Here is a 57,671-nt window from a genome sequence, read left to right on the forward strand (position 1 = left end):
TCGACGTCGTCCCCCAGCTCACCGAGGAGATCAACACCCGCAAGGGCTGATCCGGCCCGCGTGTCCGAGGCCCCCGCGACCGTACCCACGGCCGCTGGGGCCTCTGCTCATCCCAGCGTGCGCGACTCCTGCGCGGGCAGATGATCGCTGGCTCATCACATCCAGCCTGTGCCCCCTCTCCCGCAGGGCGGAGGACGTGGTGTTGAACGGAGGGTCGGCCACCCCGGCGGCCGTCACGGTCCGCAGGCCCGCCCGGCGGGTCGCCCTCCTCGCGTCAGACACGCGATCCCCTCCCCTCGCGAGTCAGGATGAGAGGTGAGCCCCGTTGCGCGGAAGAAGGCGTCGGAGCGGGTGCGGCAGGGCGGAGCACGCCGTGGACAGGGTGTTGACCTGCTGGAAGCTCCACAGATAGCTTCGTTCTACGGATTGTTGATTCCGTAGAGCGGAAAACAGGAGGCGTGGAATGGGCCAGGGCCGACAGGAGAAGGTGGCGACGAGCCTCGCGGGCACCGTCAGCGAGGAGATCAGCGCCTCCCTCGCGCCGGTCGACGCCGAACTGGCGCGCCACTACCCCGGAGACCCCGGCACCCGCCAGCCCGTTCACACCGTCTACGTTCCCGGCGACGTCTTCGCCGCCGACACCATCCGGTCCTGGGGAGACCAGGCCCTCGCCGCCCTCGACGAACACGCCCCGGACGCCGCTTCCTTCGCCGCGGTCCTCGGCCTGTCCGAGGAGCTTGCCCGGCCCGTGTACGACCGCGTGCGTGCCAAGCTGGAGCGCGAACCGATCGAGGACCTCCGCGTCGACTTCGAGGACGGCTACGGCAACCGTCCCGACGCCGAGGAGGACGAGGCGGCGGCCCGGGCGGCCCGGCTGATCGCCGAGGCGTACCAGAACGGGACGGCGGCCCCGTACATGGGCATCCGCGTGAAATGCATGGAGGCGCCGGTACGCGACCGGGGCATCCGCACCCTCGACATCTTCCTCACCGGCCTGACGGAGGCCGGCGGTCTGCCAGGCGGGCTGGTCCTCACGCTGCCGAAGGTGACGTACACCGAGCAGGTCACCGCCATGGTCCGGCTCCTGGAGGTGTTCGAGAAGGCGCGGGGGCTCGAACCCGGCCGGATCGGCTTCGAGATCCAGATCGAGACCAGCCAGTCCATCCTCGCCGCCGATGGCACCGCCACCGTCGCCCGTATGATCCGGGCCGCCGAGGGCCGGGCCACCGGGCTGCACTACGGCACCTTCGACTACAGCGCCTGCCTCGGCGTCTCCGCCGCCTACCAGGCCGGCGACCACCCGGCCGCCGACCACGCCAAGGCGATCATGCAGGTCGCGGCCGCGGGCACCGGTGTACGCGTCTCGGACGGCTCCACCAACGTCCTGCCGGTCGGTCCGACCGAGAAGGTCCACGACGCCTGGCGGCTGCACTACGGTCTCACCCGGCGCGCCCTGGCCCGCGCCTACTACCAGGGCTGGGACATGCACCCCGGCCATATCCCGACCCGCTACGCGGCGGTGTTCGCCTTCTACCGCGAGGGTTTCGCAGAGGCTTCCGCCCGTCTCGCCCGCTACGCCGACCGGACCGCCGGCGATGTCATGGACGAGCCCGCCACCGCCAAGGCTCTCGCCGGCTACCTGCTGCGCGGCCTGGACTGCGGAGCCCTCGACGTCGACGAGGTCGCCCGGCTGACCGGCCTGACCCGGGCGGACCTGGAGGGCTTCGCGTCGCCGCGGCGTGCCGAACTGCCGATCTCCGCGAAGGAGGCAGCGGCAACACGGACATCCGTGAGCGACGTCTAGTGCCGCGGCAGCCAGGGTTCGCCCCGTCGCGACGCCCGGCACGCTCCCCCAGCTCACCGCCAAGGTGGGCGACACGGCACGCCGAGAGCACGCACCGGACGCCGCTCCTTGACGGGCAACCTTGGCTGATGCGGCACTAGGCAAAGGGCGGCGCCAACGACGCGCCGGTCTGCTGAACCGTCACGTACCCCTCCAGGCCGGAGGCCGTCACCAGCTTCTCCTCCGCGAACAGCCGCGTGCCCTGTGCGCACAGCCGTCGGTCGGCACGGGCCCTGGCGCAGAACTCCTCGGGCGTGACGCCGAACAGCCTCCTCAACCGGGCCGATCGCAGGAGGAGTCCGGTCAGCAGCTTCCGCTGGCCGGGGTGGCTGCGCGGCGCGCTGCCGCCGTTGTGCAGGACCCCGCGGCGGTTGACGTACGAGTACACGCCCGGGAGTGTCACGCCCTCCTCCAGCTCGATCCGTACCTCGGGCGCCGGCAGCCACGCACGGCGGAAATTGCCGTGGGGCAGCGGCACGCCCTCGCTGGCGTCGACCACCGTGAGCTGCTCGGTGTCGAGCCAGAGGACGAACAACTCGCGAACGGCTGCGGGCGCGTTGAACGGGGACGCGGACACGTACCCCAGGCGGCTCACATGTGCGGAGACGCCGATGCCGATGCCCGTCACCCGGGTCTTCACCATCGGGATCGAGGACGTGATTCCGGACTCCGCCATCTTGAGCCGGAGTTGGGCCGGGCTGGCGTTGGAGCCGACCGCGAGGACCGGGGAGCGGTCCGCGTGCACCAGGCGGTCGAGGGGCAGCAGCCGGTCCCCGTCCAGGAGTCCGGACTCCGGCGGCCAGGCCCCCGGATAGAGCAGCGGATGATCGCGCGGCGCGGCGGCCAGGCCCAGGGTGTCGAGGGTGCGATCGGTCATGGACTGCTCAATCCGCCGGGGGCAGTTCGCCCGAGCCGCGGGTGATCAGCCGGGTCGGCAGCTCGATCCGCTCCGGTGCGAGCAGGGAGCCGTCCAGCTGGCGGAAGAGGCGCTCGGCGGCGGTCCGGCCGAGGGCCGCCGCGTCCTGGGCGACCACGGTGACGCCTGGCTGGAGCAGGTCGGCGAGCTCGATGTCGTCGAAGCCGACGAGAGCGACGCGCCGGGCCTGTTCGGCGAGGACGCGGACCACGGTGACCGTCACGCGGTTGTTGCCGGAGAAGAATGCCGTGACGGGTGAGGGGCCCGACAGCATCTCCTCGGCCGCGCGGCGCACTGTCTCGGGGTCGGTGGCGCCGAGCGACATCCAGGAGTCCTCGACGGGTATGCCCGCGTCCTCCATGGCCGCCCGGTAGCCGCGCAGCCGCTCCACGGCCGTGTGGATGCGGGGCATGTCGCCGACGAAGCCGATCCGGCGGTGCCCGTGGGAGATGAGGTGGGCGACGCCGTCACGGGCGCCGCCGAAGTTGTCCGACAGGACGACATCGGCGTCGATCCTCCCGGCCGGTCGGTCGACGAAGACCGTGGCCACCCCGGCCCTGAGCTCGGGCTCCAGATACCGGTGGTCGTCACCGGCGGGAATGACGACCAGCCCGTCCACCCGCCGCGCGCAGAACGCCAGCACCAGCTCCTGCTCGCGCTCCGGGTCCTCCGCGCTGGAGCCGTTGATCAGCAGGGCACCATGAGCGCGGGCCACCTCCTCCACCGCCCGGCTGAGCGGGCCGTAGAACGGGTCGGCGAGGTCCTCCAGGACCAGTCCGATGCTTGCGGTACGGCCCTTGCGCAGCACCCGGGCGCTGTCGTTGCGACGGAATCCCAGCGCTTCGATGGCCTCCTGGACCCGGCGCTCGGTTTCGGGCGTGACGCCCGGTTCCCCGTTGACCACGCGGGAGACCGTCTTGAGTCCGACCCCCGCCCGAGCCGCAACGTCCTTCATGGTCGGACGAGTGCCATAGCGGGTCCCGGAGAAACGGTCTGCTCGGCTGTGGGTCTCGGGCACGGTGCGGCGTCCTGTCCTGTTCGTCCACGGAGATGCGTCGATCCATGATTTGTATGAGGATGTGGCGTCGAGCATAGAGCCTGGACAACGTTGTCAGATCAGCGAGACACTGTCCACCGCAATCTCCGGCCCGCGCCCCCACCGCGACCGGCCACCTTTTGTCATGGCTGATCGGGAGATCCGACACTGATGCACACCGACCTCGTGGCCGCGCTCGACATCGGCGGCACCAAGATCGCCGGAGCCCTGGTGGACGGCAAGGGCCGGATTCTGGTCCGCGCGCAGCGCGCCACGCCCGCTCAGCAGGACGGCGAGACGGTGATGCGGGCCGTCGAGGAGGTGCTCGGCCAGCTGGCCGCCACGTCCCTGTGGGGCCGCGTCACGACCCTCGGCGTCGGCAGCGCCGGTCCGGTGGACGCCTCAGCGGGCACGGTGAGCCCGGTCAACGTGCCCGGCTGGCGCGACTTCCCGCTCGTCCGGCGGGTCCGGGCCGCGACCGGCGGTCTTCCGGTCGAGCTGATCGGTGACGGCGTCGCCATCGCGGCCGCCGAACACTGGCAGGGTGCCGCCCGCGGCCATGACAACGCCCTGTGCATGGTCGTCTCGACGGGCGTCGGCGGCGGCCTGATCCTCAACGGCAGACTCCACCCCGGCCCGACCGGCAACGCCGGCCACATCGGACACATCAGCGTCGACCTGGACGGCGATCCGTGCGCGTGCGGTTCGCGCGGCTGCGTGGAGCGCATCGCGAGCGGCCCGAACATAGCCCGGCGCGCCATCGAGGGTGGCTGGCGGCCGGGCCCGGACGGCGACGCCTCCGCGGAGGCGGTGTCCGCCGCCGCCAGCGCGGGTGACCCCGTGGCCGTGGCCTCCTTCGAACGCGCCGCCCAGGCCCTGGCCGCCGGTATCGCCGCCACCGCGACCCTCGTCGAGATCGACATCGCGGTCATCGGAGGGGGAGTCGCCAAGGCGGGCGATGTGCTGTTCACCCCGCTGCACAAGGCCCTGGGCGACTACGCGACCCTGTCCTTCGTCCAACGGCTGACGGTCACCCCCGCCCGGATGGGAACGGACGCGGGGCTGGTCGGGGCGGCCGCGGCGGCGCTCGCCAGACGGGCGGACGCGGCGGCGGTCTGAGACGGAGATCCCGCGGGAACGTTTAATCGTGGAAACTGTGCGTGCAGCCGGCAACTCGGCCGCGTATTCGCCCAGTCCGCGTGGTCCGGGTCGGTGTCGTGGTCAGGAAGTGTGCCGTTGCGGCGCGCGGCCGCCGCTTTCTCGACTTGGCGAGGCCGGACCATTCTGCGATATGCTTGATTTTCTGCTTCCGCCGGTGCTTCCTCGAAGGCCGGCGGCAGGAGCAATTCGACCGCAGCGGCCAACTTCGATTCTGTCGCGCGTGGTTGTGTTCTTCCCGGCGTGCATCGCGACCCGGGCGTGCAGTACGCCCCCTCGGTGATCGACGCATTCATCGAGCCGAGTGCCGCAATCGAAAAACGAGTTCCCATGGACCTCAACACCGTCACCGAAGTCATCCGGCGACCGCCCGATCGGCCAGGCGTGGACTGGTGCGAAGGGGACGCGTGGCTCGCCGGCGGAACATGGCTGTTCTCCGCGGAGCAGCCAAGCCTGCGCCGCCTGATCGACCTGACAGCGTTGCGTTGGGATCCTCTCGTTGCGAGCGACGCGGGCCTAGAAATCGGCGCGACGTGCACCATCCGTGACCTGTATGCCTTTGCGCCGCCGGATGACTGGATCGCGGGCCCCCTGTTCGCGACGAGCAGCGAGGCGTTCCTGTCCTCGTTCAAAGTCTGGAACTCGGCCACGGTCGGCGGCAATATCTGTCTGTCGCTGCCCGCGGGCCCGATGATCACGCTGACGGTCGCACTCGAGGCACGGTACGAGCTGTGGGCTCGTGACGGGTCCGTGCGCATCGTCGATGCCCTCGACTTCGCGACCGGCAACAACCGGAACATCCTGGCTCCCGGGGAAATCCTGCGGCGCATCCGCATTCCGGCGCGCGCCCTGAGGAAACGCGCCGCGCACCGCCGTTTCGCGCTCACCCGCCTCGGCCGTTCGACCGTATTCGTCATCGGCACTCAAACGCAGGGAACGAGCGACCTGCTGCTCACCGTCACGGCAGGCACCACACGGCCCGTGCGCATCGCTTTCGACACCATGCCCGATGCCCGGACTCTGCAGGAGAGCATCGACGTCATCCCTGCCGACGTCTGGTTCGCCGATCCCAACGGAACCCCCGGCCACCGGCGGCACCTGACACACCACTTCGCCGAAGAGATCCGTCGCGAACTCGTCGCCGGGGGCCTGAGATGACATACGTCGTGAACGGCAAGAGGTCTGACGAGGAACCAGAGCCCGGCCAGTGCCTGCGCACCTTCCTTCGCTCACTCGGCCACTACGGCGTCAAGAAGGGGTGCGACGCAGGCGATTGCGGCGCATGCACGGTGTGGTTGGACGGCGTCCCGGTGCACAGCTGTATCACCCCTGCCTTCCGCGCGGACGGTCGTGAGGTGACCACGGTGGAGGGAATCGGATCACCCGGCAGCCTGCATCCGATGCAGCGGCAGTTCCGTGACGCACCGGGGTTCCAGTGCGGTTTCTGCACCCCAGGGATGATCATGACGTCGGCAACGTTCACCGAGGCCCAGAAAGAGGATCTGCCACGGTCGTTGAAGGGCAACCTCTGCCGCTGCACCGGCTATCGCGCGATCGAGGACGCCGTGAAGGGCGTCGCGGGCGTACAGACTGCCGCGCCGGGAAAGGCCGTCGGAACGAGCGTCGGTGCGCCGGCGGCCAACGACGTGGTGACCGGTCGCGCCGAGTTCACCTTGGACACCCACATCAAGGGCATGCTGCACCTCAAGGTGGTGCACTCACCCCACGCGCACGCCCGGATCGTCTCGATCGACAAGAGCGCCGCACTCGCGGTTCCCGGCGTGCATCGGGTCTACACATGGGAAGACGTGCCGCGCAGACGTTTCACCACGGCGATCCACACGGACCATCTGGTCGATCCGGACGACACCTTGATCCTCGACAACACGGTCCGCTTCGTCGGCCAACGCGTCGTCGCGGTCCTGGCGGACACCGTCGCGGCGGCGGAGGAGGGCTGCCGAAAGGTCGTAGTGGAGTACGAGGTCATGCCGGCCGTTTTCGACCCCGAAGAGGCGATGGCGGAGGGGGCGCCCCAACTGCACGGTGCGGAGGACCCATTCGTCCGGGATCCCGTCCACAACATCCTGCTGGAGATCCATTCGCACGTCGGCGACGTCGACGCGGGATTCGCCGAAGCCGACGTCATCCACGAGGGCACGTACTCCTCACCGCGTGTGCAGCACGCGCATCTCGAGACCCACGGTTCCATCGCCTGGATGGAGAACGGTCGTCTGAACGTCCGCACCAGTTCGCAGTCGCCGTCGATCGCGAAAGTCAAACTGGCCTATCTGTTCGCGCTGCGCCCGGACCAGCTCCGCGTGTTCTGCAAACGCGTCGGCGGCGGCTTCGGAGGCAAACAGGAAGTGATCTCGGAGGATCTGGTCGCGCTCGCCACCCTGGACACCGGGAGACCTGTCTGTTTCGAGTACACCCGCGAGGAGGAGTTCACCACGGCTTCGCCAAGGCATCCGATGACGTTGACGGTCAAGCTGGGCGCGAGGGCGGACGGGACGCTCACGGCGTTCCAGGTCCGCAATGTGTCGAACACGGGCGCTTACGGCAACCATGGCGGCGAAACGCTGTATGCGGGCGGCGCCGCCGTCATGATCTACCGCTGTCCCAACAAGAAGTACGACGCGTTCTCCGTCTACACGAACACCGTTCCGAGCGGGGCGCTGCGCGGTTACGGGATGACGCAACCGGCGTTCGCCGTGGAATCGGCGATGGACGAACTGGCACACGCATTGGGTCTCGATCCGCTCGGACTGCGACGACGCAACATCGTGCGACCGGGTGATCCGCTCGTCGCCATGCACGACGGCCCCGACGACGTCACGTTCACCGAGGACGGACTCGCGAAGTGCATCGATCTGGTGGATGACGCCATGGCCCGCACTGCCGATCAGTCGTCGCCCGGCCCCGGGTGGCTCGTCGGGGCCGGCGTCGCGAGTTCGCTGCACGAGACCGCGCCCCCGACCGAGCATCTCTCCGAGGCCTGGGTCACGCTCGGCGACGACCTCGTGTACGAGTTGGCCGTCGGAACAGTCGAATTCGGCGAGGGAACGTCGACCGCGCACGTCCAGATAGCGGCCGACCAGCTGGGCACGACGCCGTCGCGGATTCGCCTGGTGCAGTCCGACACGGACCGCACGGGATTCGACACCGGCGCCTTTGCGAGTGCGGGCCTTTTCGTGGCGGGCAACGCGGTACTTCGCGCGGCCAACGCGGTGCGCGACCGCATCCTGCAATTCGCCGCCGCGCACACGGGTGTCCACCTCGTGATGTGCTCGATGGACGACGACGGGGTCGTCTGCGGCGACCAGCGCGTGTCGTTGGCCGAGCTCGTCGCCCTGGCCCGAGCCCGGGGAATCAGGTTCACCGCCGCCCGCAAGGCCTACGGCTCACCCCGAAGTGTGGTCTCCAATACGCAGGGGTTCCGCATCGCCGTCCATCGGGTGACGGGTGAGATCCGCATCCTCTACAGCGTCCAGGCGACCGACGCCGCCGTGGTCATCAACCCCGCGCAGGTCCGGGGACAGGTGGAAGGCGGAGTCGCCCAGGGAATCGGCTTCACGCTGACCGAGAACCACCAGGTCGACACGGACGGTGTGATGGTCAACCCGAACCTCCGCAACTACCGCATCCCCACCTACGCCGACATCCCCCGCACCGACCTGCTCCTGGTGGACTCGTCGGACTCCGTCGGGCCCATGCGGTCGAAGGGGATGGCGGAATGCTGTATCAACCCGGTGGCCCCCGCGTTGGCGAATGCCCTGCACGACGCGACAGGCGTCCGCTACCGCGCGCTGCCCCTGACCCCGGAACGCATCTACAGCCGGCTGGGCGAAAGCCAGTCCCTGCCGACGGGTGTGAGCAGATGAGCACGGAAGAGCACAACGGATCTCCGGGCCGGAACGCCCCTGCAACCCGGCAGGGCCTTCGGCGCCCCGGGCGTGACTCCTGTGCCGTTTCGCAGTTGAACCGGTCATGAAGAAGCGCAGCATGCTCGCCATCGCCTCCCTCGCCACCGGTTTCGTCGTCGCGGCGATCACCCCGTCCCACGCCCTGGCGGACGACCTCAGTGATCTCGACATGGGCGAGACCCTCAGCACCCTCGACCACGCAGTCGCCGGCGACGGCCTGACCGTCGACGAGAACGCCCTCGGGCAGAACGGCTGACGGACACGGATGCGGGACCGTGGCGCCGGTGCCCCCGGGGAGGGGCGCCGGCGTCACGTGCGTGTGCCCTCAACTGGGGCTGGTTTCCGTGGCAGGGTGGAGCGGGCAAGCCACAGGGGGCCAACAGAAGAGGGGGAACCGTGATCGTCTGGATCAACGGTGCGTTCGGTGCGGGGAAGACCACCACCGCACGGGAACTGATCGAACTGATCCCGAACAGCACGCTCTTCGACCCGGAGGTCATCGGCGGAGCGCTCACGCACCTGCTGCCGCCCAAACACCTCGCCGAGGTCGGCGACTTCCGGGACCTGCCGATCTGGCGACGTCTCGTGATCGACACGGCGGCCGCGATGCTCGCCGAGCTCGGCGGCACCCTCGTGGTCCCGATGACCCTGCTGCGCCAGGAGTACCGCGACGAGATCTTCGGCGGCCTCGCGGCGCGCCGGATCACCGTCCGGCACATCCTGCTCGCCCCGGCCGAAACGATCCTGCGCGAGCGAATAGCCGGGCGGGAGGTGCCGCCGACTGCTGATGGCGGGATGCGGACACGCCAATGGTCGTACGACCACATCGAGCCGTACCGCCACGCCCTGGCCTCCTGGCTCACCGCAGACGCCCACCCGGTCGACAACGGTGTTCTCACGCCGTACGAGACCGCCGCCCGTATCGCCGAGGCCGTCAACGCCGGAGTCGTGCCCGTCTGCGACATCGTGCAGACCCCGGAGCCCACCGCGGAGACCCTGGCCGCCGGAGTGCTCCTGTTCGACGAGCAGGACCGTGTGCTGCTCGTCGACCCCACCTACAAGGCCGGCTGGGAGTTCCCCGGTGGCGTCGTCGAGCCGGGTGAGGCCCCCGCGCGCGCCGGCATGCGTGAGGTCGCCGAGGAGACGGGGATCCACCTGGACGACGTACCGAGGCTCCTGGTAGTCGACTGGGAGGCTCCCGCACCTCCCGCCTTCGGCGGCCTGCGTCTCCTCTTCGACGGCGGCGGGCTGGACGCGACCGAGGCCGGCCGGCTCCTGCTGCCCGGGCCCGAGCTGCGCGGCTGGCGGTTCGTCAGCGAACAGGAAGCCGCGCAGCTGCTGCCGCCCGTCCGCTACGAGCGGCTGCGCTGGGCGCTGCGGGCGCGGGAGCGCGGTGCGGCGCTGTATCTGGAGGCGGGCGTCCCCGTCTGAACTCCCGGGAGGTGGTGTGCCGTACGGGACCCGAGGACCACCGGAGCGCCTGCCGCACCCCTTCACGAAGACCTGAACGCCGGCTACCTCCGGCAGCGTCGCCCGACCGCCGATCCCGGTGCCCAACGGCGTGCCCGCCGCCACCAGTTCCGTGAGTTCGTGGTCGCTGAGAGGGGGGAGGGACATGGCGACGCCGGTCTGGCGGTGGAGGCGCGTGGTGGGGGGACCTGGCGCCATCTGCGACGCCGGGCGGTGGAAGGAGGCGAGGGTCTGCGCCCGGTCCAGGTTGGACACACCCGCCATGACGGCACCGTCGACCGGCGAGGCGGCGGTCGCGTCACCCGTGAACAGGACGCCGTGACGGGGGAGATGGAACGCGATGCTGCCGTGTGTGTGACCGGGGACATGGACGACGTGGGCTTCGTCGCCGAAGTCAAGGATGTCGCCGTCGGACGACTCGGTGACCTTCGCGGGGCGTACGTAGTCGCCCGGAGGCAGGAGCCGGCCCGCCTCCGCGTGAACCGGCCGCTCCCAGTCCTCGAACACCCGGTGACGGGCCGGGGACTTCGCCCCCGCACGACCGGAGCGTCCAGAGTGCGGGCCGGTACCTCCGCACCGCTGAGCGCGGCGAGGCGCCGGAGACAGGACTGGCCGACCGGAAACCGCAGGAGGTGGAGGCGGGGGAGGAGCCCGATGACGTCCATGCGGCGACCGTAGAAGGACCGCCGTCGCATGACGAGGGTCCTTGCTGTCAGCAGAGCCGGTTGTCGGTGCGCCCGGCCGCCGGCTCAGCCGGCCGCGTAGTTGCGCAGGAACAGTGCCTCCGCGACCGAGAGACGCTCCAACTCCTCGGGGGACACGCTCTCGTTCACGGCGTGGATCCGGGCCTCCGGTTCGCTCAGACCGATGAGGAGGATCTCGGCGCGCGGGTAGAGAGCGGCGAGGGTGTTGCACAGCGGGATGGAGCCGCCCTGTCCGGCGTACTGCATCTCCTGGCCCGGGTACGCCACCGCCATCGCCTCGGCCATCGCCGCGTATGCCGGGCTGGTCGTGTCGGCGCTGAACGCCTGCCCCTGGCCGATCTGGCGGGTGCTCACCCGGGCACCCCACGGGGTGTGCGCCTCCAGGTGGGCCTCCAGCAGCTTGGTCGCCTCCGCCGCGTCCACGCCCGGCGGCACCCGCAGGCTCACCAGCGCGCGGGCGCTCGCCTGCACGGAGGGGGTGGCGCCGACGACCGGCGGGCAGTCGATGCCGAGGACCGTGACCGCGGGCCGTGCCCAGATGCGGTCGGCGACCGTGCCGGAGCCGGTCAGCTCGACTCCGTCCAGCACCTTGGCGTCCTCGCGGAACTGCTCGTCGTCGTACTGCAGCCCTTCCCACCGGGTTTCGGGGGTGAGTCCGTCGACCGTCGTCGAGCCGTCCTCCGCGCGCAGCGAGTCCAGTACGCGGATCAGCGCGGCGAGCGCGTCGGGTGCCGCGCCGCCGAACTGGCCGGAGTGCAGGTTGCCTTCGAGCGTGTCGATCCGCACGCGGACGAGGGTCATGCCGCGCAGGGTGGAGGTTACCGTCGGCAGGCCGACGCGGAAGTTGCCCGCGTCGCCGATGACGATGGTGTCGGCACCGAGGAGGTCCGGATGCTCCTCGGCGTACCGCTCCAGGCCGCCCGTGCCCATCTCCTCCGAGCCCTCGGCGATCACCTTGACGTGGACCGGCACCCCGCCGTTCGCCTTGAGGGCGCGCAGCGCGAGCAGGTGCATGATCACGCCGCCCTTGCAGTCGGCGGCCCCGCGCCCGTACCAGCGGCCGTCGCGCTCGGTCAGCTCGAAGGGCGGAGTGGTCCAGGCGGCCTCGTCCAGGGGCGGCTGCACGTCGTAGTGGGCGTACAGGAGGACGGTCTTCGCACCCTCGGGGCCGGCCAGGTGGCCGTACACGGACTGCGTGCCGTCGGGGGTGTCGAGCAGGGCCACGTCCTCGAATCCCTCGGCGCGCAGTGCGTCCGCGACCCACCGCGCGGCTCCCTCGCTCTCGCTCTTCGGGAACTGGTCGAAGTCCGCCACCGACTTGAAGGCCACCAGCTCGGTGAGCTCCGCCTTCGCCCTGGGCATCAGCGAGGCGACGGTCGCGGCGACCGGATGCGACGACATGGGCACGCTCCTTGTGGGTGCGACGTTGAACGTATGAGTGCTGCAGATCCTCCCACAGCGGCCTGTGGCGACACCCGCCGTAGGATGCGGGAGACAGGTGCGGCAGCGGCTTGATCGGGAGCAGTAGACCATCGTGAGCAGCGAGAACTCTTCGGCGGGCGACGTGCAGCGGGTGTGGGACGTCGTCGTGGTGGGAGCGGGACCCGCGGGGGCCTCGGCCGCCTACGCGGCGGCGGTCGCGGGACGGCGCGTGCTGCTGCTCGAGAAGGCCGAGCTGCCCCGGTACAAGACCTGCGGCGGCGGCATCATCGGACCCTCGCGCGACGCGCTCCCGCCCGGCTTCGAGCTGCCGCTGCGGGACCGGGTGCACGCGGTGACGTTCTCGAACAACGGCCGCTTCACCCGGACCCGCCGCTCCAAGCAGATGCTGTTCGGGCTGATCAACCGTCCCGAGTTCGACCAGCAGCTGGTCGATCACGCGCAGAAGGCGGGCGCCGAGCTGCGTACGGGCGTCACGGTGACGCGGGTCGAGCAGCACGGCTCGGCCGTGCCGGACCGGCGCTCGGTCGCCGTCGTCCTGCAGGGCGGCGAGACGCTGCTCGCCCGCGCGGTCGTGGGCGCCGACGGCAGCGCCAGCCGGATAGGGGCACACGTCGGGGTCAAGCTCGACCAGGTGGATCTCGGCCTGGAGGCGGAGATCCCGGTGCCGGAGACGGTCGCCGAGGACTGGAAGGGGCGGGTGCTCATCGACTGGGGCCCGATGCCCGGCAGCTACGGCTGGGTCTTCCCCAAGGGTGACATGCTGACGGTCGGGGTGATCTCGGCGCGCGGCGAAGGTGCGGCGACCAAGCGGTATCTGGAGGACTTCGTCGCCCGTCTCGGGCTCGCGGGCTTTGAACCCAGCATCTCCTCGGGCCACTTGACCCGCTGCCGGGCGGACGACTCGCCGTTGTCGCGCGGCCGCGTGCTGGTGTGCGGGGACGCGGCAGGGCTCCTGGAGCCGTGGACGCGTGAGGGGATCTCGTTCGCCCTGCGGTCGGGCCGGCTGGCGGGGGAGTGGGCGGTGCGGATCGCCGAGGCGCACGACGCCGTGGACACCCGGCGTCAGGCCCTCAACTACGCGTTCGCGATCAAGGCGGGGCTCGGCGTGGAGATGAGCGTCGGCAAAAGCCTGCTGACGGTGTTCGAGCGCCGTCCCGGTCTGTTCCACGCGGCCCTCACCGGCTTCCGCCCGGCCTGGAACGCGTTCAAGGACATCACGCGGGGCTCGACGTCGCTGGGTGAGATCGTCCGCATCCATCCGATGGCCCAGCGGGCCCTGACCGCGATGGGCCCCCGGCCGGGTGCCCGGGCCGGGGAGGTCAGCTCCTGACGGAGATCTCGAAGACCGGGTGGTCGGGGGCGATGCGGCGCAGTTCGTCGTCGGAGGAGTCGGGACCGACTCCGTTGAAGAAGACCCCGACCTCCGCCTTCCAGCGCTTGAGGTAGGCGCGCAGGAGCGGAGCCTTCTCGTCGTCGGGGACCTCGGCCGCGGTGAACGCGTCCGCGTTCCTGCCGAGGCGCAGCTCACCGCCGCCTGCCGCGCGCATGTTGTGCGTCCACTGGACGTGGCCGCGAGGGGCGACGAGGTACTGCCGGCCGTCCACGGTCAACAGGTTCACGGGGGTGGTCCGCCACTCGCCGCTCTTGCGGCCGCGGACCGCCAGGACCCGGGAGCCCCAGACGCTGATGCCGCGGCGGGTCAGCCAGGACACGGCGCGGTTGAAGACGTTGACGGTGAACCAGCCGGGCTTCTGAACGTGCGTGGACATCGGTGACTCCCAGTCTGTGTGAGCGTCGCTCTCTTCTGTGAGCACCGCTCTCGCTCTATGTCAGTCTGCATCGCTGGGGGAGCCAAGGCAAGAGCAGTGCTCTCTAATTTGTTCGCCGCTCTGATTTGTGTGCACTGCTCTGAATTCATGCGACACTGCCCTGCATGAGCAGCGCAGCGCAGGGGGCCCGTGCCAGGGCCAGGATCGAAGTCACCGCGGCCATCAAGGACGAGGCGCGCAGACAGCTCGCGGCGGAAGGCGCCGCGAAGCTCTCGCTGCGGGCCGTCGCCCGCGAGCTCGGCATGGTCTCCTCCGCGCTGTACCGCTACTTCCCCAGCCGCGACGACCTGTTGACCGCGCTCATCATCGACGCCTACGACTCCCTGGGCGAGGCCGCGGAGGCGGCGCACGGCGCAGTTGCCGACGCCGCGCCCGTGCGGCGCTGGTCGGCTGTGTGCGAGGCGGCCCGCGACTGGGCGCTCGGGCACCCGCACGAGTACGCGCTGATCTACGGCTCGCCGGTTCCCGGCTATACCGCGCCGCAGACCACGGTCCCCGCCGCCTCCCGCGTGGGCCTCCTCGTCATCGGCGTCGTCCGTGACGCCCACCGGGGAAAAGGCCTGACCGTGCCCCCGCTGCCCGCCGAACTGCGGGCCGAGGCCGAGCGGATGGCCGCCGACCTCGCGCCCGATCTCCCGCCCGGAGTCGTCGCGGCACTCGTGGCCTCCTGGGCTGAGCTTTTCGGGCTGATCGGATTCGAGCTGTTCGGACAGTTCAACCGGGTCGTGGAGGACCGCGAGCCGTTCTTCCGGCACGCGGTGACCCGGCTCGCTCGCGGGGTGGGCCTCCGCTAGTGCCGCGTCAGCCAAGGTTTGCCCGTCAAGGAGCGGCGTCCGGTGCGTGCTCTCGGCGTGCCGGCCGGAAGTCCTCGTACTGGACGTACTTGGGCTTTCGGCCGGTGCGGCGAGAGGGCGTGCCGGGCGTCGCGACGGGGCGAACCTTGGCTGACGCGGCACTAGTTGTCCGCAGGTGGCCGCCGGCCTTCGGCACCGCCAAGACCCACGTCAGCCGCACGATGGTGAAACTGGGTGCCCGGGACCGCGCCCAACTGGTCGTGCTGGCCTACGAGTCGGGGTTGGTGCGGCCTGGCTGGCTGGGCTGAGGGGCCCGCCGGAACCGGACCAGCACACTGACCGTTCGGGCGACGAACAGCACGGCCGCGAGAACGAGGCCCGTATGACGCAGCAAGCGGCCCACGGTGTCCGGCAGTTCGAACATCCACGCGGGACCGGCCACGGCCCCGAAGACGACCGCCGCCGCGAACGCCGCGCTGCACAGCGCGTATCCGATCTCGACGGTGATCGCGTCCCGCTCGGCCTGACCACGCCGTCCCCCGTAGTCCGTCATCCCACGAGTGTCACAGGCGTGCGCCCGGCGGGGCAAGCAGACCCCGCCGGGCGCACACTTCGGAGGCGGTGTCCCCCTAGTCGCGTACCTTGACGCGCTCCGCCTCCAGGGATGTGGACCTGGCGACCACGACGGTCCGCTGCGTACGGCGGGTGCGCAGCCCCGTGAGGGTGATCAGCAGCCCGGCGACGGCGATGCCCGTCACCACCACGAGGCCGGGCCGGTAGCTGTCGAGGACGGCCTGCGGAGTGGCGTTCCCGGGAGCGCCCGCGGTCACCACCGCCGTCACGACGGCCAGGAAGATCGCACCGCCGACCTGCACGGAGGTGTTGAGCAGACCGGAGACCATGCCCTGCTCGTGGTCCTCGACCCCGTTGGTGGCCTGGATGTTGAGCGACGGGAAGACCAGGGCGCAGGCCGCGCCGATCAGCAGCATCGACGGCAGGATCACGCTCGCGTAGACGGGATCGAGGTTCACCCGCAGGAACAGCGCGTATCCGACGGCCATGAGCGCGAAGCCCACCGCGATCAGCCGCTGGGTGCCGAAGCGGTCGACGATCGGGCCCACCTTCGTCGAGGACACCGCCACCAGCGCGCCGGCGGGCAGGAAGGCGAGCGCCGTGTGCAGCGCCGACCAGCCGAGCAGCGACTGCATGTACAGCGTGACCAGGAACTGGAAGCCGACGTACGACCCGAAGAAGGCCATCGCGCCGAGCTGGGCGCGGATCTGGCTGCCGGAGCGCACCACCCCGAGCCGGATCAGCGGTCCCGGCGAGCGCCGCTCGACCAGGACGAAGACCGTCAGGAGCACGGCGACGGCAAGGAAGGACAGCAGCGTACGGGCCGACGCCCAGCCCACTTCCGGCGCCTGGACGACGGTGAAGACGAGCAGCAGCATCGAGGCGGTGCCGATGACGGCGCCGGGGATGTCGTATCCGTTGTGGTTCTTCTCGCGTTCGCTGCGCGGCAGCAGCTTCAGACCGGCGACGAGCGCGATCAGGGCGATGGGCGCGGGCAGCAGCATGGTCAGTCGCCAGCTGGCCTCCGTGAGCAGGCCGGACAGCACCAGGCCCATCGAGAAACCGGTGGCCGCGCAGGTGGTGTAGATCGACAGCGCGCGGTTGCGCAGCGGACCCTCGGCGAAGGTCGTGGTGATGATCGACAGGCCGGCGGGCGCGGTGAAGGCCGCGCTCAGGCCCTTGATGAAACGGCTGGCGATCAGCAGCGGACCCGAGTCGACGAGCCCGCCGAGCAGCGAGGCCAGGGCGAAGACGGCGAGGGCGACCAGGAAGACCTGGCGTCGGCCGAGCAGGTCGGCGGTGCGTCCGCCGAGGAGGAGCAGACCGCCGTAGCCCAGGATGTAGCCGCTGACGATCCATTGCAGCGTCGAGGTGGACAGGCCGAGGTCGGTGCCGATGGACGGCAGTGCGACGCCGACCATCGAGACGTCGAGCGCGTCCAGGAACATCGCGGCGCAGAGCACCAGCAGGGTGCCCCACAGCCGGGGGGTCCAGCGTCCCTCGGATGCGGGGGTGGTGAGCGGAGAGGTCATGCCGAGGACGCTACATGCACATGCATCACATGCAAAGACATTTAATTCCGATGCAACAAATTCGTTTCTCTGCTACGGTGCGCGCATGGCGGCGAAGAAGGCCGAGCAGGCGCTCGTGGACCAGTGGCGGGACATTCTGGCGCTGCACGCGCGCACCCAGTGCGAACTCGACCGCGCACTGCACCAACACGGCCTGTGCGCCAGCGACTTCGAGGTGCTGGACGTTCTCGCCGAGGGGCGCTCGTCGGACGGCGCCTGCTCCTATCGTGTCCAGGAGATCTCCGACCGGGTCCACCTCAGCCAGAGCGCGCTGTCACGGCTCATCGCCCGCCTGGAGAAGGACGGCCTCGTCGAGCGCGGCATGTGCCCGGAGGACCGGCGGGGCGTACGCGTTGCGCTCACGGAGAAGGGGCGCGCGCTGCACGGCGACGTGCTGCCGGTGCAGCGCGCGGTGCTGAGCCGGATGCTGGCGGGCTGACGGTTCGTCCCGCGGGCTGCGTCCTGCTCAGCTCCAGGTCACCGCGGACTTCTCGCGCCACAGCGCGGCGACAGACGCGTCACCGGTCACGCCCGGGAAGGGCACCCGGTTCCACAGTGACAGATACAACTGCGCGGCCGGCCCGGCCAGTTCGCAGTCGGCGGCGCCCGTGCCGCCCCGGTTGGCGGTCGGCGGCTCCTGCGACAGCCGTACGGTCCACACGGCGTCGTCCGTGTCCGTGGCCCGGACCCGCAGCACCCGGGGCTCGTCGGTGCGGACCCTGCTCCCGGGACGGGCGTGGAAACCGCGCAGCAGCTCGTCGATACCGTCGGCCGCGAAGCCGGGGGCGATGTCACTCGGGGCGCCGCCCCGAGCGGATTCCGCGTCGAACCGGTGCACGGCCGTCTCGTGCGCCTGCCGCCGCGCCCAGAACGCCAGCGGCGACGGCGCGGGCAGGAAGGACCAGCACCGCACGTCCGGCGCGGCGGAACGGAGGGCGTCCACGAGGTACCGGTGTCCCTCCCGGAACCAGGCCAGCAGCTCGGCGCCGTCGAGGCCGGGCAGGCCCCCGCCGGGATGCGGGGCCGTGCGCTCCTCGGCGACGAACGAGGCCGCCCAGCGATGCACCATCCCGGTGTGCCGCAGCAGGTCCCGCACCTGCCAGTCCGGGCAGGTCGGCACCTTGGCGTCGGTCCCGGCCGCCTCGGCCGCCCCGGCCATCGACCGGCCCTCCCGGTCCAGGATCTCAATGAACTCAGCAGTTTCCATGGGACTGAGTCTGCCTGATGGAGTGCGGTCAGAGAGGACCGTAGGCATGGAGTGGATCTCCGGAAAGGCAGAACGACATGAGTACAGCCACCGTGGTGGGCGCCGGCCCCGACATCGACGTCAGGATCCGCTCCCACCGTCGGGTGAGCTTCTGCCGAATCGCCGACACCGGCCGTGCCGGCGGGTTCCCGTCCGGATGTTCTTGGCGCACCTGCGCCTTGCGCGTGCGCCGGCGCGATGGAACGCTTCCTGTCCGCCGGGCGGACGGATGGGGGCGTGGACGGATGGAGCTGGAGCTTCGGCATCTGCGCGTGCTGTGCGCGATCGCCGATGCGGGGAGCGTGGGCCGGGCCGCGTCGGACCTCGGGTACTCACAGCCGGCCATGAGCACCCAACTCCGGCGGATCGAGCGCTACTTCGGCGACTCGCTGTTCGAGCGCGATGCGAGCGGTGTGACGCTGACACGGTACGGCATCGAGGTCGTCGCCCAGGCGCGCGACGTCCTGGCCCGTGCGGCCGCGATCGGGTACCGTCCGGCCGTCGAAGCCGCGCGAACCCCTCGGACCCTGCGCGTGGCGGCGACCAACTCCCCGGTGCTGTCGGGCATGGTCTCCCGGGTCCGCGCCCGGCTGCCGGATGTCCCGCTCGCCGTGAGCAGCGTGTACGCCTCCTCGCGGATCGTCGAACTCCTGGAGGAGGGCGCGGTGGACGCGGCCGTCGCCGCGGACTACCCCGGAATGGAGCTGAGGCATTCGGACGCCGTGACGCACCGCGGGATCGTCACCGAGCCCACGTTCGTGGCCCTGCCGTCCCGTCATCGCCTCAGCCACCGCACTCAGGTCTCGCTCGGCGATCTGGCCGAAGACGCCTGGTTCGTGACACCGGACGACGGAGCAGGATGGCCGGGGGTCTTCTACACCGCCTGTGAGGCGGCGGGCTTCTCCCCGGTTGCGGTGCACGAATTCCTCGGTGACCAGCTGCAGTTGCAGAGCATGATCGCCGACGGCCTGGGTGTGTCCGTCGTCCAGGCGACACTGCGACCGATCCCGGATGTGGTGATCAGGCCGCTGGTCGGTACGCCGCTGTGGTGCCGTTACGTGCTTGCCTGGCGACGCGACACGGTCGCCGGCGACGTGGTGGAGACGATGTTCCGGTCCGCCACCGCCGCGTACCGCCAACTCATCCGGAAGTCACCGCACTTGAGGACCTGGGCCACGCGCACGTGGAGCGTGACCGGGGCGTAGGACGGGCCCGGATGTTATGGCTCGCCGATGCCATGTGCTATGTCACACGCCATTGTTGGGGCGGTTCGGTGTTGAGACGGTGCCTCACACGCCTCAACACCCGTATCGAGGCGCATCCATCCGTGGAGGAGTCCAGATGCGCTACCGCTCCGCGCTGCCCGGACGCGTGGCCGGCGCCCTCGCCGTCTGCGTCACCCTCGCCGGCCTGCTGTCGACACCGGCGCTCGCGGCACCCCCGGCTCAGCACGGCACCACCCCCGTGGCCGGGTCCCCGAAGGCGACGCCACCCCCGCCGCCGACCGGCTCGACCGTGGGCGCCGCCGACCGTCCCGCCGTACAGGACCGGCCGCTCACCGCGGCCCAGTTGCCTCCCCTCGCGCCATCCCGGCCCCGACCGGGCACGGGAACCGGAACGCCGGCCACACCGAAGGCGGCCTCGTGCAGCCCGGCCGACTTCGCCGGCAGGACCGGAGCCGCTCTCGTCGCGTTCGTCAAAGCCTCGACCACGGGCTGCGTCAACACGCTGTTCGCAGTCGCCGGTACCGACGCCCGCGGCATCTTCCGGCAGTCCCGGATGGTCACCGTGGCGACGGCCTTCACCAGAGAGGCACAGCGCTACCGAGGCGACAACTCGTCCGGCGTGTGGCAGCTCGTCCTGTTCCTGCGGGCCGGCTACTACGTGCAGTTCAACAACCCGGCCGACGTCGGCCCCTACGGCGCGCCCCTGACCCGGGCCACCACACGCGCTCTGGACGCCTTCTTCGCCAACCGGCACTCCCGGGACGTCACCGCGGGGAACGGTGATGTCCTGGGAGAGGTCGTCATCCTCACCGACAGCGCCGACCAGCAGGCCCGCCATCTCAAGATCTACAAGCGGATGCTCAACGGCTACGAGAGCTCCTACGACCCCATCGACAGCATGATCGCGGCCGTCAACAACGTCTACACCCCGCTCTGGCGCGGCAACTGGAACCCCGACTACGTCAAGGCGGTCGCCGCCGACCCCGGTCTCGTCCGGACCCTGCACACGTTCGCGCTCAAGCATCTGGACCTGCTCGGGACCGACCGCGCCTACCTGGACTCCAACGCCGGGATGAACCTCGCCCGCTACATCGAACACCCGGCGCTGCGGGCCACGGTCCGGCCACTGGCCAAGGACCTGCTGAACGCATCGAAGATCACCGGCCCCACGGCAGGGCTGTGGGTCGCGGTGGCGACGCAGGCCGATCACCACGACCGCCCCAACTGCTCGTACTACGACGTCTGCGACCTGCCCGGCCGGCTGACCGGTGCGGCTCTGCCGATCACCCGCGCCTGCGACACGGCCCACACCGTCCGGGCCCAGGCGCTCGACTCCGCCGACCTCGACGCCGTGTGCGCCAACGTGCTGGGACAGGGCCCGTACTTCCACAACCTCGTCAAGGACGACGGCTCCATACCGGGCCAGTACCTGTCGGCCGTCCAACTCGTCGTCTTCGCCAGCCGCGCGGACTACCGGACCTACGCCGGAGCGATCTTCGGCGTCAGCACGGACAACGGCGGCATCACCCTCATAGGAGACCCGTCCGACCCCGCCAACCGACCGTTGGCCCTCATGTACCAGAAGAACGCCGACGACGGCTTCACGGCCCGGATCTGGAACCTCAACCACGAGTACACGCACTTCCTCGACGCCCGGTACGACATGAAGGGCGACTTCACCCAGCAGACGTCGGTGCCGGACGTCTGGTGGATCGAGGGCCTGGCCGAATACGTCTCCTACGGCTACCGCGGCATCACCGACGAGCAGGCGGTCGCGGAGGCCGGCAAGCACACCTACCGGCTCAGCACGCTGTTCCAGAACACCTACGCCAACAGCGACGTGACCCGCACGTACCCCTGGGGCTATCTCGCGGTCCGCTACATGTTCGAGGAACACCCGGCGGACATCCACCGCATGCTCGCCCGCTTCCGCGTCGGCGACTACCCGGGCGGACACGCCGTCTACAACTCCGGCATCGGCACCCGCTACGACGCCGATTTCGACCAGTGGCTCACGGAGTGCGCCGCCGGCGCGTGCTCCGTGTCCGGCCGGGCCGGAGCCCGCACGGCGGCGGCGCGGGCCCTCAACCCGTAGCGGATGCGCCGCCGCCCAGGAGAGCGGTTCCTCAGGGGTACGCTGCCAGTGCGTGCTGTGAAGGGAGGGGCCGGATGGATCCGGTTGCGGTGACCACCGGTGGAACGGTCAGAGGGGTCTCCCAGGACGGGAACGCACGTTTTCTGGGCATCCCCTTCGCCGCCCCTCCAGAGGGTCCGCTGAGGTTCCGGCCGCCGGTGCCCGCGCCCGGCTGGGACGGAGTCAGGGACGCGGTCGCGTTCGGTGCCGCTCCACCGCAGCTGGCGCCGGCGCCCGGGGCGCCGACGAGGTGGCAGCCCGGCGACGGGCTGGACTGCCTGACCGTGAACGTGTGGACCCCCGACCCGGGCACGGCCGGGCTGCCGGTCATGGTGTGGATCTACGGCGGCCTGTGGAAGCACGGCGCGTCGAGCATGCCGCAGTACGACGCCACCGCCCTGGCCGGCTCCGGAGTGGTGGTGGTGACCTTCAACTACCGCGTCGGGTTCGAGGGGTTCGGGCACCTGCCCGGGGTCGCGGACAACCGCGGGCTGCGTGACCAGATCGCCGCCCTTCAATGGGTCCGGGAGAACATCGCCGCTTTCGGCGGCGACCCCGCCAACGTGACGGTCTTCGGCCAGTCCGCCGGTGCCGCCTCCATCGCTCTGCTCACCGCCGCGCCGGCCGCGCGCGGCCTGTTCCGGCGCGCGATCGCCCAGAGCATCCCCTCCGGCATCCGCACTGCGGCCGAGGCGGAGGCCGTCACCGCGACGATCGCGGAAGCCGCCGGCGTTGCGGCGACCTGGGACGCGATCGCCGCGCTGCCGCCCGAGGCTCTCCTGGCCATCCAGGACGCGCCTCTGCGCGATGGCGACGGGTTCACGGCGTTCGCTCCCGTCATCGACGGCGACCTCGTGATCGGGCCGGTATGGGAGGCGCTCGCGGCGGGTGCAGGCCGGGACGTGGACCTGATCTGCGGGTTCACCCACGAGGAATACCGGGGCCAGGGCCCGCTGCCCCCACGGGGAGTCGACCTGGCGATCGTCGCCGAAGCCGTCGGGCTGGAGAAGGAGTCAGCCGACGTCTACCGCCGGAACCATCCCGGCCTCAGCGACGCCGACCTGTTCTCGGCGATGCTGTCCGACGCGCTCATCCGGATGCCGACCACCTGGGTCGCCGAGGCGCACGCACGCGCGGGCGGCCCGACCTGGCTCTACGACTTCACCTGGCGCGGCCCCACCCTGGGCGCCGCCCACGGCATCGACATCCCGTTCGTCTTCGACACCGCCACGACCCGCCCGGCCGCCCGGTTCCTGGGCTCGCCGCCACCCGCCGACTTCGCCGACCTGTCCCGGCGCGTCCGCACGGCCTGGACGTCCTTCGCAGCCACCGGCGACCCGGGCTGGCCACGCTTCACACCCGACCACCCCACCACCCGGATCTGGGACACACCGCCCACCGACGCCCCCTACCCACTGGAAGACTCCAGGCGCATCTGGGAGCACGTCACACCCAGGTAGCCGTTCGGCCGGAGGCGCGGAAGCGCGCGCCGAGCTGGTCCTCCCGGCCCTCGCGGTACGACCGCATGATCTGTCCGCGCTCGCCGTGGCAGAGGTCCGGGGCGAGCATGTGCCGCGACTCCTGCACGGCGAGCCGATGTGCCGATCAGGGAAGTGGTGCTCGGTGGTTCGCCGACCCCATCAGCGGCAGGGGGGATCGAAGCCGAGTTGGGGAATGTAGCGCTTCCAGTCGGATTCGAGCAGCCCCTCCGAGCCGGTGAGGCGGCACACGTCCTCGGAGGCACGGTCGATGCTGGTCTCCCAGAGGCGGGCGGTGTCGTCACTGGAACCGCTCACCAGGAGGGAACCGGCCCCGAACGCCACCGAGTTGACCGCGTTGCCGTGTTGCTGGAGCTGGCCGACGAGTTCGGGCGAGTCGTGGTCACTGATGTCCCACAGCCACACCGAGCGGTCGTAGCCGCCTGCGGCGAGCCGACGGCCGTCCCGGCTGAAGGACAGCGAGTTGACGTTCTCGACAGGACCGGACAGTTCCGCGGCGAGCCTCGGCTTCTTCCGGTCGTGTACGTCCCAGAGGAGAACCGAGTGGTTGTTCTTCCCGTTGGTGGCTCCGCCGGCGGCGATGTAGTTGCCGTCCGGGCTGTAGGCGATCTGGCTGAAGCTGGCCAGCTGCCCGGTGTTGGTGGGCATGGACTTGGGCAGTTCGGGGCCGAGCCTCTTCGGGTGGCGTGGGTCGCTCACGTCGAGCAGATAGACGCCCACCACCGATCCGACCGCGATCGTGTGCCCGGTGCGGTCGAACGCGACCCTCTTCACCTCGAAGAACCGGTCGTTGAACACCGTGGGCTTGATCGGCGCATAGAGCTCGGGGTTCTTCGGGTCGCTGACGTCGGCGAGGTACACCCCGCCGTCGTTCGAGGCCATCGCCAGCAGGTCCCCTGTGGGTGAGAAGGCGACGGAGGTGGGCTGGTTCTGCATCCCGGGCCTGAGAAAACCCTGCTTGACCGGGTGGCGGGGATCACTGACGTCCCAGAGCTGGAACGTCCATCCGCCTCCCCCGACAGCGAGAAGCGGACGGCGTGGCGAGAACGCCACGAGCGAGGCGCGGCCTACGTGCCCCGCCTTGCCCAGGTAGGTGGCGTGATGGCTGTCCGACACGTGCCACAAGGTCGCATCGTCGTCACCCCCCACTGCGAGGGTGTGCCCGTCGTTCGCGAACGCCACCGACATGATCTCCGCGTTCGCGGTGGTGACGACGGGCCCCGGGAGATCCCACAGCTGCACCCGTCCCGTGCTGTTGACTGTCAGGAGGCCGCCGCGCGAGGAGAAGGCGACCCCGTAGACGTTCGTCGGCTGGGGAAGCCTGCTCAGCGGATGCCCGTCCTCGGCGTCCCAGGTCCGAATGGTGCCGTCGCTGCCACCGCTCGCGACGGTGCCCCCGTCGGGTGAGAAGGCCAGCGCGGCCACGGTGTTGACGTGGCCGACGAGCTGTCGTCCCTGGAGCCGGGGACGGTTCAGGTCCTTCAGTGACCACAGCACTATCGGTCCCGCCTGCGACCCCAGCGCCATCGTGCGCCCGTCCCGGGAGACAGCGAGGGAACCAAGTCCGCCCGGCGGCCCGGAGACCAGCTTCCGGGGACGCTGCGCGTGCTGCGCGCCGCCGGGCCACAGCCAGGCGCCGCGGTCGTCGGCCGCGACGAGCTCACCGTGCGGCAGAAACGTGTGCGCGGTGAACGAGCCCGGATCGCCGTCCGGTCCTGTCAGCGGATACGCGTGCCCGGTGTCGCGCAGGTCCCACACCCAGGGCACCCCGTCGTCGATGTGGGTGGCCACGAGCCACCGCTTGTCGGGCGAGATGCTGACGTCGGAGAATCCCTTGCTGAGGGAAGCGACGCCGCCCAGCCGGACACCCTTGAACGTCCCCGAACGTGCGGTGCCGATGTTCCACAGCCAGACGTCGCCCTGTGCCTGCCCGGCGGCGATCAGCGTGCCGTCCTCGCTGAAGGCCAGCCCGCGCAGAGCGCCGTACGGCCCCTCCAGGTACACGGGCAGGCGGGTGGGCCGCGCCGGACGCGAGACGTCCCACAGCTGGACTCCCGGCACCCGCAGCGGTCCCCGGGTGGCACTGTACGTCTCCACCAGTCCGATGGCGGACAGTGGCTGACGCCGTGCCGTGGCGACCACTCTGGTGACCGCGGCCGGTGTGTCCAGAACCGCCGAGCCGGGTGACGCCACGGTGCTGAGCAGGCTTCCTCTCGTGGTGGAGTTGTCGTCGATGCGCAGGGACGCCAGCGCCATCTCCATGGAGGTCGGGATGTCTCTGTCCTTGAGCGTCAGTGCACCGGCGGCGGCCTGTTTGGAGATCGCGGTCTGCCGTTCGAAGTACAGGTAGCCGGCCGCCACCCCTGCCGCGACGGCCAGGAGCGCGACAGCCACGACCAGTCCCCGCCGGAAGTGCTTGAGCCGTCGCCGGGACTGGCGTTCCTGCGACTGCTGCGCCCTCCCGGCCGCGAGGAACGCCGTGACCAGGTCGGGTATCTGCGAGGCGAACCGCGGAGTCCGGGCCAGTTCCGCCGCCTCCTGCAGCCGCGAACCCCGGTACAGAAGGGCGGCGTTGCGGCCGTCCTCGTGCCATTCGGCGGCCGCCTCGACGACCCGCTGACGGAGGTAGAGCATGGCGCGGTCCTGGTCGAGCCACGAGCGGAACAGCGGCCAGCGGCGGAGGACGGCCTCGTGGGTGAGGGTCGCGCTGTCGCGGTCCAGGGTGATCAGGCGGGCGCTCGCCAGGCGCTCGGCCACTTCGCGGACATGGCGCTGCGGGAAGCGCAGCAGGTCGTGGGCGGGGTCGTCGAGACGGATCCGGCGCCGGGTGTCGTCGGCGTTCCTGCCCAGCTGGACCATGCTCAGCAGGATGGCCTTGGCGATCTTCTGGCCGTCGGGGATGCCGTTCAGCCCTTTGTGGTAGACCGCGTCGGCCGTCTTCGCGACCGCCTGCCAGACACCACCGGTGCGCTCGTAGGCGCCGAGCGTCAGCCGCCGTCCCTCTCTTCCCTTGTACGTTTCGAGCAGCGCGTGGGACAGCAGCGGCAGCACGCCGGACGCCTCGTGGCCGGGAGCCGACGACAGGTTCGAGTCGGTGTCGTCGGCTTCCGACCGAACGGTGTTACCGGTGTGGATGTCGGTGAGCAGCCTGTCGACGAGTTCCGGAGCCACGTCCAGTCCCACTTGCCTCGCGGGCCCCAGGACGGCGGTACGGATCGCGTCGTTGCCCATCGGCGGGACGAGGACGTTCCGGCTCTGGAGCGCTTCGCACAGCTCGGGATGCGAGGCACGGCCGATGAAGTCGGCGCGCAGGACGAGGACCACGACGACACGGTCACTCTGCGCCATGGCGTGGAGCGACGACAGGAACGCGGCGGTGTCGTCCCGGTGGCGGGCGAGCGTGAACATCTCCTCGCTCTGGTCCACGATCAGTGTCAGCCCGTCGGCTGTCGAGTTCGGCGTGCCCAGAACGTCGCGCAGCAGCGAACGCGCGGAGGTGGGCCGGGAGCGCAGCCGCCGCTCCACCTCGTGCGGCGTCAGGCCCGACGCGTCGGCGAGGACCGTCGCCAGAGAGTTCAGAGGCCGCGGACCGGGAGTGAGCGAGCGATGCAGCCAGACACCCTCCATCGCGTGCTCGAGCGCCGGCACCAGACCGGCGTGCACGAGCGAGGACTTTCCCGCTCCCGAGGCGCCCACTACGGTCACCATGCCCCGGCGCTCCCGCAGACCGCGGACGGTGGCGACGAGCAGGTCGACGACTTCGCCGCGGCCGAAGAACAGGCCCGCGTCCCCCGGGCCGAACGATTCCAGGCCGAGATACGGGCAGTACTCGACCGTCTCGTCGGGCGGCTCCACGCCCTGCGGAACGACCGTCGGTCTGCTGCGGTTCTCGGCGAGGACGATGTCCCCCGCGGTACCGGACGAGAACTGGGCAGGCGGTGGATACCCCGCGTCGGGCAGGATGCTCCCGAGCCGCTGGCAGCTGTCCCTGACGGTGATGTGGCGGCCCAGCCGCGGGTCCCCGATGGTCAGCAGCTTCACCAGGGCGTTGGTGAAGGCGGTGCCGCGACCGTCGGGAGCGATGGCCGCGGGGACGTCGCCCACCGCAGCCAGGACGTAGCAGCCGTGGGGGAGGGACGAGGAGAACGGCTCGTACCGTAAGCTCCGCAGGTTCTTGCGGGAGCGCCCGGAGAAGCAGCAGTCCAGGAAGACGGCCGTGCCGGGGGGACCCGTCCGCTCCAGCGCCCGGCTCAGCATCCGGAACGACCAGCCGTGTTCTTCCGGTGCCGTGTGCGCCGCGTCGTCCGTCAGCATGTGGAGCTCTCCGCGCGCTCCCGCCTGGCCGTGGCCGATGTAGAACAGCAGGAGGGAGTCCCCGGCCGCCCGAGCCGTGGCCGCGATCTCGCTCAGCCGGGCGTTCGCCTCCGCCGCGCTGGGGCCGAGGAGGATCTCCAGCCGGTCCTCTGGCACACCGCACCGTTCCAGCAGAGTCACTTCCAGCGACCTCGCGGCGTAGCGGATGGCCGTCTCGTCGGTGCGGTCTGTTCCTGCCCCGTCGGGTGCGCCGGTACCGGCGATCACGACCGCCCTCAGCGTCCTGGCCGTCGTGAGCGGACCGCTCATGAGGGGGTGTCGGACGGGGCGGAGCGAAGGAATTCGTTGATGATCCGTTCGTCGTGGTCCGCTGAACGACTCCTTGCGCCCAGACGGATGGAAGTCCCGTCCGCCTTGGTCACCTTGATCGTGAGGCTGTCATTGCGTGTGCGCAGCCAGGTGGTCAGCACGCGCGCTGCCGCGGCCGTCACTCCACCGGTCGACACCAGCGTCAGCAGCAGTGTCCCCAATTGCCCGCCGAGCGTGCCGGGCTGGCGTTCACCGGGCGAATGGGTCACCAGGCCCGCGAGTTCCTCCTCATCGGTGAGATGATCCAGAAGCGAGAAGAGCTCCTCGTGGTCCGCCCCGTCACCGGCAAGGCTGATGGTCACGCCTGTAGTCACTGTTCCCCCTCACGCGCCCACAGGGTGCTGTCGTCGCACTCGTCAGGCGCGACGCTTGGGTCAAGTAACGTAGCAAGGACCTCTTGCCCGTGGGTGGAGAACGCCGCATTCCAGGAACGGCCGGCGGGCAGGGCATGTGTCACGCCGCCGGCCTGGCGTCCCGTCTAAACGCCCACTCCGTCCGCGGCTCCACCGCGAAGCGGAAGACGCGTCGTACGGGCGGGGTGCACAGTGCGGTCACGACCGCGGTGGCGACGACGGTGACGGTGATCTCGCCGAGCGGTTCGTGGACCCAGGCGGGGTCGTACCAGCCCCAGAAGCCGGCGCCCTGGGCGACGAAGCCGTGAAGCAGGTAGCCGTACAGGGTGCCCGCGCCCAGCGCGGTGAACCACATGCGTCGCCGGGGCACCCACGCGAGGAAGCAGGCGACGAGGAGAAGTGAGCAGCCGAAGAGGACCAGCGTCATCACGGGTCCGTACCAGTCGGGCGCGCCGAGTTCCCGCGCGCTGTCGCGGTGGTAGAACCAGGCGGTGCTCATCCGGGGAACCGCCCAGTAGGCCAGGCCCAGCGCGCAGGCCAGCACCGGCACCGCCAGGACGCGCACCGCCGGGCGGCGGACCAGGTCGAAGTGGGCGGGTTTCAGGCACAGGCCCAGCACGAAGTAGGGCAGGAACTGCAGGGTGCGCTGGAGGTCGAGGTCGTCGCCGATGGACGGGGCCAGGGAGGCCAGCATCGCGACAGCGAGTGCGAGCGGCAACGGCCGACGCACGTTCGTCCAGATCGGGGTGGTCAGCCGCCAGATGAACAGCGCCGCCAGGAACCACGTCAGGTACAGGGGCTCCAGGAGGCTGACCGGGCGGCCGGGAGCCTGGTCGGTCCACCGGGTGTAGAGGGTGTACGCCGTTTCGAAGACGACGTACGGGACGACGAGTCCGGTCAGCAGCCGCTTGATCCGTTCCGGGCGGGCGTCGAAACCGCGTGAGAAGTAGCCGGAGACGACGATGAACGCCGGCATGTGGAAGGCGTAGACGAACAGGTAGAGCGCGGAGACGGCCCTGCTGCCGTCCCGCAACTGTTCCCATGCGTGTCCCGTCGCCACCAGCACGATGGCCAGGTACTTGGCATTGTCGAAGAACGCGTCGCGCCGCACCGCCGCTGCCTGGGTGCCAGGCGGGGAATCCGTGGAGTCGGGTGCCGGTCTGGCCGGAGTGACGGCCGCGGGGTAGCTGTGAGACATCCTGCGCGCCTCACCGCATCCGGGCGACGTAAACCTGTGCCCGCCGGGCGCCTCACTCTGTGCGTCGAACCTTGACCCCTGGACGGCCCTCCACGATGCTGTGTTGCGGCACGTGAGATACGTGCCGTAATGAGCAACATCAGACTCAGTTCTCGTACCAGCCGAGGAGTGGCCATGACGCACCAGGTCCGTGCTGTCGTCGCGCGGGGGAAGGGCGCCCCCGTCAGCCTGGAGACGATCATCGTGCCCGACCCCGGCCCGGGGGAGGCGCTGGTGAAGGTCGAGGCCTGCGGGGTCTGTCACACCGATCTGCACTATCGCGAGGGCGGGATCAACGACGACTTTCCCTTCCTGCTGGGACATGAGGCCGCGGGTGTCGTGGAGTCGGTGGGGGAGGGCGTCACCGACGTCGCCCCGGGTGACTTCGTCATCCTGAACTGGCGTGCCGTGTGCGGGCAGTGCCGGGCCTGTCTGCGCGGACGGCCTTGGTACTGCTTCAGCACCCACAACGCGAAGCAGAAGATGACCTTGCTCGACGGCACCGAGCTGTCTCCGGCGCTGGGCATCGGCGCGTTCGCGGAGAAGACGCTGGTGGCGGCGGGCCAGTGCACAAAGGTCGACCGGGCCGCGTCGGCGGCCGCCGCCGGGCTGCTGGGCTGCGGCGTGATGGCGGGCATCGGTGCGGCGATCAACACCGGCAGCGTCGGACGCGGGGACAGCGTGGCGGTCATCGGCTGCGGCGGCGTCGGGGACGCGGCGGTCGTCGGGGCGAATCTGGCAGGCGCGGCGAAGATCATCGCGGTGGACATCGACGACCGCAAGCTGGCCACCGCCCGGAAGCTGGGGGCGACCCACACCGTCAACTCCAAGGACACCGACCCGGTCGAGGCGATCCGCGAGCTGACCGGCGGATTCGGCGCCGACGTCGTCATCGAGGCGGTGGGCCGCCCGGAGACGTACAAGCAGGCGTTCTACGCCCGCGACCTGGCCGGAACGGTCGTCCTGGTCGGCGTACCGACCCCGGAGATGAAGCTCGAACTGCCGCTGCTCGACGTCTTCGGCCGGGGCGGCGCGCTGAAGTCCTCCTGGTACGGCGACTGCCTGCCCTCCCGGGACTTCCCGATGCTCATCGACCTCTATCTGCAGGGCCGGCTGGACCTGGACGCCTTCGTGACCGAGACCATCGCCCTGGACGAGGTCGAGAAGGCCTTCGAGCGGATGCACGGCGGCGATGTGCTGCGCTCGGTGGTGGTGCTGTGATGGCCGGTGCCCGCATCGACCACCTCGTGACCTCCGGGACCTTCTCGCTGGACGGCGGCACCTGGGACGTCGACAACAACGTGTGGATCATCGGCGACGACACCGAGGCCGTCGTCGTCGACGCCGCACACGACGCCGAGGCGATCGCCGAGGCCCTGGGCGGCCGCATCCTGCGGGCCATCGTGTGCACCCACGCCCACAACGACCACATCGACGCCGCGCCCGACCTGGCGGCGCGCACCGGCGCCCCGATCCTGCTGCACGGCGACGACCTGCCGCTGTGGAAACAGACGCATCCCGAGAGGGCGCCCGACGGCGAACTGGCCGACGGCCAGGTCCTGACCGTGGCGGGCGTCGAGCTGACCGTGCTGCACACGCCCGGCCACGCCCCCGGCGCTGTCTGCCTGTACGTGCCGGCCCTGGCGGCCCTCTTCAGCGGTGACACGCTCTTCGCGGGCGGGCCGGGGGCGACGGGGAGGTCGTACAGCGACTTCCCGACCATCGTCGACTCCGTCCGGGGCCGGCTGCTGACTCTGCCGGGCGATACCGTCGTGCACACCGGGCACGGGGAGGCGACCACCATCGGCGCCGAGGCCCCGCACCTTCAGGAGTGGATCGACCGCGGTTTCTGACCTCCACCGATCCCTACGCGCCCGCCCTTCGGCTCGCGGCCCCCGCGAGCCGAAGTGGCGGGTTGCTGTTTTTTAATGCGAAGCGAGTTTTGCATGATGCAACGCCGCCCCGCCGCTCAGCCCGCCCTCTGGATGCCTTGACAAGGGTTTGTGGCCGCCCGCAGACTGATGTTGCGCTTACCGCAATCCGTTTCGCTATACGCACCGAGGTGTCATGATGATTCCCGCGTGCCGCCTCGCGGATCTCCCGCGAGGCGAGGCCTTCCGGCTCGACACCGATCCGCCGGTCTCGGTGTTCCACACCGACGACGGCGAGGTCTTCGCCGTCGACGACACCTGCACCCACCAGGACGCCTCGCTCGCCGACGGCTGGCTGGAGGGCTGCGAGGTGGAATGCCCGCTGCATGCTTCGAAGTTCGACCTGAGGACGGGCGCCGTCGACGCCCCGCCGGCCAAGCTCCCGGTCCGGACGCACGAGGTCCTCGTCGAGGACGGCATGATCTATGTCCGCGTGTCCACGGAAGCCCCCAACCTGCCGCCCTGCGTCGCATCCCGGCTCGCCGGTGGTCCCGCGTGAGGACCGTTGCCGTGGTCGGCGCCTCGCTGGCCGGGCTGTCGGCGGCGCGCTCACTGCGGAAGCAGGGGTACGGCGGGCGGCTGGTCGTCATCGGTGACGAGCCGCACCGCCCGTACGACAGGCCGCCCCTGTCCAAGGAGTTCCTGGCCGGAACCATCGGCGAAGCGGATCTCGCGCTGGAGACGGACGACGAGGACCTGAGGGCGGAGTGGCTGCTCGGTGTCCGCGCCACCGGACTGGACGGCTCGGCCCGCACCGTACTGCTCGCCGACGGACGGGAGGTCCGGGCCGACGGCATCGTCATCGCGACCGGTGCCGCCGCGCGCACCCTGGCCGGTTCCGAGGGCCTGGCCGGAGTGCACGTCCTGCGCACCCTGGACGACGCCCGCGCCCTGCGCGACGAACTGGCCCGGGGTGGACGGCTGGTCGTGATCGGCGGCGGGTTCATCGGTGCCGAGGTCGCCTCCACCGCCTGCGCCCTCGGGCTCGACGTGACGGTGGTCGAGGTGGCCCCGACGCCGCTCGCCGGACCGCTCGGCGAGACGATGGGCGGCATCGTCTCCGCTCTCCACGCGGACCACGGCGTGCGGCTGTTGTGCGGCGTGGGCGTCAAGGGGCTGAGCGGGGAGAAGAGAGTCGACGCCGTCCTGCTCGAGGACGGCCGCAGCATCCCCGCCGACATCGTCGTGGTGGGTGTGGGCGCACGCCCGTGCGTCGAGTGGCTGGAAGGATCCGGCGTCGCGCTCGACAACGGCGTCAAGTGCGGCGCGGACGGCCGCACCAGCGTGGCCGGCGTGGTCGCGGTCGGTGACTGCGCCTCCTGGTACGACCCCCGTGCGGGCGCCCACCGCCGCGTCGAACACTGGACCGGTGCGCGTGAACGCCCCGATGCGGCCGTCGCCGCGCTGCTGGCCTGGGGTGCGGTGGAACCGGGCGTGCCCCGGCCGCCGTACTTCTGGTCGGACCAGTACGGCGTGAAGATCCAGTTCGCCGGTCACGCGGCCGGCGCCGACAGCGTGACGATCGAGGAAGGCGCCCCGGACGACCGCAACGTCCTGGCCGTCTACCGGCGTGCCGGCCGTCCGGTCGCCGTGCTCGGGATGAACCAGCCGCGGCTGTTCACCCGCTGGCGCAAGCAGCTCGCCGTCGCGACGTCTTGACACCGCCCAAACGGCATCCCATGCTGCGGTTGCACATAGCGCGCAGCGTTGCTTCATACACAACGCCGTCCGGAGTCGCTCTTCCCGGCGCGTGAATGACCCCTCCACGACGTTCCCCGAGGAGTGCACCGTGACCTCGACCAGCCTGCCGGACAGCCTGATCGCCACCCTCCCCGGCTCCTCCTACACGGATCCGGGGATCTTCACCCAGGAACAGGAGCGCATATTCGAGACCATGTGGTTCTGCGTCGCGCGCGCCTGCGAACTGGCCAAGCCCGGCGCCTTCCGTACAGTCGACGTGGGCCGCGAGAGCATCCTCGTCACCCGTGCCCGGGACAACTCGATCCGCGCCTACTTCAACGTCTGCCGGCACCGCGGCGCCAAGATCTGCACAGAGGAGACCGGCGAGGTCAAGCGGGCGTTCCAGTGCCCGTACCACGCCTGGACGTACGACCTGAACGGCAAGCTCGTCGCCGCGCCCAACCTCACCAAGATGCCCGACGTCGGCCGCACCGAGTACGGCCTGGTGAGCGTGGCCGTCCGGGAATGGCTCGGCTACGTCTGGGTCTGCCTCGCGGAGAACCCGCCCTCCTTCGAGGAGGACGTCGTCGGCGAGATCGTCGGCCGCCTCGGCGACGTCGAGTCGATCGAGCACTACGACATCGACAACCTCTCGGTCGGCAAGCGCATCGTCTACGACGTCAGGGCGAACTGGAAGCTCATCATCGAGAACTTCATGGAGTGCTACCACTGCGCCACGATCCACCCCGAACTCACCGAGGTGCTCCCCGAGTTCGCCGACGGCTACGCCGCCCAGTACTACGTCGGCCACGGCGCCGAGTTCGGCGAGGAGGTCCAGGGCTTCACCGTCGACGGCTCCGCGGGCCTGGACCGCATCCCCGGGGTCGCCGAGGACCAGGACCGCCGCTACTACGCGATCACCGTCAAGCCCCAGGTCTTCATCAACCTCGTCCCCGACCATGTGATCTTCCACCGGATGTACCCGGTGGCCGTCGACCGCACGATCGTCGAGTGCGACTGGCTCTACCTCCCCCACGTCGTCGACGGCGGCAAGGACGTCAGCCGGTCCGTGGAGCTCTTCGACCGGGTCAACCGCCAGGACTTCGAGGCCTGCGAGCGTACGCAGCCCGGGATGAGCTCCCGGATGTACGCCAAGGGCGGGGTCCTGGTGCCCAGCGAGCACCACATCGGTGCCTTCCACGACTGGGTGCACGAGCGCCTGGGCACCCGGCAGCCGCGGTAGCGGCGGGTCGTTCGCGGGGCCCGCTCAGCCCAGGTAGCCCATCCGGTGGCTGATCTCCTCCGCGCCCTTGAGCAGCACCGGAGCGAGCTCGTGCAGGCGGTCCTCGGTGAACCGGTACGAGGGCCCGGAGGCGCTGAGCGCCGCTACGACCTCTCCGTCCCGGTTGCGGATCGGTGCGGCCATGGCGTGCAGACCGACCTCCAGCTCCTCCAGGGTGTAGGCGTAGCCGCGCTCCCTGGCCTCGGCGAGGTTCTTCTCGAGCTTCGCCCGCGCGGTGATGGTGTGCGGGGTGACCTTCTTCAGGCCGGCCTCGGACAGCACCGCGGTGCGCTCCTCGGCGGGCAGATGCGCCAGCAGGATCTTGCCGCTCGACGTGGCGTGCAGGGGGGTCAGCTGGCCCACCCAGTTGTGCGCGGTCACCGCTCCCGGGCCGCGTACCTGGTAGAGGTTGATCGCGTAGTGCTCCTGCATCACGGCGATGTTGACGGTCTCGCCGATGTCCTCGGCGAGGCGCTCGCAGACGGGGCGGCCCTGCTGGGTGATGTCGATGCGTCCCGTGACGGCGCCGGCCAGGCGTACGATGCCGAAGCCGAGGCGGTACTTGCCGCGCTCGCCCGCCTGCTCCACCAGACCGCGCGCCTCCAGGGCGCCGAGCAGGCGGAACGCGGTGGACTTGTGAACATCGATCTCCGCGGCCACTTCGCTGACTCCCGCCTCGCCGCGCTGGGCCAGGATCTCCAGGACGCTGATGGCGCGGTCGACCGACTGAACTCCGCCGGACTGCGGGTTTGACGTTTCGGTATCTGGACTGTAGTTGCTCACAGCGAAACTATACGCGCAGTAAACAACACCATGGCAAGTAACAGAGTCGAAACCGCGAGAGTGCAAGTTGCGTTCAACGCAACCTAGTGCGTATAGCGCTACTCGTATTAGCATGCCTCGCGTATCTACGGCGCGAGCGAGACGAGGCACCATGGCTCCCCTGCAATACGACTTCGTCATCGTCGGCGGCGGATCGGCCGGCAGTGCACTGGCGAACAGGCTCTCCGCGGACCCGGCGAACCGGGTGCTGGTACTGGAGGCCGGCCGGTCCGACTACCCGTGGGATGTCTTCATCCACATGCCCGCGGCGCTGACCTATCCGATCGGCAGCCGGTTCTACGACTGGAAGTACGAGTCCGAGCCCGAGCCCCACATGGGCGGCAGGCGCATCTACCACGCCCGCGGCAAGGTGCTGGGCGGCTCCAGCAGCATCAACGGCATGATCTTCCAGCGCGGCAACCCCATGGACTACGAACGCTGGGCGGCCGACCCCGGGATGGAGACCTGGGACTACGCGCACTGTCTGCCGTACTTCCGGCGCATGGAGAACTGTCTCGCGGCCGATCCGGACGACGAGTTCCGCGGCCACGACGGCCCCCTCGTCCTCGAACGCGGCCCCGCCACCAACCCGCTCTTCACCGCCTTCCTCAAGGCCACCCAGGAGGCGGGCCACGCGCCCACCGACGACGTCAACGGCTACCGTCAGGAGGGTTTCGCGAAGTTCGACCGGAATATCCACCGTGGGCGCCGCCTGTCGGCCTCGAAGGCGTACCTCAAGCCCGCCAGGAAGCGGCCCAACCTGACGGTCACGACCCGCGCCCTCGTCACACGCGTCCTCTTCGAGGGCAAGCGGGCCGTGGGCGTCGAGTACCGGCGTGGCCGGGGAGTGCTCCAGCAGGTCCGCGCCAAGGAGGTCATCCTGTGCGGCGGCGCGATCAACTCCCCGCAACTGCTGCAGCTCTCCGGCGTCGGCAACGCCGAGGAACTGAGCGCGCTCGGCATCGACGTCGTCCACGACCTGCCGGGCGTCGGCGAGAACATGCAGGACCACCTGGAGGTCTACGTCCAGTACGCCTGCAAGAAGCCGGTCTCCATGCAGCCGTACATGGCGAAGTGGCGCGCCCCCTTCATCGGACTGCAGTGGCTCTTCCGCAAGGGCCCGGCCGCCACCAACCATTTCGAGGCCGGCGGCTTCGCCCGGAGCAACGAGGACGTGGAGTACCCCAACCTGATGTTCCACTTCCTGCCCATCGCGGTCCGCTACGACGGCTCCTCGCCGGCCGGCGGCCACGGCTACCAGGTGCACGTCGGGCCGATGTACTCCGATGCCGTCGGCTCGGTGAAGATCAAGAGCAGGGATCCGCGCGAGCAGCCGGCCCTGCGCTTCAACTACCTCTCCACCGACCAGGACCGCCGTGAATGGGTCGAGGCGATCCGCGTGGCCCGTCAGCTGCTGACCCAGCCCGCGATGGCCCCGTACAACGACGGGGAGATCTCGCCCGGGCCGAAGGTGGAGACGGACGAGGAGATCCTGGCCTGGGTCGCCAAGGAGGGCGAGACCGCCCTGCACCCGTCCTGCACCTGCAAGATGGGCACCGACGAGATGTCCGTCGTCGACCCGGCGAGCATGCGCGTGCACGGCCTGGAAGGCCTGCGCGTCGTGGACGCCTCCGTGATGCCGTACGTCACCAACGGCAACATCTACGCGCCGGTGATGATGATCGCCGAGAAGGCGGCCGACCTGATCCTGGGCAAGGAGCCGCTGCCCGCGTCCAAGGCGGCGTACTACCGCCACCGCGACGCCCAGAAGCAGGCGGGGTAGACGTTGGGCGCCGCGGGACGAGGGCCTGTCTTCCGGATCAGGCCGGCTTCACAGGACAGGGCCGTTCAGCGCGGCCGAGCGGGGTCTGGACAGGCCCTGCGGGCGCTGCTGCACAGCGTCCGCTACGAGGTGCTGCCCGCGAAGGCGACCGAGGACAAGGTCCTCGCCCATGTCCCGCGCGACGTCGTCGTCACCGTGACGGCGTCGCCGGTCAAGGGTCTGGAGCCCACCCTCGACCTCACCACCCGGCTCGCGGCGCACGGCCACCGCGTCGTCCCGCATGTGCCCGCGCGGCTGCTGCGGGACGACGCGCACCTGAAGGAGGTCGTCGAGCGGCTGAGCGAGGCGGGCGTGGACGACGTCTTCGTCCCGGCCGGCGACGCCGACCCGCCGGCCGGGGCCTACGACGGGGCGCTACCGGTGCTGCGCAGGCTGAGCGAGCTGGGCAGGCCCTTCGCTCATGTCGGCGTCACCGGGTACCCCGAGAGTCATCCGCTGATCCATGACGACGTCACCATCCAGTCGATGTGGGACAAGCGCGAGCACGCCACGTACATCGTGAGCAACCTCTGCTTCGACTCGCGCGTGCTGGGGGACTGGATCGCCCGGATACGCCGCCGGGACGTGACTCTGCCCGTCCACGTGGGCGTCGCGGGGCCCGTGCAGCGGGCGAAGCTGCTGTCGATGGCGGCGAAGATCGGCGTGGGTGAGTCGACGCGGTTCCTGACGAAGCACGCGTCGTGGTTCGTGCGGTTCGCGGCGCCGGGCGGCTATTCGCCGGAGCGGCTGCTGGCACGCACCGAGCGGGCCCTCACCGCGCCTTCGGCGGGGGTGGCCGGCCTCCACCTGTTCACGTTCAACCAGATCGCCGAGACGGAACGCTGGCGCCGCGCCGCGCTGCAACGGCTGGAGGGCTGAGCGGTGGCGCAGGTGCGCGGTGGGCCTCGTCCTCGAACGCCGGACGGGCTGGATCCGCCCGTCCGGCGCTCGGCCCGTCTCCCCTCAGCGGAAGACCACCGTACGGTCGCCGTCCACCATCACCCTGCTCTCGCTGTGCCACTTCACGGCGTGCGCGAGCACCTGTGCCTCCACGTCCCGTCCGACCGTGACCAGCTCGCCGGGGTCGAGCGAGTGGTCCACCCTGACCACGTCCTGCTCGATGATCTGCCCCTCGTCCAGGTCCGGTGTCACATAGTGCGCCGTCGCGCCGACGAGCTTCACCCCGCGGTCGTAGGCCTGCTCGTACGGGCGCGCGCCCTTGAAGCTGGGCAGGAAGGAGTGGTGGATGTTGATGGCGCGGCCCTCGAACTGCTTGCAGAGGTCGTCGGAGAGGATCTGCATGTAGCGCGCCAGCACCACCAGGTCGATGTCCAGCTCGTGCACCAGCTCCAGCAGCCGTGCCTCGGCCTCGGCCTTGGTGTCCCTGGTCACCGGGATGTGGTGGAAGGGGATGCCGTAGGTGTCGGCCAGTCCCTCGAAGTCCCGGTGGTTGGAGACGATCGCCGGGATCTCGATGTTGAGCGCGCCGGTGCGCCGGCGGAACAGCAGATCGTTCAGGCAGTGGCCGAACCTGGACACCATGATGAGCGTCCGCGTCGGGGTGGACGCGTCCCTCAGGGTCCAGGAGATGCGATAGGCCTCGGCGACGGGACCGAACCGGTGACGCAGACATTCCAGATCCGCGTCCGGATCAGAAACGTCGAAGTGGACCCGCATGAAGAAGCGGCCCTGGAGCCGGTCGTCGAACTGCTGGCTCTCCAGGATGTTGCCGGAGTTCCGGACGAGAAAGCCGCTCACCGCGTGGACCAGTCCGGCGCTGTCGGGACACGAGAGAGTGAGGACGTACTCACGGCCAGGTTGCGGTCGAGGGGACTTAGGGGACACGTCGGCCTCCGTCGGTGCGTATTGCACAACTCAGTGAGCGATGCGCAACATGGTCTGCCCCCATGGGGCCCTCGGTCAAGAGAGAAGGGCCACTGGGCCTCTTGCTGAATCGTCATCCGTCAACCCCTTGACGTATGTCTGCACATTCGCCAAGGTGTTCCACCACAAGCAATTGGATGCACGATGCGCAACGCATTTCGGCTGAAGGGCTTGGCGCGTGGCAGACCTGTATGTGGACGGAGAGTGGCGGGAGCCGGAGGCCGGAGGCCGCCGGGAAATCCGCTGTCCCGCTGACGGCACGCTCGCAGCGACCGTATCGGAGGGGACGCGTCCCGACACCGAGGCGGCGATCGCCGCGGCCCGCCGCGCCTTCGACGGGGGCCCCTGGCCGCGCACCCCCGAGCGGGAGCGCGGCGCGCTGCTCCTGCGCACCGCCGACCTCATCGAGCGCGACGCCAAGGAGTTCGCCCGCGCCGAATCGCTCGACACCGGCAAGCGGCTGGTGGAGAGCGAGTACGACATCGCCGACGTCGTCTCCTGCCTCCGATACTACGGAGGGCTAGGCGGCACCGACGCCGGCCGGGTGATCGACACCGGCCGCGACGACGCCGTGAGCCGCGTCGTGTACGAACCGATCGGCGTGTGCGGACTGATCACCCCCTGGAACTACCCGCTGCTCCAGGCGTCCTGGAAGATCGCGCCCGCCCTCCTCGCGGGCAACACGATCGTCCTCAAGCCCAGCGAGCTCACCCCCTCCACCTCGATCCTGCTGATGAAGGCACTGGAGGAGGCCGGTCTCCCGGCCGGCGCCGCCAATCTGGTGCTGGGTACCGGGCCCGAAGTGGGCGCACCCCTCTCCGAGGACCCCGCCGTCGACATGGTCTCCTTCACCGGAGGCGTCGAGACCGGCAGGCGCATCATGGCCACCGCCGCGGGGACCGTGAAGAAGGTGGCGCTGGAGCTCGGCGGCAAGAATCCCAATGTCGTCTTCGCCGACGCCGACTTCGAGACGGCCGTGGACTTCGCCCTCACGGCCGTCTTCCTGCACTCGGGACAGGTCTGCTCGGCCGGCGCCCGCCTGATCGTCGAGGACTCGCTGCACGACCGCTTCGTCGACGAGGTCGTCCGGCGCGCCCGGCAGATCCGACTCGGCGGCCCCTTCGACCCCGAGGCGGAGACCGGCGCGCTGATCTCCGCCCGGCACCGGGAGAAGGTCGAGGCGTATGTCGCGGCCGGCCTCGCCGAGGGCGCGGTACTGCGCTGCGGCGGTGAAAGGCCCGACGGCCCCGCGCTCGCGAACGGCCACTACTACCCGCCCACGGTGCTCGACGAGTGCCGGCAGGACATGAGCGTGGTGCACGAGGAGTCCTTCGGCCCCGTCCTCACCGTGGAGCGCTTCACCGGAGAGGACGACGCCGTACGCATCGCCAACGACACCGAGTACGGACTCGCCGGCGCCGTCTGGACCCAGGACGCCGGAAAGGCCCAGCGGGTCGCCCGGCGGCTGCGCCACGGCACGGTGTGGATCAACGACTACCACCCCTATGTGCCCCAAGCGGAATGGGGTGGCTTCGGGCACTCGGGCGTGGGCCGGGAGCTGGGACCCACCGGCCTGGACGAGTACCGAGAGCCCAAGCACATCTGGCAGAACATCCAACCCCGGCCGCAGCACTGGTTCCGCGGCTGAACGCCGAAAAGAGGTCGATCGTGACCCCCACACAGACCGAGGTGCCGCAGCGGCGCGGCACGCCCCAGGACTCGGACGGCACGCCGGTCATATCCGTGCGCAGGCTGTGGAAGGTGTTCGGGCCGAAGGCCGACCGGGTACCGGACTCCGAGGAGCTGTGCGGTCTCACCCGCCGCGAGCTCATGGACCGCACCGGATGCACCGCCGCCGTACGCGACGTGAACTTCGACGTCCGCAAGGGCGAGGTCTTCGTCGTCATGGGCCTGTCCGGCTCCGGCAAGTCCACGCTGGTGCGATGTCTGACCCGGCTGATCGAACCCACCGCGGGCGAGGTCGTCTTCGAGGGCGAGGACATCCGCGAGGCGGACGACAAACGCCTGCGCGACCTCAGGCGCCGCAAGTTCTCCATGGTCTTCCAGCACTTCGGGTTGCTGCCCCACCGCCGGGTGGTGGAGAACGTGGCCTTCGGCCTGGAGATCCGCGGCATGAGCAAGTCCGAGCGCACCAGGCGGGCCCTGGAGGTCGTCGAACTGGTGGGCCTCGCCGGATACGAGAACTCCTACCCCGACCAGCTCTCCGGCGGTATGCAGCAGCGTGTCGGCCTCGCCCGGGCGCTGGCGGGCGATCCGGACGTGCTGTTCTTCGACGAGCCGTTCTCCGCGCTCGACCCGCTCATCCGCCGCGACATGCAGAACGAGGTCATCCGGCTGCACCACGAGGTCGGCAAGACGATGGTGTTCATCACCCACGACCTCTCCGAGGCGCTCAAGCTGGGCGACCGCATCCTGATCATGCGCGACGGCAGGACGGTGCAGTGCGGAACCGGCGACGAGCTGGTGGGCGCCCCGGCCGACGACTACGTACGCGAATTCGTCAAGGACGTGCCGCGCGGCGACGTGCTCACCCTGCGGTGGATCATGCGCCCGCCGGCGGACGGCGACGCCCTGGACGGTCCCGAGCTGGGCCCGGACGTCGTGGTGCGGGAAGCCACCCGGGCCGTGCTGGCGGCCGACAAGCCGGTCAAGGTCGTCGAAGGCGGCAAGCTGCTCGGCATCGTCGGCGACGAGGAGATCCTCGCGGTGGTCGCCGGGCAGGAAGGCGACATGTGATGGCCATCGCCGTAGAGAAACCCGAGCAACCTCAGAAGACGGACGCCGCGCCCCAGGCCGCGCCCGTCGCCCGCGAACGCGGAGTCAGCCGCGGCATGGTGGTGGCGGCGATCCTGGCCGGCTGGCTGGTGCTCTTCGCCGTGCTGCGCGGGAAGCAGACCCTGACTCTGGCGGCCGCGGATCTCACTGATCTGCACCGGTGGTTCAACGACGCCAACGACTCGATCGGCGCGAACCGCAACTCCAACCCGCTCTTTCTCTACTTCTTCAACGAGATCCGTCTGGTCATCGACAACCTGGTGACCTTCATCCAGGACGTGATCTCACAGCCCACCGACGGCCGCCCCGTCCCGCAGATCGGCTGGCTCGGCGTCGTCGGCATCGCCGGATACGTCTCCTGGGCCGTGGGCAACTGGCGGGTGGCGCTGCTGGCCGTGGCCGGCTTCACCTTCTTCGGGCTGCAGGGCCTGTGGCAGGAGAGCATGGACACCCTGGCCCTCACCCTCTCCGCGGTCTTCGTGGCGCTGTTGTTCGCGATCCCGCTGGGCGTGTGGGCGGGGCTGTCCGACCGGTTCAACCGGATCGTGACGCCCTTCCTGGACTTCATGCAGACGATGCCGACCTTCGTCTACCTGGCCCCCCTGACCCTGTTCTTCCTCATCGGCGGGGCCTCCGCCACCATCGCCACCGTGATCTACGCGGCTCCGCCGGCGATCCGCATCACCGCGCACGCCATCCGCTCGGTACCGGAGACCACCGCCGAGGCCGCCGACTCGCTGGGGGCGACACGCCGGCAGGCGCTGCTGAAGGTCCTGCTGCCCATGTCCAAACGGACCGTGGTGATGGGCGTCAACCAGTCGATCATGGCCGCCCTGGCCATGGTGACCATCGCCGCCCTGATCGACGCGCCCGGACTCGGCAAGACCGTGGTGCAGGCACTGCAGTCGCTCGACGTGGGTACGGCCTTCAACGCGGGCCTCGCCATCGTCGTCATGGCGATCGTCCTCGACCGGGTCACCACCGCGGCGAGCGCACGCGCGGAGGCGGCCCGGCGCTCGGGCGGCCGCTTCGTCGCCTGGCGGCGGCCGCTGCTGGCCGCGGGCGGGATCGTCACCGCCGTCCTCGTGTACATGTCCCACACCTACGTGTGGGCGGCGGAGTTCCCCGGCGACGGCGCCATCGGCAGCTCCGTCGCGACCGCGGCGGACACCGCGACCACCTGGGCGCAGGACAGCCTCTCGGGCGTCACCAACGCCTTCCGCGACGGCATCACCAACGGTCTGCTCAACCCGTTCCAGTCGCTGCTCACCGACTCCCCGTGGTGGCTCGTCGGCGCGGTGCTGATCGCGCTCGGCGCGGTGCTCGGAGGCTGGCGCGCCGGCGTCACGTCGGCCGTGTGCGTGGGCCTGCTGGTCGGCACGGGCCTGTGGTCGGACAGCATGACGACGCTGGCGTCGACCCTCGTCGCGACGGTGCTGGTGATGGTGCTCGGTGTCGTGTTCGGCGTGATGATGGGGCGCAGCCTGCTGGTGGACCGGGTGCTGCGGCCGACCCTGGACGCGGCGCAGGTCATGCCGCCGTTCGTCTATCTCGTCCCGTTCCTCGCGCTGTTCGGTGCGACACGTTTCACGGCCATCGTCGCCGCCGTCGTCTACGCGTCGCCGGTCGCCATCAAGATCATCGCGGATGGGGTGCGGGCCGTGCCCGGGACCACCGTCGAAGCGGCCACGTCCGCCGGGTGCAGCACCTGGCAGATCATCACCAAGGTTCAACTGCCGATGTCACGCAGTGCCCTGACGCTCGCGACCAACCAGGGCCTGATCTACGTGCTGTCGATGGTTGTTGTGGGCGGCCTCGTAGGTGCGGGCGCCCTCGGCTACGACGTCGTGGCCGGATTCTCGCAGGGAGAGCTGTACGGCAAGGGGCTGGCGGCGGGGCTCGCCATCGTACTGCTCGGAGTCATGTTCGACCGGATCACTCAGGCAGCGGCGCGACGCGCGAGCGTATAAGGAGCACTGACCATGGCAAGGCAAGCAAGACAGTGGAGAGTCGGCGCCGCCGGCACGGCCGTCGTGACGGTCATCGGGCTCACTCTCACCGCCTGCGGCGGTGCGAAGGTCGGTGACAGCTCCTCGGGTTCGGACAGCTCGGGCGGCTCCGCCAAGTGCGGCACGTTCAACCTCGCCGTCAACCCGTGGGTGGGCTACGAGGCTGACGCGGCGGTCGTCGCGTACGTCGCGGAGCACGACCTCGGCTGTACGGTCACCAAGAAGGACCTCAAGGAAGAGATCGCCTGGCAGGGCTTCGGGACGGGCGAGGTCGACGCCGTCCTGGAGAACTGGGGCCACGACGACCTGAAGAAGAAGTACATCACCCAGCAGAAGACCGCCGTGGACGCCGGCAAGACCGGCAACAAGGGCATCATCGGCTGGTACGTGCCGCCGTGGCTGGCCAAGGAATACCCGGACATCACCGACTACAGGAACCTCGACAAGTACGCCTCCAAGTTCAGGACCTCCGAGTCGGGCGGCAAGGGCCAGCTCCTCGACGGCGACCCGTCGTACGTCACCAACGACGAGGCGCTGGTGAAGAACCTGAAGCTGAACTTCAAGGTGGTGTACGCGGGCAGCGAGACCGCGCTCATCCAGGCCTTCCGGAAGGCCGAGAAGAACAAGGAATGGGTGATCGGCTACTTCTACGAGCCGCAGTGGTTCCTTTCCGAGGTGCCGCTCGTCAAGGTCAACCTGCCGGAGTACAAGGCGGGTTGTGACGCGGATGCGGCCAAGGTCGCCTGTGACTATCCCGTCTACGAGCTCGACAAGATCGTCAGTGCCGAGTTCGCCAAGTCGGGCAGCCCGGCCTATGACCTGGTGAAGAACTTCAACTGGACGAACGACGACCAGAACGTGGTGGCCAAGTACATCGCGGTGGACAAGATGTCTCCCGAGGCGGCGGCGAAGAAGTGGGTCGACGCCAACCGCGACAAGGTCGACGCCTGGATCAAGTAGCGGTCATGTAGAGCAGAGCCGAAAGAGTCGGTCGGACATGCCCGGCGGGCGGTGCGCAGGTGTGCACCGCCCGCCGGGCACTGCCGTGTTCCGGGGCCGTTTTCCTTGCGTCACGGACCCCTTGACACCCCTCCCCGGGACAGGCACATTGAGTTGCGCAACCTGAAGCATGTTGCGTAGACAGCAACTGACCGGCTGGACTGGTTTTCAGCTGGACTGGTTTTCAATCGGAGGTGCGGCGATGGCGGGACCCCGAGTGGTCATCATCGGAGCGGGCGTCGTTGGCGCGGCACTCGCGGACGAGATCTCCGCGCGCGGCTGGACCGAAGTGACCGTTGTCGACCAGGGCCCGCTCCCTGCCACCGGGGGATCCTCCTCGCACGCCCCGGGCCTGGTCTTCCAGACGAACCCCTCCAAGACGATGACGGAGCTCGCCCGCTACACCGTCGAGAAGTTCTGCTCCCTCGACGTCGACGGCAAGCCATGTTTCCTGCAGGTCGGCGGCCTCGAATTGGCCACCACCCCCGAGCGTCTGACCGAACTCCACCGCCGCCACGGCTGGATCACCGCCTGGGGCATCGACGCCCGGCTGCTGACCCCCGACGAGTGCGCCGAGCGGCACCCGCTGGTGAACCGGGACAAGGTCCTCGGCGGCATGCTGGTACCGACGGACGGCCTCGCCAAGGCCGTCCTCGCCGTCGAGGCGCAGATCCGCCGGGCCACCGAGCGCGGCGTGCGCTTCCTCGCCCGCCACGAGGTCCTCGACGTCCAGCAGAGCGAGGGCCGGGTCAGCGGCGTCCTCACCGGCCAGGGTGAGATCCCCGCCGACATCGTCGTGTGCTGTGCCGGCATCTGGGGCCCGAAGATCGCCCGCATGGTCGGCATGAACCTCCCGCTCACCCCGCTCGCCCACCAGCTGGCCTGGACCGGCCCGATCCCGGCGCTGGCAGGCCAGACCGAGGAGGCGGTGCGCCCGATCCTGCGCCACCAGGACGCCGACCTCTACTACCGCGACCGCTTCGACGGCCTGGGCATCGGCTACTACGGCCACCGCCCGATGCCCGTCTCCGCCGACGACATCCTCTCCGTGGACGAGGCCGACGGGATGCCCTCGGTCCTGAAGTTCACCGAGGAGGACTTCGGGGACGCCTGGACCGAGACGCAGTCCCTGCTGCCCGCGACGAAGGAGGCCAAGGTCGAGGAGGGCATCAACGGCCTGTTCTCCTTCACGACCGACGGCTACCCGCTCCTCGGCGAGTCCCCGGACGTCAAGGGCTTCTGGGTCGCCGAGGCCGTGTGGGTCACCCACTCCGCGGGCGTGGGCCGGGCCGTCGCCGAGTGGCTGGTCGACGGCCACTGCTCCTCCTTCGACCTGCACGAGTGCGACGTCAACCGCTTCGAGCAGCATCAGCTCTCCCCGGAGTACGTCCTGGCCCGCGACTGCCAGAACTTCGTCGAGGTCTACGACATCCTGCACCCGCTCCAGCCGTCGGGAGACCCGCGCCCGATCCGCACCAGCCCGTTCCACGCCCGCCAGCAGGAGCTGGGCGCCTTCTTCCTGGAGGCGAACGGCTGGGAGCGCCCGCAGTGGTACGAGGCCAACGCCGCCCTCGTCGAAGGCCGCACCATCCCGACACCCGACGACTGGGCGGCGCGGTACTGGTCGCCCGTCGTCGGTGCCGAGGCCCAGGCCACCCGCGAGACCGTCGCCATGTACGACATGACGGCCCTCAAGCGCCTGGAGGTCAGTGGCCCCGGAGCCGCCGACTTCCTGGAGCGGCTGGTCACCGGCAAGGTGGCCAAGTCCGTCGGATCGGTGACGTACACCCTCCTCCTCGACCAGGACGGCGGGATCCGCAGCGACATCACGGTTGCCCGCCTGGCCCGCGAACTCTTCCAGGTCGGCGCCAACGGCAACCTGGACCTCGACTGGTTCACCCGCCACCTCCCCGCCGACGGCACGGTCCAGGTACGCGACATCACCCCCGGCACCTGCTGCATCGGCCTGTGGGGACCACTCGCCCGCAGGGTCCTGCAGCCCCTCACCGACGCGGACTTCTCGGCCGGCGGCCTGAAGTACTTCCGCGCCAAGCGCGCCCACATCGGCTCCGTTCCCGTCACCGCGATGCGCCTGAGTTACGTCGGCGAGCTCGGCTGGGAGCTGTACACCACCGCCGACCTGGGCCAGAAGCTGTGGGACACCCTGTGGCGGGCGGCGAAGCCGCTGGGCGGCATCGTCGCCGGCCGCGGCGCCTTCAACAGCCTCCGCCTGGAGAAGGGCTACCGCTCCTTCGGCACCGACATGACCTACGAGCACGATCCGTACGAGGCCGGTGTCGGCTTCGCCGTCAAGCCCGACAAGGACGACTTCATCGGCAAGGCGGCCCTGGAGCGGCGCAAGGCCGATGTGCGACGCAGGCTGACCTGTCTCACCATCGACGAGCCGCAGGCGGTCGTCATGGGCAAGGAGCCGGTGTACGACGGCGACCGCCCCGTCGGCTACGTGACCAGCGCCGCGTACGGCTACACGATCGGCAAGGGCATCGCCTACGCCTGGCTCCCGGCGGATCTCACCACCCCCGGCACCACCGTGCACATCGGCTACTTCGACCAGCGCGTCGAGGCGGTCGTCGCCGAGGAACCCCTGTTCGACCCGACCATGTCCCGCCTGCGTGGCTGACCCAGCATCGTCGAGGGAAGGAATACCGCCGGTGACCGCACAGCTGCTCGACGGCAAGGCGACCGCCGCCGAGATCCGCCGCGAACTCGCGGAGCGGGTGGCCGAATTGACCGCGGCCGGCGGTCGGCCGCCGGGCCTCGGCACGGTCCTCGTCGGCGACGACCCCGGCAGTCGCGCCTACGTAGCCGGCAAGCACCGCGACTGCGCACAGGTGGGCATCGCCTCCCTCCGCCGCGAACTGCCCGCCGACGCAAGCCGGCAGCAGGTCGAGGGCGTCATCGACGAACTCAACGCCGACCCGGCCTGCACCGGCTACATCGTCCAGCTCCCGCTTCCGCGCCACCTGGACGCGGGCGCCGTGCTGGAACGCATGGACCCGGCCAGGGACGCCGACGGCCTGCACCCCGTCAACCTCGGCCGGCTCGCCCTCGGCGTCGAGGCTCCGCTGCCGTGCACCCCGCGCGGCATCGTCGAACTGCTCCGCCGGTACGAGGTGCCGCTCGCCGGAGCGCGGGTGTGCGTGATCGGCCGGGGCATCACGGTCGGCAGGCCCGTCGGACTACTGCTCACCCGCAGGTCGGAGAACGCCACCGTCACCTTGTGCCACACCGGCACCAAGGGCCTGGCCTGGCACGTGCGCGAGGCGGAGATCGTCATCGCGGCCGCCGGCTCACCCGGACTGATCACCAAGGACATGCTGTGCCCCGGCGCGGCCGTCCTGGACGTCGGCATCACCCGCACCGACCACGGGCTGGCCGGCGATGTGCACCCGGAGGCCGCCACGGCCGCCGGATGGCTCGCCCCGATGCCCGGGGGCGTAGGGCCCATGACGCGGGCGATGCTGCTCGCGAATGTCGTCGAGGCCGCCGAGAGGAACGGACACGCCGTATGAACGCGCTGAACACCTGCCTGGCGGAGCTGGACCCGGAGGTCCACGCCGCCCTCCGCGCCGAGCTGCACCGCCAGCAGTCCACCCTCGAGATGATCGCCTCGGAGAACTTCGCCCCCACCGCCGTGATGGAGGCCCAGGGCTCGGTCGCGACCAACAAGTACGCCGAGGGCTACCCCGGCCGCCGCTACTACGGCGGCTGCGAACACGTCGACGTCACCGAGCGGTTGGCCGTCGAGCGAGTCAAGTCCCTCTTCGGCGCGGGCTACGCCAACGTCCAGCCTCACTCGGGCGCCCAGGCCAACACGGCCGTCTTCTTCGCCCTGCTCCAGCCGGGCGACACGATCCTCGGCCTCGACCTCGCGCACGGCGGGCACCTCACCCACGGCATGCGCATCAACTACAGCGGCAAGATGCTCAACGTGGTGCCGTACCACGTGTCCGAGGCGGACAACCTGGTCGACATGGACGAGGTCGAACGGCTCGCCAAGGAACACCGCCCCAAGATGATCATCGCGGGCTGGTCCGCGTACCCGAGGCAACTGGACTTCGCGGCCTTCCGCCGGATCGCCGACGAGGTGGGCGCCCTGCTGATGGTCGACATGGCGCACTTCGCGGGCCTGGTCGCCGCCGGGCTGCACCCGAATCCCGTACCGCACGCCCACGTCACCACCACGACCACCCACAAGACGCTCGGCGGCCCGCGCGGCGGGGTCATCCTCACCAACGAGGCCGACCTCGCCAAGAAGATCAACTCGGCGGTGTTCCCCGGCATGCAGGGCGGCCCGCTGGAACACGTCATCGCCGCGAAGGCGGTCTCCTTCAAGGTCGCCGCGTCGCGCGAGTTCGCCGAGCGCCAGGCCCGCACGCTGGCCGGCTCCCGCATCCTCGCCGGGCGTCTCACCCGGCCCGACGCGGCGGCAGCCGGGGTGAAGGTCCTCACCGGCGGAACGGACGTCCACCTCGTCCTGGTCGACCTCCGGGACTCCGAACTCGACGGAAGGCAGGCCGAGGACCTGCTCCACGAGATCGGCATCACCGTCAACCGCAACGCCGTCCCCTTCGACCCGCGCCCGCCCATGGTCACGTCGGGCCTGCGCATCGGCACCCCGGCCCTGGCCACCCGCGGCTTCACCGACGAGGACTTCGCCGAGGTCGCCGACGTGATCGCGCTGGCCCTCCGGCCCGAGCCCGACGTCACCGCCCTGCGCGCCCGCACGGAGGCGCTGGCCGCCAAGCACCCGCTCTACCCGCACCTGTCAGAGGCAGAAGCAGAAGCCGGAGACGTCCGATGAGCCCCCGCACCCCCGGCGCCGAGCTCCCCGAACACCCCGACTGGCTGTGGCGCACGCCCGAGCCGAAGCGCGGCTACGACGTGATCGTCGTGGGCGGCGGCGGACACGGCCTCGCCACCGCCCACTACCTGGCGAAGAACCACGGCATCACCAATGTCGCCGTGCTGGAGAAGGGGTGGCTCGCGGGCGGCAACATGGCCCGCAACACCACGATCATCCGCTCCAACTACCTGTGGGACGAGAGCGCCGGCATCTATGAGCACGCGCTCAAGCTGTGGGAGGGGCTGGCGGAGGAGCTCGACTACCCGATCCTCTTCTCCCAGCGCGGTGTGCTCAACCTCGCCCACAGCCTCCAGGACGTCCGCGACAGCGTGCGCCGCGTGGAGGCGAACCGCCTCAACGGCGTGGACGCCGAATGGCTCGACGCCGAGCAGGTCAAAGAGGTCTGCCCGATCGTCAACATCTCGCCGGACGTGCGCTATCCGGTCCTGGGCGGCACCTACCAGCCGCGGGCCGGCATCGCCAAGCACGACCACGTCGCCTGGGGACTGGCCCGCTCCGCCGACGCCGCCGGGATCGACATCATCCAGAACTGCGAGGTCACCGGCCTCGACATCGCCGGCGGCAGGGTGGTCGGAGTCCAGACCACACTGGGCCCGATCGCGGCGGGCAAGGTCGCACTCTGCTCGGCCGGCCACACCTCGGTCCTCGCCGCCATGGCGGGCATCGAACTACCGCTGCAGAGCCACCCCTTGCAGGCCCTGGTCTCCGAACTCCTCGAACCCGTCCACCCGACGGTCGTCATGTCCAACGCGGTCCATGTGTACGTCAGCCAGGCGCACAAGGGCGAGCTGGTCATGGGCGCGGGCATCGACTCGTACAACTCCTACACCCAGCGCGGCGCCTTCCACATCATCGAAGAGCAGATGTCCGCGGCCCTGGAACTCTTCCCGGTGTTCGCCCGCGCCCACGTGCTGCGCACCTGGGGCGGCATCGTCGACGTCAGCCCCGACGCCTCGCCGATCATCGGCCTCACCCCCGTCGGCAACCTGTACCTCAACTGCGGCTGGGGCACAGGCGGTTTCAAGGCCACCCCGGGCGTCGGCTGGGTCTACGCGCACACCATCGCCCACGACACCCCCCACCCCCTCAACGCCCCCTTCTCGCTCGACCGTTTCACCACCGGCGCGCTCGTCGACGAGCACGGCGCGGCCGCGGTGGCCCACTAGGGAGCCGAACCATGCTGCTCATCCCCTGCCCGTGGTGCGGGCCCCGCGACGAGGCCGAGTTCCACTACGGCGGCCAGGCACACGTGCCGTATCCCGAGGACCCGGCGGCCCTCAGTGACGAGGAGTGGGCCCGGTATCTGTTCTTCCGCGACAACCCCAAGGGCCCGTTCGCCGAGCGGTGGAGCCACGCGGCCGGCTGCCGCAGGTGGTTCAACGCGGTGCGGGACACGGCGACGAACGAGATCCTCGCCGTGTACCGGGCGGGTGAGGAGCGTCCGGCGACCGTGGAGCCCCGTCCGGTGCATCCAGCCCTTCCGGCGTTCGAGGACGAGGCCCCTCCAGGGCCGAACGGGGGTCCGGGGGCAGAGCCCCCGGCCGTGGTCCAGGGGGCCGGCCCCCTGCTTTCGGGAAGGGGCGGGGTGGCGGAGGAGAACCAGCCGTTCCGCCTCCCCGCCCGCGGCCGAATCCACCGTGACGAACGCCTGAGCTTCACCTTCGACGGCATCCGGTACGAGGGCTGCCGCGGCGACACCCTCGCCTCCGCCCTCCTCGCCAACGGGGTCATCCAGGCCGGCACCAGCATCAAGTTCGGCCGCCCGCGCGGCATCTTCTCGGCCGGCGTCGAGGAGCCGAACGCCGTCGTCCAGATCGAGGCACCGTTCCCGGAGCCGATGCTGCCCGCGACGACCGTCGAGCTGTACGACGGCCTGGTGGCGAGCAGCCTCCCCGGCCAGGGACGCCTCGCCACCGCGCCAGACCCCGCCCGCTACGACGCCGTACATGCCCACTGCGACCTGCTGGTCGTCGGCGCCGGTCCGGCCGGCCTCGCCGCCGCGGCCGCGGCGGCGAGAAGCGGCGCACGCGTCATCCTCGCCGACGACCAGCCGGAGCTGGGCGGCAGCCTGCTCGGCACGGGCGAACACCTCGACTGGGCGGAGGCGACCGGCGCACAGCTCGACGCCGCCGCCGACGTGCGCGTGCTGCGCCGTACCACCGTCTTCGGCTACTACGACGACAACCACCTCCTCGCCGTCGAGCGCCGCACCACCCACCTCGGTGCCGAGGCTCCCGAGAACGTCTCCCGGGAACGTGTCTGGCGCATCCGGGCGCGTCGCGTCGTCCTGGCCACCGGCGCCCACGAGCGCTCGCTGGCCTTCGCGGACAACGACCGCCCCGGTGTGCTGCTGGCCGCCTCGGCCCGCGCCTACGTCAACCGCTTCGGTGTCCTGCCCGGCCGCCACGCCGTCGTCTTCACCGCCAACGACAGTGCCTACGCGGCGGCGCTGGACCTCGCCGCCGCGGGCGTGGGCATCACGGTGATCGTCGACACCCGCTCCGAGCCGGGGGAGTGGGCAGAGCGCGCCCGGCAGGCAGGGATCGAGGTGCTGACCGGTCATGCCGTCATCGGCACGGAGGGCGGCACGCGTCTCACCGCCGTGACCGTCGCGCCGTACGGACAGTCAGCGGGGCAGCGGGAGTTCGCCGCCGACCTGCTGCTGGTCTCCGGAGGCTGGAACCCCGTCGCGCATCTCTTCAGCCAGGCCGGCGGCAAGCTGCGCTACGACGAGGCGGTCGGCTCCTTCGTTCCCGACTCCTGCCGCCAGGCCGTCGAGGTCGCGGGCAGCGCGAACGGGACCCCGGACCTCGCCGCTGTCCTCGCGCAGGGCGCCGCGGCCGGCGCTCGCGCGATCGAGGCCGAGGGCTACACCCCCGAGGCGCCCCGCCTCCCGGACGTGGCCGCACAGCCGCGGACGCCGCCCATGCAGGCGTACGTAGTCCCCGGAGCATCCGAGGCACCTCGCTTCGTCGACCTCCAACGCGACGTCACCGTGGACGACTTGGCCCGGGCGACCGGTGCCGGAATGCGTTCGGTCGAGCACACCAAGCGCTACACCACGGCCGGCACCGCGGGCGACCAGGGCAAGACCTCCGGAGTCCTGGCCAGTGGCGTCGTCGCCGAACTGCTCGGCGTCGACATCTCCGCGCTCGGCACGACGACCTTCCGGCCGCCGTACACACCCGTCTCCTTCGCCGCCCTCGCCGGCCGCGACCGTGGCTCCCTGAGCGACCCGGTCCGCACGACCGCCATCCACGAGTGGCATGTCGGGCACGGCGCGCTCTTCGAGAACGTCGGCCAGTGGAAGCGGCCCTGGTACTACCCGCGGGACGGCGAGGACATGGAGACCGCCGTGCTGCGCGAGTGCGCAGCCGCCCGCGACAGCGTCGCCTTCATGGACGCCTCCACCCTCGGCAAGATCGACGTCCAGGGACCGGACGCCGCCGTGTTCCTCGACCGGCTCTACACCAACATGATGAGCACCCTGAAGGTCGGCATGATCCGCTACGGCGTGATGTGCCGCCTGGACGGCATGGTCTTCGACGACGGCACGGTCATCCGCCTCGCCCAGGACCGCTTCCTGGTCACCACGACCACGGGCAACGCGGCCGCCGTACTGGACTGGATGGAGGAGTGGCTGCAGACGGAATGGCCCGAACTGCGTGTCCACTGCACCTCGGTCACCGAGCAGTGGGCCACCGTCGCCCTGGTCGGCCCCCGCTCCCGCGAGGTCCTGGGCGCCCTCGCGCCGCAACTCGCGGTCGACAACGCCGGCTTCCCGTTCATGGCGTGGCGGGAGGCAAGTGTCGCGGGCATCGAGGCCAGGGTGTGCCGGATCAGCTTCTCCGGGGAACTGGCCTACGAGATCAACGTGTCGCCGTGGAAGGCCCTCGCCCTGTGGGAGGCCTTGTACGAGGCCGGTGCCCCGTACGGCATCACCCCGTACGGCACCGAGACCATGCACGTGCTGCGCGCCGAGAAGGGCTACCCGATCATCGGCCAGGACACCGACGGCACGGTCACCCCGTACGACCTCGGCATGAGCTGGGCGGTCTCGAAGAAGAAGCCCGACTTCATCGGCAAGCGCTCCCACGCCCGACCCGACGCCGTCCGCCCCGACCGCAAGCACCTGGTCGGCCTGCTCCCGGAGGACCCCGGCACCTTCCTCCCCGAGGGGACGCATCTGGTCGCCGACGGCGTGCTGCCCGCGCCCCCCGTCCCGATGCTGGGGCACGTCACCTCCAGCTACCGCAGCGCGGCCCTCGGCCGGACGTTCGCGCTCGCCCTGATCAAGGGCGGCCGGGACCGAGTCGGCGAGCGGCTCTACGCCCCCGTGGGCGACCGTCTGGTCCCGGTGACCGTCGCAAGCCCCGTCCTCTACGACCCCGAGGGAGCCCGCCGCGATGGCTGACACCGCCCTTGACGCCCTGCCCCGCAGCCCCCTGGCACACGCCGCCGGCCGCCTGGCCGACGCGACACGCCGCTCCGGGGGCGCGGTCCGGCTGGCCGAACTTCCCTTCCTCGCCCAGGTCGACGTCCGCCTCGACGCCAAGGGAGCGGCGGCGGACGCCGTGGGGCTCGCGCTGGGTCTCCAACTGCCCCTGGAACCCAATACCGTCGTACGCGCCGGAGAGCTCACCGCTCTGTGGCTCGGCCCGGACGAATGGCTGGTGGCGGGACCGCCCGACAGCCGGCGGGAGTTGGAGAGCCGGATCCGGGCGGCCGCCGGAGACGAACCCGTGTCCGTGACCGACGTCTCCGCCCAGCGCACCACCCTCCTGGTCACGGGCCCCCGCGCCCGCGACCTGCTGGCCCACGGCTGCCCGCTGGATCTGCACCCGCGCGCCTTCGGCCCCGGACGCTGCGCCCAGACGACTCTGGGCCGCACCCAGATCGTGCTGGTCGCGCGGGACGAACCCAGGGCCGGATTCTGGGTGCTGGTCCGTTCGTCCTTCGCCGGCTATCTGACGGACTGGCTGCTGGACGCGGCGACCGAATACGTGTGAACGACTCACACGGTGCTGCGGAGAGCGGTCCAGGTCTCGCGGCCCACGACGCCGTCGGCTTCCAGTCCCTTCGCGGTCTGGAAGCTCCGCATCGCTGACTCCGTTCCCGGTCCGAACTCACCGTCCCCGTGCGTGCTCCCCACGCCGTAAACCCGCGTCTCGTCAGCATGCACTGCAGCTGCAGCACACGTCTGCCGCCGTCGCCCCGGCGTGTGTGTGCGTCCGTTGCCGGAGTAGTAGCAGCGCCGGCGGCACACAGGGGCCGATGCGGCCCGGGTCGCGAGGGCTCACGGGTTGCCGGGATGGCTGGATCCGGTGCTCCGTCACCCCCGGATCGAGCCGACGGGTCAGGCGCGCCCGTGTGCCTCTTGCGAGCGCCGTGACAGCGCGTCGATCATCACCGCGGCGAAGAGCACCCCGCCCGTGATCATGAACTGGACGGCGGCTGGGGTGTCCGTGATCGCCATGCCCGAGGCGATCGACTGGATGACCAGCATGCCGAGCACCGCGGACCAGGTCGTACCGCGCCCTCCGAACAAGCTGGTGCCACCGATGACAGCCGCCGCGATGGCGTTGAGCAGCAGCACGCCCGAGCCCGAATTCTGGCTCACCGAGGTGATGCGCGAGGCCAGGAAAAGGCCGCCGATCGCCGCCATGGTGCCCGACACCGCGAGGACCGCGGTCTGTACCCGCGTCACACTGAGGCTGGCTCGACGGGCCGCCTCGACGCCGCCGCCGAGCGCGTACACCTGCCGCCCGTAGTGCGTGCGGCGGAGCACGATGTCGAGACCGGCCACCACGACCAGGAAGATCAGGAGGGCGAGCGGCAGACCCTGGAACCGGTTGAGCACGTACGCGGCGGCGAACGCGATCACCGCTCCCGCTCCCGTGCGTACAGCGATTCCCCGTGGCGAGCGGTGCGGCATGCCGACGGCCTTGCGGCGCCGCCGGTCCTGGTAGGACACGAGGAAGACCATGGCCGCCGCGACCGCCGCCAGGCCGTAGGCGGCGGCGTCGTTGGTGAAGTAATGGCTGCTCAGCTTCGCCACGAGGCCGTTCTCGTCGAGATTGATGGTGCCGCTGGTCCCGAGGATGTAGAGCATGATGCCGTTCCAGGTGAGCAGCCCCGCCAGGGTGATGACGAACGCCGGTACCCGGCTCTTGGCGAAGGAGTAGCCCTGGACGGTGCCCGCCGCCGTACCGGCGAGCACCGCGACGATGAGGGCCAGCCATTCCGGCACGCCGTTTTTCACGTTCAGAACGGCGAAGACAGCCGCTGCGAGGCCGCTGATCGAGCCTACCGACAGGTCGAGCTCACCCAGCAGCAGCACGAAGACGATGCCGACCGCGATCAGGCCCGTGCCCACGAAGTCCACGCTGAGGTTGGACAGGTTCCGGGGCGAGAGGAAGTTGTCGTTCAGGGACTGGAAGATGATCCAGACGGTGGAGAGGACGAGAACGACGGGGAGCCAGCCCAGTTCACCGGCGCTGAGCTTGCGCCGGAAGACGGCGACCGAGCCCTCCACGGCACGGGCGACGGCCCGCCTCCGGCGCGACTGGCGGGCCTCTGCGGCGGATTCGGTCCCGGTGCCGTCCGCCGTGCCGCGCAGCTCTTTCACCACCCCGCCTCCCGATGGGCCGGCCGGCGGGGCACGTTCTCGGTGGCGCCGGTGATGGAGGAGATGATCTGTTCCTGGGACGCGGTGTTCACGTCGAAGAAGCCGTTGTTGCGACCGAGCCGCAGCACGGCGGCCCGGTCCGCGAGAGCCTTGACGTCGCCCATGTTGTGGCTGATGAGCAGTACTCCCAGACCGCGGTCGCGCAGCTCGTCGACGAGGTCCAGGACCTCGGTGGTCTGCTCGAACCCCAAGGCCGCCGTCGGTTCGTCCAGGAGCAGGACCCGCGGGTCGCCGAGAAGGGAGCGGGCGATGGCGACCGTCTGCCGCTGGCCGCTGGACAGTGAGACGACAGGGCCGCGCAGATCGGGCATGCCCCTCGTCAGACGTTCCAGCAGGTGCCTGGTGCGGCGCTCCATCTCCACCTCGTCGAGGAACCCGTACCTGAGGATCTCCCGCCCGAGGAACACATTGCCGACGACGTCGAGGTTCCCGCACAGCGCGAGGTCCTGGTAGACGGTGGCGATACCGAGGTCCCGGGCGTCGTGGGGGCGCCTGATGTGCACGGTCCGGCCCTCCCACTCGATGACGCCCCTTTCCGCGGGGGCCACGCCGGAGATCACTTTGACCAGGGTGGACTTGCCGGCCCCGTTGTCACCCAGCAGCGCGACGACCTGACCGGCGTGAATCTCCAGCTCGATGTCCTTGAGGACCTCGACGACGCCGAAGCGCTTGCACACGCCGCGCAGCGCCAGCAACGGGGGAGCCGACACCGCGACCATCTCCTTCCCGGGGCCGGAAACCGGTCAAGTGCCTGCTTGTCAGGTCAGTCCGGCTCTGTTGCAGGCGGCCCCGAGCCGGGGAGTGCAGATCTGCTCGACCGTGTACACGCCGTCCTTCACCAGGGTGTCCTGGATGTTGTCGACGGTCACGGCGACGGGGGTGAGCATGACCGCCGGAACGGTCTTCCCGATGCTGCTCTCCACCGTGTCCTTCGCGATGCCGCTGAGGCCCTGGCCGCGGGCCGCGGCGACGGCCATGGCGGCGCCGGCCGCGGCCTCGGGCGCGAAGGGTTTGTAGACGGTCATGTACTGATCGCCGCCTACGATGCGCTGCAGCGCTCCCAGTTCGGCGTCCTGGCCGGTGACCGGGGGCAGCGGGCTGACCTTGTTCGCCTTGAGGGCGGAGATGCCGCCTGCGGCGAGGCCGTCGTTGGCGGCGTAGACACCGTGGATGTTGTCGACGCCGAGGGCGGAGATGGCGCCGGACATGTTCGTGTTCGCGGCCTCGGTCCT

General features: G+C 70.3%; 46 protein-coding genes and 2 pseudogenes (1 of these 48 running past the window's edge). 30 read left to right on the forward strand and 18 right to left on the reverse strand.

All coding sequences use genetic code 11. The features are described from left to right. Positions 1-463: 463 nt before the first annotated feature. Entirely contained in the window at positions 464-1,804 is a 1,341-nt protein-coding gene (locus ACZ562_RS30655; RefSeq protein ID WP_471185695.1) for a DUF6986 family protein, read from the forward strand. 136 nt (positions 1,805-1,940) lie between these two features. On the opposite strand, the gene ACZ562_RS30660 is transcribed toward ACZ562_RS30655, so the two are convergent. Both ACZ562_RS30660 and ACZ562_RS30665 read right to left on the reverse strand, forming a co-directional pair. Continuing rightward, on the reverse strand, positions 1,941-2,720 hold the full coding sequence (locus ACZ562_RS30660; protein ID WP_471185697.1) for a hypothetical protein: 780 nt from the start codon (positions 2,718-2,720) through the stop codon (positions 1,941-1,943). Positions 2,721-2,727: 7 nt separating this feature from the next. Further along, positions 2,728-3,777, reverse strand: a complete 1,050-nt coding sequence (locus tag ACZ562_RS30665; RefSeq protein ID WP_471185700.1) for a LacI family DNA-binding transcriptional regulator — start codon at positions 3,775-3,777, stop codon at positions 2,728-2,730. A 189-nt stretch (positions 3,778-3,966) separates the two neighbouring features. Here ACZ562_RS30665 and ACZ562_RS30670 point away from each other — a divergent pair, with 189 nt between their 5' ends. From ACZ562_RS30670 to ACZ562_RS30690, 5 genes are all read left to right on the forward strand, one after another. Further along, positions 3,967-4,914 (forward strand): ROK family protein, encoded by a 948-nt coding sequence (locus tag ACZ562_RS30670; RefSeq protein ID WP_471185702.1) that lies wholly within the window; start codon positions 3,967-3,969, stop codon positions 4,912-4,914. A 369-nt stretch (positions 4,915-5,283) separates the two neighbouring features. After that, positions 5,284-6,111, forward strand: coding sequence for an FAD binding domain-containing protein (locus ACZ562_RS30675; RefSeq protein ID WP_471185939.1), 828 nt, complete (start codon positions 5,284-5,286; stop codon positions 6,109-6,111). Beyond that, on the forward strand, positions 6,108-8,834 hold the full coding sequence (locus ACZ562_RS30680; protein ID WP_471185704.1) for a molybdopterin-dependent oxidoreductase: 2,727 nt from the start codon (positions 6,108-6,110) through the stop codon (positions 8,832-8,834). The genes ACZ562_RS30675 and ACZ562_RS30680 overlap by 4 nt, the downstream gene beginning before the upstream one ends. Positions 8,835-8,940: 106 nt before the next feature. After that, positions 8,941-9,132, forward strand: a complete 192-nt coding sequence (locus ACZ562_RS30685; RefSeq protein WP_471185706.1) for a hypothetical protein — start codon at positions 8,941-8,943, stop codon at positions 9,130-9,132. Between the two features lie 140 nt (positions 9,133-9,272). Continuing rightward, the gene (locus ACZ562_RS30690; protein WP_471185708.1) at positions 9,273-10,307 is read left to right on the forward strand and encodes an NUDIX hydrolase; all 1,035 of its coding nucleotides are present in this window, start codon (positions 9,273-9,275) and stop codon (positions 10,305-10,307) included. A gap of 381 nt (positions 10,308-10,688) precedes the next feature. Here ACZ562_RS30690 and ACZ562_RS30695 read toward each other — a convergent pair. Continuing rightward, positions 10,689-10,853: pseudogene (locus ACZ562_RS30695) on the reverse strand (MBL fold metallo-hydrolase); the annotation flags it as partial. A gap of 242 nt (positions 10,854-11,095) precedes the next feature. Then, the gene (locus ACZ562_RS30700; RefSeq protein WP_471185711.1) at positions 11,096-12,451 is read right to left on the reverse strand and encodes a M20/M25/M40 family metallo-hydrolase; all 1,356 of its coding nucleotides are present in this window, start codon (positions 12,449-12,451) and stop codon (positions 11,096-11,098) included. A gap of 133 nt (positions 12,452-12,584) precedes the next feature. Here ACZ562_RS30700 and ACZ562_RS30705 point away from each other — a divergent pair, with 133 nt between their 5' ends. Then, positions 12,585-13,823 (forward strand): geranylgeranyl reductase family protein, encoded by a 1,239-nt coding sequence (locus tag ACZ562_RS30705; RefSeq protein WP_471185713.1) that lies wholly within the window; start codon positions 12,585-12,587, stop codon positions 13,821-13,823. Here the strand turns inward: ACZ562_RS30705 and ACZ562_RS30710 are convergent. After that, positions 13,813-14,262, reverse strand: a complete 450-nt coding sequence (locus ACZ562_RS30710) for a nitroreductase family deazaflavin-dependent oxidoreductase (protein ID WP_471185716.1) — start codon at positions 14,260-14,262, stop codon at positions 13,813-13,815. The two genes, ACZ562_RS30705 and ACZ562_RS30710, sit on opposite strands and share 11 nt — an antisense overlap. Before the next feature lie 164 nt (positions 14,263-14,426). On the opposite strand from ACZ562_RS30710, the gene ACZ562_RS30715 reads away from it, so the two are divergent. Beyond that, on the forward strand, positions 14,427-15,116 hold the full coding sequence (locus ACZ562_RS30715; protein ID WP_471185719.1) for a TetR/AcrR family transcriptional regulator: 690 nt from the start codon (positions 14,427-14,429) through the stop codon (positions 15,114-15,116). A gap of 194 nt (positions 15,117-15,310) precedes the next feature. Next, positions 15,311-15,424, forward strand: a pseudogene (locus ACZ562_RS30720) (DNA-binding response regulator); the annotation flags it as partial. On the opposite strand, the gene ACZ562_RS30725 reads toward ACZ562_RS30720, so the two are convergent. Both ACZ562_RS30725 and ACZ562_RS30730 read right to left on the reverse strand, forming a co-directional pair. Continuing rightward, positions 15,385-15,669 carry a DUF6332 family protein gene (locus tag ACZ562_RS30725; protein WP_471185721.1) on the reverse strand — a complete coding sequence of 95 codons (285 nt, stop codon included), beginning with the start codon at positions 15,667-15,669 and terminating at the stop codon, positions 15,385-15,387. The pseudogene ACZ562_RS30720 and the gene ACZ562_RS30725 overlap by 40 nt on opposite strands. Positions 15,670-15,745: 76 nt before the next feature. Further along, positions 15,746-17,221: an MFS transporter gene (locus tag ACZ562_RS30730; protein ID WP_471185724.1), complete on the reverse strand. Its 1,476-nt coding sequence runs from the start codon at positions 17,219-17,221 to the stop codon at positions 15,746-15,748. 85 nt (positions 17,222-17,306) lie between these two features. Between ACZ562_RS30730 and ACZ562_RS30735 the strand changes: the two genes are divergently transcribed. After that, positions 17,307-17,699, forward strand: coding sequence for a MarR family winged helix-turn-helix transcriptional regulator (locus ACZ562_RS30735; RefSeq protein ID WP_471185726.1), 393 nt, complete (start codon positions 17,307-17,309; stop codon positions 17,697-17,699). A gap of 27 nt (positions 17,700-17,726) precedes the next feature. Here ACZ562_RS30735 and ACZ562_RS30740 read toward each other — a convergent pair whose 3' ends face one another. After that, positions 17,727-18,467 carry a maleylpyruvate isomerase family mycothiol-dependent enzyme gene (locus tag ACZ562_RS30740; RefSeq protein ID WP_471185729.1) on the reverse strand — a complete coding sequence of 247 codons (741 nt, stop codon included), beginning with the start codon at positions 18,465-18,467 and terminating at the stop codon, positions 17,727-17,729. 284 nt (positions 18,468-18,751) lie between these two features. Here ACZ562_RS30740 and ACZ562_RS30745 point away from each other — a divergent pair, with 284 nt between their 5' ends. The 3 genes from ACZ562_RS30745 to ACZ562_RS30755 all read left to right on the forward strand — a co-directional run bounded on the left by ACZ562_RS30745 (position 18,752) and on the right by ACZ562_RS30755 (position 23,326). Beyond that, positions 18,752-19,711, forward strand: a complete 960-nt coding sequence (locus ACZ562_RS30745) for a LysR family transcriptional regulator (RefSeq protein WP_471185732.1) — start codon at positions 18,752-18,754, stop codon at positions 19,709-19,711. 136 nt (positions 19,712-19,847) lie between these two features. Further along, on the forward strand, positions 19,848-21,827 hold the full coding sequence (locus ACZ562_RS30750) for a collagenase (protein WP_471185735.1): 1,980 nt from the start codon (positions 19,848-19,850) through the stop codon (positions 21,825-21,827). A gap of 74 nt (positions 21,828-21,901) precedes the next feature. Next, positions 21,902-23,326: a carboxylesterase/lipase family protein gene (locus ACZ562_RS30755; protein WP_471185736.1), complete on the forward strand. Its 1,425-nt coding sequence runs from the start codon at positions 21,902-21,904 to the stop codon at positions 23,324-23,326. On the opposite strand, the gene ACZ562_RS30760 is transcribed toward ACZ562_RS30755, so the two are convergent. The 4 genes from ACZ562_RS30760 to ACZ562_RS30775 form a co-directional block, all read right to left on the reverse strand. Next, the gene (locus ACZ562_RS30760; RefSeq protein WP_471185739.1) at positions 23,313-23,435 is read right to left on the reverse strand and encodes a hypothetical protein; all 123 of its coding nucleotides are present in this window, start codon (positions 23,433-23,435) and stop codon (positions 23,313-23,315) included. The two genes, ACZ562_RS30755 and ACZ562_RS30760, sit on opposite strands and share 14 nt — an antisense overlap. 71 nt (positions 23,436-23,506) lie before the next feature. Beyond that, complete coding sequence (locus tag ACZ562_RS30765; RefSeq protein WP_471185743.1) at positions 23,507-27,988, reverse strand: nSTAND1 domain-containing NTPase; 4,482 nt, start codon at positions 27,986-27,988, stop codon at positions 23,507-23,509. Next, positions 27,985-28,350: an effector-associated constant component EACC1 gene (locus tag ACZ562_RS30770; RefSeq protein ID WP_471185746.1), complete on the reverse strand. Its 366-nt coding sequence runs from the start codon at positions 28,348-28,350 to the stop codon at positions 27,985-27,987. Before ACZ562_RS30770 ends, ACZ562_RS30765 begins: the two co-directional genes overlap by 4 nt. 151 nt (positions 28,351-28,501) lie before the next feature. Next, positions 28,502-29,599 carry an acyltransferase family protein gene (locus ACZ562_RS30775; protein ID WP_471185748.1) on the reverse strand — a complete coding sequence of 366 codons (1,098 nt, stop codon included), beginning with the start codon at positions 29,597-29,599 and terminating at the stop codon, positions 28,502-28,504. A gap of 174 nt (positions 29,600-29,773) precedes the next feature. On the opposite strand from ACZ562_RS30775, the gene ACZ562_RS30780 reads away from it, so the two are divergent. From ACZ562_RS30780 to ACZ562_RS30800, 5 genes are all read left to right on the forward strand, one after another. After that, complete coding sequence (locus ACZ562_RS30780) at positions 29,774-30,859, forward strand: S-(hydroxymethyl)mycothiol dehydrogenase (protein ID WP_471185750.1); 1,086 nt, start codon at positions 29,774-29,776, stop codon at positions 30,857-30,859. Then, positions 30,859-31,491 carry an MBL fold metallo-hydrolase gene (locus ACZ562_RS30785; RefSeq protein WP_471185752.1) on the forward strand — a complete coding sequence of 211 codons (633 nt, stop codon included), beginning with the start codon at positions 30,859-30,861 and terminating at the stop codon, positions 31,489-31,491. Before ACZ562_RS30780 ends, ACZ562_RS30785 begins: the two co-directional genes overlap by 1 nt. Before the next feature lie 214 nt (positions 31,492-31,705). Continuing rightward, on the forward strand, positions 31,706-32,068 hold the full coding sequence (locus ACZ562_RS30790; RefSeq protein WP_471185754.1) for a bifunctional 3-phenylpropionate/cinnamic acid dioxygenase ferredoxin subunit: 363 nt from the start codon (positions 31,706-31,708) through the stop codon (positions 32,066-32,068). Beyond that, positions 32,065-33,228 (forward strand): NAD(P)/FAD-dependent oxidoreductase, encoded by a 1,164-nt coding sequence (locus ACZ562_RS30795; protein WP_471185757.1) that lies wholly within the window; start codon positions 32,065-32,067, stop codon positions 33,226-33,228. The genes ACZ562_RS30790 and ACZ562_RS30795 overlap by 4 nt, the downstream gene beginning before the upstream one ends. 130 nt (positions 33,229-33,358) lie before the next feature. Continuing rightward, positions 33,359-34,492, forward strand: a complete 1,134-nt coding sequence (locus ACZ562_RS30800) for an aromatic ring-hydroxylating oxygenase subunit alpha (RefSeq protein WP_471185760.1) — start codon at positions 33,359-33,361, stop codon at positions 34,490-34,492. 24 nt (positions 34,493-34,516) lie between these two features. On the opposite strand, the gene ACZ562_RS30805 is transcribed toward ACZ562_RS30800, so the two are convergent. Further along, a complete protein-coding gene (locus tag ACZ562_RS30805; protein ID WP_471185763.1) occupies positions 34,517-35,314 on the reverse strand; it encodes an IclR family transcriptional regulator in 798 nt (265 codons plus the stop codon). Positions 35,315-35,465: 151 nt separating this feature from the next. Here ACZ562_RS30805 and betA point away from each other — a divergent pair, with 151 nt between their 5' ends. Further along, positions 35,466-37,136, forward strand: a complete 1,671-nt coding sequence (gene betA / locus ACZ562_RS30810; protein WP_471185766.1) for a choline dehydrogenase — start codon at positions 35,466-35,468, stop codon at positions 37,134-37,136. A gap of 129 nt (positions 37,137-37,265) precedes the next feature. Then, positions 37,266-38,054, forward strand: a complete 789-nt coding sequence (locus ACZ562_RS30815) for a methylenetetrahydrofolate reductase (protein ID WP_471185768.1) — start codon at positions 37,266-37,268, stop codon at positions 38,052-38,054. A gap of 84 nt (positions 38,055-38,138) precedes the next feature. Here the strand turns inward: ACZ562_RS30815 and purU are convergent, their stop codons facing one another. Further along, a complete protein-coding gene (purU, locus tag ACZ562_RS30820; RefSeq protein ID WP_471185771.1) occupies positions 38,139-39,020 on the reverse strand; it encodes a formyltetrahydrofolate deformylase in 882 nt (293 codons plus the stop codon). A gap of 217 nt (positions 39,021-39,237) precedes the next feature. Between purU and ACZ562_RS30825 the strand changes: the two genes are divergently transcribed. The 10 genes from ACZ562_RS30825 to ACZ562_RS30870 all read left to right on the forward strand — a co-directional run bounded on the left by ACZ562_RS30825 (position 39,238) and on the right by ACZ562_RS30870 (position 54,760). Then, positions 39,238-40,707, forward strand: coding sequence for an aldehyde dehydrogenase family protein (locus tag ACZ562_RS30825; RefSeq protein ID WP_471185773.1), 1,470 nt, complete (start codon positions 39,238-39,240; stop codon positions 40,705-40,707). Positions 40,708-40,727: 20 nt separating this feature from the next. Further along, a complete protein-coding gene (locus tag ACZ562_RS30830; protein ID WP_471185776.1) occupies positions 40,728-41,816 on the forward strand; it encodes a quaternary amine ABC transporter ATP-binding protein in 1,089 nt (362 codons plus the stop codon). After that, positions 41,816-43,825: an ABC transporter permease gene (locus ACZ562_RS30835; RefSeq protein ID WP_471185778.1), complete on the forward strand. Its 2,010-nt coding sequence runs from the start codon at positions 41,816-41,818 to the stop codon at positions 43,823-43,825. Before ACZ562_RS30830 ends, ACZ562_RS30835 begins: the two co-directional genes overlap by 1 nt. A gap of 12 nt (positions 43,826-43,837) precedes the next feature. Then, the gene (locus ACZ562_RS30840) at positions 43,838-44,824 is read left to right on the forward strand and encodes an ABC transporter substrate-binding protein (RefSeq protein WP_471185780.1); all 987 of its coding nucleotides are present in this window, start codon (positions 43,838-43,840) and stop codon (positions 44,822-44,824) included. A gap of 241 nt (positions 44,825-45,065) precedes the next feature. Further along, the gene (locus ACZ562_RS30845; RefSeq protein ID WP_471185783.1) at positions 45,066-47,504 is read left to right on the forward strand and encodes a GcvT family protein; all 2,439 of its coding nucleotides are present in this window, start codon (positions 45,066-45,068) and stop codon (positions 47,502-47,504) included. 31 nt (positions 47,505-47,535) lie between these two features. After that, on the forward strand, positions 47,536-48,396 hold the full coding sequence (locus ACZ562_RS30850; RefSeq protein ID WP_471185788.1) for a bifunctional methylenetetrahydrofolate dehydrogenase/methenyltetrahydrofolate cyclohydrolase: 861 nt from the start codon (positions 47,536-47,538) through the stop codon (positions 48,394-48,396). Beyond that, a complete protein-coding gene (gene glyA, locus ACZ562_RS30855; RefSeq protein ID WP_471185792.1) occupies positions 48,393-49,688 on the forward strand; it encodes a serine hydroxymethyltransferase in 1,296 nt (431 codons plus the stop codon). Before ACZ562_RS30850 ends, glyA begins: the two co-directional genes overlap by 4 nt. Further along, on the forward strand, positions 49,685-50,917 hold the full coding sequence (locus ACZ562_RS30860; RefSeq protein WP_471185794.1) for a sarcosine oxidase subunit beta family protein: 1,233 nt from the start codon (positions 49,685-49,687) through the stop codon (positions 50,915-50,917). Before glyA ends, ACZ562_RS30860 begins: the two co-directional genes overlap by 4 nt. Positions 50,918-50,928: 11 nt before the next feature. Then, a complete protein-coding gene (locus ACZ562_RS30865; RefSeq protein WP_471185796.1) occupies positions 50,929-54,165 on the forward strand; it encodes a sarcosine oxidase subunit alpha family protein in 3,237 nt (1,078 codons plus the stop codon). Then, entirely contained in the window at positions 54,158-54,760 is a 603-nt protein-coding gene (locus ACZ562_RS30870; protein WP_471185799.1) for a sarcosine oxidase subunit gamma, read from the forward strand. The genes ACZ562_RS30865 and ACZ562_RS30870 overlap by 8 nt, the downstream gene beginning before the upstream one ends. A 5-nt stretch (positions 54,761-54,765) precedes the next feature. On the opposite strand, the gene ACZ562_RS30875 is transcribed toward ACZ562_RS30870, so the two are convergent. The 4 genes from ACZ562_RS30875 to ACZ562_RS30890 all read right to left on the reverse strand — a co-directional run. Further along, entirely contained in the window at positions 54,766-54,852 is an 87-nt protein-coding gene (locus ACZ562_RS30875) for a peptidoglycan-binding domain-containing protein (RefSeq protein ID WP_471185942.1), read from the reverse strand. 255 nt (positions 54,853-55,107) lie between these two features. Continuing rightward, positions 55,108-56,370, reverse strand: coding sequence for a sugar ABC transporter permease (locus ACZ562_RS30880; RefSeq protein WP_471185945.1), 1,263 nt, complete (start codon positions 56,368-56,370; stop codon positions 55,108-55,110). A 5-nt stretch (positions 56,371-56,375) separates the two neighbouring features. Then, the gene (locus ACZ562_RS30885) at positions 56,376-57,158 is read right to left on the reverse strand and encodes an ATP-binding cassette domain-containing protein (protein WP_471185801.1); all 783 of its coding nucleotides are present in this window, start codon (positions 57,156-57,158) and stop codon (positions 56,376-56,378) included. A gap of 39 nt (positions 57,159-57,197) precedes the next feature. Continuing rightward, positions 57,198-57,671: the 3' portion of a substrate-binding domain-containing protein gene (locus tag ACZ562_RS30890; RefSeq protein ID WP_471185804.1), read on the reverse strand. 615 nt of this gene lie beyond the right edge of the window; only the last 474 of its 1,089 coding nucleotides appear in the window; its start codon lies off the right edge, out of view — the gene reads right to left on this strand; its stop codon occupies positions 57,198-57,200.

The sequence above is a fragment of the Streptomyces sp. NPDC040410 genome (assembly GCF_055595715.1).

What these genes read in the sequence shown, in the direction of transcription:
- ACZ562_RS30655 (WP_471185695.1), top strand. Translation starts at nt 464, where the DNA reads ATGGGCCAGGGCCGACAGGAGAAGGTGGCGACGAGCCTCGCGGGCACC.
- ACZ562_RS30660 (WP_471185697.1), bottom strand. Translation starts at nt 2,720, where the DNA reads ATGACCGATCGCACCCTCGACACCCTGGGCCTGGCCGCCGCGCCGCGC.
- ACZ562_RS30670 (WP_471185702.1), top strand. Translation starts at nt 3,967, where the DNA reads ATGCACACCGACCTCGTGGCCGCGCTCGACATCGGCGGCACCAAGATC.
- ACZ562_RS30675 (WP_471185939.1), top strand. Translation starts at nt 5,284, where the DNA reads ATGGACCTCAACACCGTCACCGAAGTCATCCGGCGACCGCCCGATCGG.
- ACZ562_RS30680 (WP_471185704.1), top strand. Translation starts at nt 6,108, where the DNA reads ATGACATACGTCGTGAACGGCAAGAGGTCTGACGAGGAACCAGAGCCC.
- ACZ562_RS30685 (WP_471185706.1), top strand. Translation starts at nt 8,941, where the DNA reads ATGAAGAAGCGCAGCATGCTCGCCATCGCCTCCCTCGCCACCGGTTTC.
- ACZ562_RS30700 (WP_471185711.1), bottom strand. Translation starts at nt 12,451, where the DNA reads ATGTCGTCGCATCCGGTCGCCGCGACCGTCGCCTCGCTGATGCCCAGG.
- ACZ562_RS30710 (WP_471185716.1), bottom strand. Translation starts at nt 14,262, where the DNA reads ATGTCCACGCACGTTCAGAAGCCCGGCTGGTTCACCGTCAACGTCTTC.
- ACZ562_RS30715 (WP_471185719.1), top strand. Translation starts at nt 14,427, where the DNA reads ATGAGCAGCGCAGCGCAGGGGGCCCGTGCCAGGGCCAGGATCGAAGTC.
- ACZ562_RS30725 (WP_471185721.1), bottom strand. Translation starts at nt 15,669, where the DNA reads ATGACGGACTACGGGGGACGGCGTGGTCAGGCCGAGCGGGACGCGATC.
- ACZ562_RS30730 (WP_471185724.1), bottom strand. Translation starts at nt 17,221, where the DNA reads ATGACCTCTCCGCTCACCACCCCCGCATCCGAGGGACGCTGGACCCCC.
- ACZ562_RS30735 (WP_471185726.1), top strand. Translation starts at nt 17,307, where the DNA reads ATGGCGGCGAAGAAGGCCGAGCAGGCGCTCGTGGACCAGTGGCGGGAC.
- ACZ562_RS30740 (WP_471185729.1), bottom strand. Translation starts at nt 18,467, where the DNA reads ATGGAAACTGCTGAGTTCATTGAGATCCTGGACCGGGAGGGCCGGTCG.
- ACZ562_RS30745 (WP_471185732.1), top strand. Translation starts at nt 18,752, where the DNA reads ATGGAGCTGGAGCTTCGGCATCTGCGCGTGCTGTGCGCGATCGCCGAT.
- ACZ562_RS30750 (WP_471185735.1), top strand. Translation starts at nt 19,848, where the DNA reads ATGCGCTACCGCTCCGCGCTGCCCGGACGCGTGGCCGGCGCCCTCGCC.
- ACZ562_RS30755 (WP_471185736.1), top strand. Translation starts at nt 21,902, where the DNA reads ATGGATCCGGTTGCGGTGACCACCGGTGGAACGGTCAGAGGGGTCTCC.
- ACZ562_RS30760 (WP_471185739.1), bottom strand. Translation starts at nt 23,435, where the DNA reads ATGCTCGCCCCGGACCTCTGCCACGGCGAGCGCGGACAGATCATGCGG.
- ACZ562_RS30765 (WP_471185743.1), bottom strand. Translation starts at nt 27,988, where the DNA reads ATGAGCGGTCCGCTCACGACGGCCAGGACGCTGAGGGCGGTCGTGATC.
- ACZ562_RS30775 (WP_471185748.1), bottom strand. Translation starts at nt 29,599, where the DNA reads ATGTCTCACAGCTACCCCGCGGCCGTCACTCCGGCCAGACCGGCACCC.
- ACZ562_RS30780 (WP_471185750.1), top strand. Translation starts at nt 29,774, where the DNA reads ATGACGCACCAGGTCCGTGCTGTCGTCGCGCGGGGGAAGGGCGCCCCC.
- ACZ562_RS30785 (WP_471185752.1), top strand. Translation starts at nt 30,859, where the DNA reads ATGGCCGGTGCCCGCATCGACCACCTCGTGACCTCCGGGACCTTCTCG.
- ACZ562_RS30790 (WP_471185754.1), top strand. Translation starts at nt 31,706, where the DNA reads ATGATGATTCCCGCGTGCCGCCTCGCGGATCTCCCGCGAGGCGAGGCC.
- betA (WP_471185766.1), top strand. Translation starts at nt 35,466, where the DNA reads ATGGCTCCCCTGCAATACGACTTCGTCATCGTCGGCGGCGGATCGGCC.
- ACZ562_RS30835 (WP_471185778.1), top strand. Translation starts at nt 41,816, where the DNA reads ATGGCCATCGCCGTAGAGAAACCCGAGCAACCTCAGAAGACGGACGCC.
- ACZ562_RS30840 (WP_471185780.1), top strand. Translation starts at nt 43,838, where the DNA reads ATGGCAAGGCAAGCAAGACAGTGGAGAGTCGGCGCCGCCGGCACGGCC.
- ACZ562_RS30845 (WP_471185783.1), top strand. Translation starts at nt 45,066, where the DNA reads ATGGCGGGACCCCGAGTGGTCATCATCGGAGCGGGCGTCGTTGGCGCG.
- glyA (WP_471185792.1), top strand. Translation starts at nt 48,393, where the DNA reads ATGAACGCGCTGAACACCTGCCTGGCGGAGCTGGACCCGGAGGTCCAC.
- ACZ562_RS30860 (WP_471185794.1), top strand. Translation starts at nt 49,685, where the DNA reads ATGAGCCCCCGCACCCCCGGCGCCGAGCTCCCCGAACACCCCGACTGG.
- ACZ562_RS30865 (WP_471185796.1), top strand. Translation starts at nt 50,929, where the DNA reads ATGCTGCTCATCCCCTGCCCGTGGTGCGGGCCCCGCGACGAGGCCGAG.
- ACZ562_RS30870 (WP_471185799.1), top strand. Translation starts at nt 54,158, where the DNA reads ATGGCTGACACCGCCCTTGACGCCCTGCCCCGCAGCCCCCTGGCACAC.
- ACZ562_RS30875 (WP_471185942.1), bottom strand. Translation starts at nt 54,852, where the DNA reads ATGCGGAGCTTCCAGACCGCGAAGGGACTGGAAGCCGACGGCGTCGTG.
- ACZ562_RS30885 (WP_471185801.1), bottom strand. Translation starts at nt 57,158, where the DNA reads ATGGTCGCGGTGTCGGCTCCCCCGTTGCTGGCGCTGCGCGGCGTGTGC.